Raw genomic sequence first — 57671 nt, forward strand, 5'->3', positions numbered from 1 at the left:
CCAGCGTGGGATGGCGCCAGCGCATCAGCGCCTCGGCCCCCACCACGCGGCCGTCGCGCAGGTCCACCTGCGGCTGGTACAGCAATTCAAACTGTCGTTGGGCGTAGGCTTCGCGCAACGCCTGGACGAGCGACAGGCGCGTCGTCACGTCGGTGCGCATCTGCGGCTTGAAGAACCGGATCGTGCGGCCGCCGTCGTGCTTGGCCCGGGCCAGCGCCAGGCTGGCCGCCGCCACCACGTCGGCCGTGGAATCGCCGCCGGCCGGCATCACGCAGGCGCCCAGGCTGGCCAGCACGTGGTGCCGGTTGCCATTGAGTTCGTAGGGAGCCGACAGCATCGACAGGATGGCTGCACTGACATGGCGCACCAGCGTCGGGTCGGAAATCGAGGTCAGCAGCACGCCGAATTCGTCGCCACCCACCCGGCCAACCACGGCATCGCGCGGCGAGGCGTCGCGCAGGCGGCGGGCCACGTGCTGGAGGATCGTGTCGCCTTCCAGATGGCCGTGCATGTCGTTGAACGCGCGAAAGTCGTCGATGCCCACCAGCAACAGGGCGAAACGGGGCGTCGCCTCGCCAAGAAGACGCGCCTCGACCCGCTTCAAGAATGCCTGGCGGACGACCACGCCGGTCAGCGGATCAAGATCCGCTGGCGGCAAGGCGCCAGTCGCCTGTGCCTCCGACTTGGCCACCATCCCTGCCCTATCAGTTGTGATGAACATGTTCCCCGCTCAAGCTATTTGGCAAGTGTGACGAAAACCTTGAAAAAAGCAAGCGCTTCAAATTGACGCCGCCAGCGCGCAACGGCGCCCGCTGGCGGGAAATCGTCCGCCGTTGAAATGGCCCGGACGTTACAGTACCCTACGCCGCAAACGCCCACCACCCAATCGAGGAATACCCCCCGGTCCGGTGGGCCCCTGGCCCGACGGCCAAGCCCAGTGCCGCCCGCATGGCCGTCCGCCCAACGAGAAACCGCACCGACCGTGACCCACTGGACCCTGCGCACGCGCATCCTGGCAAGCTTCACCTTCATCCTGCTGGTCATGGCGCTGATGGGCGTGGTGGCCTACAACCGCCTGTCCGCCATCGAGCACGAAGCCAACGTGATGCGCACCGACGCCCTGCCCGGCCTGCGCTACAGCGCCGGCATGCGCGGCATCTGGGGCGAGTTCTACGTGCTGGGATGGCAGACCGTGACCGATCCCGACAGCAGCCACCGCGCCCGGGTGCTGGCCCAGGTCCAGGATGCCACCCAGCGCTTCGACAAGCTCCAGAAAGGCTACGAGGACACGATTGCCCGCGAGGAAGATCGTGTGCGTTTCAACGCGTTCAAGGAACTTCGCGCCAAATACGATCAGGCTGCGCAGGTCTATACGGATCCAACCCGCTGGAAGGACGTGCCGACGGCCGAAGCCGCGCTGCGCGGCAATATCCACGACATCTGGATCGAGGGCCGCAAGGCGCTGCAGCACCTGGTGGACGACAACAACCTGGTCAACGAGCACGCGGCAGCCGGCATCGACCATGCGGTCAGCGCGGCCAAGGTCGGCATCGAGGTGGCGCTGGCTATCGCGCTGCTGGCGGCCTTGGTCTGCGGCTTCATGCTGCTGCGGGCCATCAACGTGCCGATGCGGTCGATCGTATCGCTGCTGACGACGATGCGCGGCGGCGACATGCGCCAGCGCATGAACCTGAACCGCCGCGACGAATTCCAGGCGGTGGAGGAAGGCTTCAACCAGATGGCGGGCGAGCTGACGTCGCTGGTGGGGCAGGCACAACGGTCGGCCATCCAGGTCACCACATCGGTCAACGAAATTGCCGCCACGGCGCGCCAGCAGCAGGCCACGGCCACCGAGACGGCCGCCACCACCACGCAGATCGGCGCCACGTCGCGCGAGATCGCGGCGACCTCGCGCGACCTCGTACGCACCATGAACGAGGTGTCGCACGCAGCCGACCAGACCGCCGGCCTGGCCGGCACGGGCCAGGTGGGGCTGTCGCGCATGGAAGCCACCATGCACCATGTGATGGACGCCGCCGGTTCGGTCAACGCCCGGCTGGCCACGCTCAACGAGAAGGCCGGCAATATCAACCAGGTGGTGACGACCATCGCCCGGGTGGCCGACCAGACCAACCTGCTGTCCCTGAATGCCGCGATCGAGGCCGAGAAGGCCGGCGAGTACGGCCGCGGGTTCTCCGTGGTGGCCACCGAGATCCGCCGCCTGGCAGACCAGACCGCCGTGGCCACCTACGACATCGAGCAGATTGTGCGCGAGATCCAGTCGGCGGTGTCCGCCGGCGTGATGGGCATGGACAAGTTCTCCGAGGAAGTGCGGCGCGGCATGTCGGAGGTCACCCAGGTGGGCGACCAGCTGTCGCAGATCATCGGCCAGGTGCAGTCGCTGGCGCCGCGCGTGCAGATGGTCAATGAAGGCATGCAGGCCCAGGCCGGCGGTGCCGAACAGATCAACCAGGCGCTGATGCAGTTGTCCGAGGCTGCCCAGCAAACCGTGGAATCGCTGCGCCAGTCGGGCCAGGCCATCGACGAACTGACGCTGGTAGCTAACGAACTGCGTAGCGGCGTGTCCCGCTTCAAGGTCTGAGCGGACCAAAAGCCGCTCCTCCGCCATGGCGCTCTTCCTGCTGTTCCGCATCGGCCCCGATTTCTACGCGCTGGACAGCGCGGAGATTGCCGAGGTGCTGCCGCTGACCGCCACCAAGCGGATTCCCGGTGCCCCGGCATGGGTCAGCGGCCTGATGGTGCGGCAAGGGCGGCCCGTGCCGGTGATCGATGTGACCGCGCTGGCCACGGGCGAGCCGGCCGCCGCGCGCACCAGCACCCGGACCGTGCTGGTGCACTACCGCCGCCCCGGCGCGGACCCGCGACTGCTGGCGCTGCGGCTCGAATACGCCACCGACACCCTGCGCTGCAGCCCCGATTCATTTGTCGATGGCGGGATCGATCCGGGCCAGGCGCGTTACCTGGGGCCGGTACGCCATGATCCGCGCGGCCTGGTGCAATGGGTGCGCGTGGCCGAACTGCTGCCCGACGCCGTACACACGCTGCTGTTTCCCGAGGCAAACCCCGCATGACGGACCTGCCCCATCCTCCCACCCAGATCGAGGCGCTGCTCAAGGAGCGCATCGGCCTGGACGCAGCCGCCATCGGGCCGGCGGTGATCGCGCGCGCGGTGGAAGAACGCCGGCTGGCCGTGGGCGCCCGCGATCCGTCCGCCTACTGGAACCTGCTGCACGCGGTACCCGACGAACTCCAGGCACTGATCGAAGCCGTGGTGGTGCCCGAGACCTGGTTCTTCCGGCACCGCGAGGCGCTGCTGGCGCTGGGGCGCTTTGCCGCGCAGCGCGTATTTGGCGACGGCGAACGCATGCTGCGCGTGCTCAGCGTGCCCTGCTCCACCGGCGAGGAACCCTATTCGATTGCCATGGCGCTGTTCGACGCTGGTTTGCATCCGGACCGCTTCCGTGTGGACGCCGTCGACGTCAGCGCCCGCGCGCTGGAGCGCGCCCGCCTGGGTATCTATGGCGGCAACGCGTTCCGTGGCGCACCGCTCGATTTCCGCGACCGCTATTTCAGCCCGGCGCCCACTGGCTACCAGTTGTCCGAGAAAGTGCGCGGCCAGGTGCGGCTGCTGCAAGGCAACCTGATGGCGTCCGACCTGCTGGCCAGCGAGGCGCCCTACCATTTCGTCTTCTGCCGCAACCTTTTGATCTACTTCGACCCGGTCACCCAGCAGCGCGCGGTGCAGACCCTGCGCCGGCTGACCGATCCGGACGGCCTGCTGTTCGTCGGCCCGGCCGAAGCCAGCCTGCTGACCCGCGAGGGGCTGGCCAGCGCCGGCGTGCCGCTGGCATTCGCGTTCCATCCGGCCCCGTCGCCGGGCAGGCCCACCGCGCCCGCGCCGTCCGCGTGGAAGCCCGCCGCACCTACTTCGCGCGCGATGCCCGCGCCGATGACACCGGCACCACGCCCCGCACGCGCCCCGCTGGCGCGCCCGATGCCGCCGGCAGCGCCGGCCAACCCGCTGGCGTCGATCTCGGCCATGGCTGACCGTGGCGAACTCGACGCCGCCACGGCCGCGTGCCGCCAATATCTGACCGAGCATCAATCGTCGGCCGACGGCTGGTGCCTGCTGGGCGTGCTGCACGACGCTGCCGGCCAGATTGCCGATGCCCACGCCGCCTATCGCAAGGCGGTCTATCTGAATCCGGGCCATGAAGAAGCGCTCTACCATCTGGCGGCATTGCTCGACAGCGAAGGCGATGCATCCGGCGCCCATCGCCTGCGCGAACGCGCCCAGCGTCATGCCCGACTGAGCCATGGCTGATTCCATCATCCACCACGCCCCTTCCACGCTGCCCGGCCTTGGCGCCGGCACCGTGTACGACTGCTGGCGCCGCATCGGCACCGGCGGCGACCGCTCCTGCCCCGAACTGGTCACGCATCTGCGCTGCCGCAACTGCCCGGTCTACGCGCAGGCCGCCGTGACCGTGCTCGATTCGCTTTCCGCCGGCAAGTTGTGGGACGGCACCGACCAGACCCAGCTCACACGCGTTGGCGCCACCGACACCGCCACCTGCGCGGTCGATCGCGCCGCCGGCCAGTCGCTGCTGATCTTCCGCGTGGCCGACGAATGGCTGGCGCTGCCCACTGCCGCGCTCGGTGAAGTCACGGCGCCAGCGCCCGTGCATTCGCTGCCGCACCGGCGCCATGCGGCATTGATCGGCGTGGCGCCGATACGCGGCACGCTGCTGACCTGCGTGTCGCTGGCCCTGCTGTTCGGCGCCGCCGCCGAGGGTGAGAGCGCACAGGCCACGCGCTTCCTGATCCTGGGACAAGGCCGCAATGCCATTGCGCTGCCGGTGGCCGAAGTCGCGGGCGTCGAACACGTGCCTAGCCGGGCGCTGCTGCCGCTACCGGCCACGCTCACGCGCGCGTCGGCCCGCTACACGCAAGCGTTGTTCGAACACGCCGGCCACAGCGTGGGCCTGCTCGATGCGGACCTGCTGCGCCAGGCCCTGTCGCGGAGCCTGGCATGAATCCCGAACAGTTGCGCGATGCCTCGATGCTGGATCTGTTCGCGCTCGAAGCCGACGCGCAGGCAGAGGTACTGAACGTCGGCCTGCTTGCGCTCGAACGCGACCCCACCGCCGCCACGCACCTGGAAGCGTGCATGCGCGCGGCCCACTCGCTCAAGGGCGCCGCGCGCATCGTCGGGCTCGACGGTGGCGTGCGCGTGGCGCACGTCATGGAAGATTGCCTGGTGGCCGCGCAGCGTGGCGGCATCGTGCTGGCACCGGCCCATATCGATACGCTGCTGCAGGGCACCGACCTGCTGCAGCGTATCGGCCATCCGCCCGACGGCAACCTGAACTGGCCCGAGCAGGACGGCCGCGCCGAGATCGACACGTGGATCGCGCGCATGGAGCGCCTGCTGGGCGGCGGCGACATCGAGCCGCCTGCGGCACCGATGCCCGCGCGCCTGGCCGTCCCCGATGCGGCGCCCGTAGCGCCATCCGATCCGGCGCCCGAACAGGCGCCCGAACTCACGCGCGAGCCCGCCGCCGAGACCCAGGAGCGGATGCTGCGCGTCAACGCCGACCGGCTCGACCGCCTGTTGGCCATGGCCGGCGAGGCGATGGTCGAATCGCATTGGCTGCGCCCGTTCGGCAGCGCCATGCAGCAGACGCGCCGCCAGCAGATGCGCGCGCTGCAGGCCCTCGATGGCGTGCAGACGCTGCTCGATTCGCCCGACGGCTCGGTGCCGCGCATGCGCGCCGCGCTGACCGAATTGCGCCAGTTGCTGGAAGATGGCCATGACCAGCTCAGCCAGCGCGTCGACGATTTCGACCAGTACGACCATCGCGCCAGCCGCCTGTCGCGGCGGCTCTACGACACCGCGCTGTCGTGCCGCATGCGTCCGCTGTCGGACGGCATGACCGGCTTCTCGCGCATGGTGCGCGACCTGGGACGCAGCCTGGGCAAGCACGTTCACCTGGTGATGTCGGGCGAGCAGACGCAAGTCGACCGCGACATCCTGGAGCAGCTCGATGCGCCGCTGGCGCACCTGCTGCGCAACGCGGTGGACCATGGCATCGAATCGCCCGAGGCGCGCCGCGCGGCGGGCAAGCCCGAGGAAGGCCGCATCACGCTACAGGCGCGGCACAACGCGGGCCGCCTGGTAGTCGAGATCTTCGACGACGGCGCGGGCGTGGACCTCGACGCGTTGCGTGCGGCCATCGTGCGCCGCGGGCTGGCACAGATCGATACCGCCGAGCGCCTGTCGCAGGCCGAACTGCTGGAATTCCTGCTGCTGCCCGGCTTCAGCCTGCGCGAGACGGTGTCCGAAGTCTCGGGCCGCGGCGTGGGGCTGGACGCCGTGCAGGACATGGTACGCGCCGTGCGGGGTAGCCTGAAGCTGTCACAGCAGCCCGGCAGCGGCCTGCACTTTCACCTGGAACTACCGCTGACGCTGTCCATCGTCCGTGCGCTACTGGTGGAAGTCTCTGGCGAAGCCTATGCGTTTCCGCTGGGCCTGGTGCTGCGCGCGGTGGCCGTGCCGGGCGATGCGATCGAACAGACCGAGCGGCTCCAGCATTTCCGGCACGAGGGCCGCCCCGTGGGGCTGGTCAGCGCCGCGCAGATCCTGCAGCGGCCCGAGCAGCCACGCGAAGGCGACAGCGTGCCCGTGGTCATCATCGGCGAGCAGGACCGCGTCTATGGCATTGCCGTCGACCGCCTGCTCGGCGAGCGCATCCTGGTAGTGCAGCCGCTGGCGCAGGCACTGGGCAAGATCAAGGATATCGCCGCCGGCAGCCTGACCGACGACGGCACGCCGGTGCTGATCTTCGATGTCGAGGACATGCTGCGCTCCGTGGAAAAGCTGGTCTCCGAAGGCCGCATCGAGCGTGTGCGCCAGGCCACCGGCGATACCGCCGCCGTGCGCCGCAAGCGCGTGCTGGTGGTGGACGACTCGCTGACGGTGCGCGAACTGGAACGCAAGCTGCTGGCCGGTCGCGGCTACGACGTGAGCGTGGCCGTCGACGGCATGGATGGCTGGAACGTACTGCGCGCCGAGGCGTTCGACCTGATCATTACCGACGTCGACATGCCGCGCATGGATGGCATCGAGCTGGTGACGCGCATCCGTGGCGACGCGCGGCTGGCCCAGTTGCCGGTGATGATCGTGTCGTACAAGGACCGCGAGCAGGATCGCGAGCGCGGCATGCAGGCCGGTGCCGACTACTATCTGGCAAAGGGCAGTTTTCATGACACCGCACTGCTCGATGCCGTGCGGGACCTGATCGGCGAGGCACGTACATGAGAATCGGCATCGTCAACGACTCGGCGCTGGCCGTGGCCGCACTGCGGCGCGCGCTGGCGCTCGATAACGCACTGGAAATCGTCTGGGTCGCCGGCAACGGGGAACAGGGCGTGCAGATGGCCGCGGCGCAGACGCCGGACCTGATCCTGATGGATCTGCTGATGCCCGAGATGGACGGCGTGGAAGCCACGCGCCGCATCATGGCCGCCACGCCGTGCGCGATCGTGGTGGTCACCATGGACCTGGGCCGCAACGCCAACCAGGTCTTCGACGCCATGGGCCACGGCGCGATCGATGCAGTCGACACGCCCACGCTGACCCAGTCCGACGCCACGTTGGAGGCCGGCCCGCTGCTGCGCAAGATCCGCAATATCGGGCGCCTGCTGGCGGGCCGTGCGCGGGTGCCGCACACGCTGGCGGCAGCATCGGCCGCACCGGCCGCACCAAGTCTGGTGGCCATCGGCGCATCGGCGGGCGGACCCGCCGCGCTGGCCGCTCTGTTGGGTGCGTTGCCCGCCGGATTCGAGGCGGCGGTGGTGGCCGTGCAGCACGTGGACGAAGCGTTTGCCCAGGGCATGGCCGAATGGCTCGACGCGCAAAGTCTGCTGCCAGTGCGTATTGCGCGCGCCGACGAAACGCCGAAGGCCGGCACCGTGCTGCTGGCGGGCACCAACGACCATCTGCGGCTGGTGGCCGGCGCACGCATGGCCTATACGCCCGAGCCCGGCGACTATCTGTACCGGCCGTCGATCGACGTGTTCTTCGAAAGCGTGGTGGAACACTGGCGCGGCGATGCCATTGGCGTGCTGCTGACCGGCATGGGACGCGACGGCGCCCAGGGCCTGAAGGCGATGCGCGAACGCGGCTTCCTGACCATCGCGCAGGACCAGGCCACAAGCGCGGTCTACGGCATGCCCAAGGCAGCCGCCGCGCTGGGCGCCGCGTGCGAGATCCTGCCGCTGCCACGCATCGCGCCGCGGCTCGTGCGGGCTTTCGCCGCGCCGCAGCCAACAAAAAGCAAGGGGTAAGAAAAACATGTCCAGAGCAGGCAATCCAGCCGATCCGTCGGCCGCCGGCAACGAATACCTGGCGATGGTGCTGCTGGTCGACGACCAGGCCATCATCGGCGAGGCCCTGCGCCGCGCCCTGGCGGGCGAAACCGATATCGACTTCCACTATTGCGCCAATCCCGAGGAAGCAGTGGCCGTAGCCGAACGCACGCAGCCCACCGTAATCCTGCAGGACCTGGTCATGCCAGGCACCGACGGGCTGACGCTGGTGCGCCGCTACCGCGAGAACCCCGGTACGCGCGACATTCCCATCATCGTGCTTTCCACCAAGGAAGAACCCACGATGAAGAGCGCCGCGTTTGCCGCCGGCGCCAACGACTACCTGGTCAAGCTGCCCGACACGATCGAACTGGTGGCGCGCATCCGCTACCACTCGCGCTCGTACCTGAACCTGCTGCAGCGCGACGAAGCCTACCGCGCGCTGCGCCAGAGCCAGCAGCAGCTGCTGGAAACGAACCTCGAACTGCAGCGGCTGACCAACTCCGACGGCCTGACCGGGTTGTCCAACCGGCGCTACTTCGACGAATACCTGGGCGCCGAATGGAAGCGCGCGCAGCGCGAGCAGACACAGCTTGCCTTGCTGATGATCGACGTGGATTCGTTCAAGGCCTACAACGACACTTACGGCCACGTGGCCGGCGACGAAGTGCTGCGTCGCGTGGCGCAGGTAATCCGCGAGAACTGCGCGCGCCCCGCCGATCTGCCCGCGCGCTTTGGCGGCGAGGAATTCTCGATGATCCTGCCGGCCACGTCGCCGGGCGGGGCGCGGCTGCTCGCTGAAAAAGTGCGCCGTTCGATCGAGACGCTGCGCATCGCGCACAGCGGGTCGCCCACCAGCGGCTTCGTCACGGTCAGTATCGGCGGCGCGGTGATCGTGCCCGACGCCGACACCGTCTTCAGCCGGCTCGTCGAAGCCGCCGACACCGGCCTGTACCAGGCCAAGCGCAACGGCCGCAACCAGGTGGTGATGGTGTAGTGACTGTGTAGTGGCTTCTGCCGGCGCCCGCTTGCTTGGGCGCCGCGCTTGGCACGCATTCTGCGGAATGGCCTTGTTTTCCTTTTTACCTGGAACACAAGAGGAGATATGGCCATGCCAAAGAAACCGCCACATCCGGCCCCCGCCGCCACAGCCATGGCCGGTGGCCAGGCCACCGTGCAGCACTCGGGCGACAACCCGAGCCAGCAACGGAAGTCGGGCAACAACCACGATGGCACCTATGAAAAGGCCGTCGCAGACCGATTGTCCGATGCGCCCGCGACGCTGGGCTCTCCCAGCGTCGGCAACATCGTGTCGAATGCCGGCAAGACGCTGACCACGAACGCCGGCCTGCAGATTCTCGAGGATGACGATTCGCTGAAGCTGGGCGTGCGCGGCCCCACCTTGCTGGAAGATTTCCACCTGCGTGAAAAGATTACGCACTTCGACCACGAGCGCATTCCCGAGCGCGTGGTGCATGCGCGTGGCGCCGCCGCACACGGCTACTTCGAGCTGACCGAGTCGATCGAGGAATTCACCACCGCCGGGTTATTCACCGAGGTCGGCGAGAAGACACCGGTCTTCGTGCGCTTCTCGACCGTGGCGGGCTCGCGCGGGTCCGCCGACCTGCCGCGCGACGTGCGCGGCTTTGCCACCAAGTTCTACACGCGGCAGGGTAACTTCGACCTGGTGGGCAACAACATGCCGGTGTTCTTCATCCAGGACGGCATCAAGTTTCCGGACTTCGTGCACTCGGTGAAGCCCGAGCCGCACAATGAAATCCCGCAGGCGGCATCGGCGCACGACACGTTCTGGGACTTTGTCTCGCTGCAGCCCGAATCGATGCACATGGTGCTGTGGACGATGTCAGGCCGCGCGCTGCCGCGCAGCCTCCGCACCATGGAAGGCTTTGGCGTGCATACGTTCCGCCTGATCAACGCCAAGGGCGAAGCCACGCTGGTCAAGTACCACTGGAAGCCCGTGGGCGGCGCGCATTCGCTGGTCTGGGACGAGGCGCTCAAGATCAACGGCAAGGACCCCGACTTCCACCGGCGCGACCTGTGGGATTCGATCGCGGCGGGCCAGTTTCCCGAGTACGAGTTCGGCGTGCAACTGGTGCCGGAAACCGACATGCTCAAGCTCGGTTTCGACCTGCAGGACCCGACCAAGCTCATCCCCGAGGAACTGGTGCCCGTGCGCCGCATCGGCCGGATGGTGCTGAACCGCAACCCCGACAATTTCTTTGCCGAGACCGAGCAGGTGGCGTTCCATCCGGGGCATATCCTGCCCGGCATGGACTTCACGAACGACCCGCTTTTGCACGCGCGCCTGTTCTCGTATATCGACACCCAGATCACGCGGCTAGGCGGCCCGAACTTCCACGAGTTGCCGATCAACCGGCCGCTCTGCCCCGTGCACAACAACCAGCGCGACGGCTTTATGCGCCAAACCGTGGTCAAGGGCCAGGAAAGCTACCAGCCCAATTCGGTCAGCGGTGGTTGTCCGTTCCTGGCGGGCGGCGCCGATGCGTACCGCCACTACCCCGCCCCCGCCGAAGACGGTGCCGTCAAGGCCCGTCTGCGCGCACAGACGTTCTCCGACCACTTCTCGCAGGCCAACCTGTTCTGGCGCAGCCAGTCCGATGTGGAGAAGAAGCAGATCATCGATGCCTATACGTTCGAGCTGTCCAAGGTCATCGACCCGTCCATCCGCACGCGCGTGGTCGGCCAGATCGTACATATCGCGCAGGCGCTGGCTGACGGCGTCGCGGAGCAACTGGGCATTCCGGTGGAGCCGGTGGGACCGGCCGTGCAGATCAACGACTACGGTATTGCCGCATCGCCGGCGCTGAGCCTCGACGCACAGCCCAAGGGCGACATCACGGGCCGCAAGATCGCGGTGCTGGTCAATGACGGCGTGGACGATGACGCGATCAAGTCGCTGCAGAAACTTGTCGACGGCATGGGTGCCAGCGCGAAGATCGTCGGCCCCCGCGCCAGCAGCGTGACCACGGCCGGCGGCTCCGCGCTGCCGGTGGACTTTGCGTTGTCGTCGGTCGGCTCGGTGCTGTTCGATGCGGTCTACGTGCCGGAGTGCAAGAACCCGCCCGCCGAGCCCGATCCACAGGCGCTGCTGTTTATCGCCGAGTCCTACAAGCACTACAAGGCGGTGGGCGCCGGCGGCAGCGGTGCCGTGCTGGTAGCCGAAGCCGCGCGCCGCACGGGCATTCAGGGCGGCTTTGCCGGGCCGGGCGTGGTGATCGGCAAATCCGACACTGCGAAGCATCACCAAGCGTTTCTGGATGCCGTGGGCCAGCATCGCTGGTGGGAACGGCCTGATGCGTTGAAGATTCCGGTTTAACTCTGCTTGTGCTGACCGGGCCGATGGCCCGGTCAGGTCCCGCTTCGAGCTGGCCCGTGCCTTATGTCTTATGCAGCCGAACCTGGGCCCGCGAGCGACAGGGCTGCAACGAACTCTCGCACGGCCGGACTCGCGTCGCCGGCTCGCGTGACGGCCACGAGGGTCGCCTGCGTTCGCAAACTCGAAATGCGAACGAAAGCCACGTCACGCCTGTTCACTGCGGCAACCGATGCGCCAACCACTGTGAAACCCAGTCCCGCCGCAACCAGACCGAGCGCCGTATGAATCTCGATGGCCTCATGTCCCGCGCGCGGATTGCCTCCGGCCTGGCGAAGTACGTCCACCATCTGGTTCGCGTACCGACTCTGCGGGTCTTTGGGATACTGGATAAGCGCCATCTCGTCCAGGTCAGCGGCTTTCACTGACTTGCGCTTCGCCACCGGCGACTGGATAGGCACCGCAGCGACGAATGGATCGTCAAACAGTTCGGCATAGGTCAAGTCGCCAGCCCTGTCGAAATCACCGATGTAACGCGAGACACCAACGTCAATTCGACCGCTGCGCAGCAACTCCGGCTGATGCTCGGACAACTGCTCGAGCAAGTCCAGCTGAATACCGGGGAGCTTCTCCCGAAAACGCCGTACAGCCTCGGGAAGCAGCGAAAAGATCGCGGACCGGGTAAATCCAATACCAAGCCAGCCCAGGTTACCGGCGGCAACTGCCCTCGCCTCCTCGTCGAGCTGCCGCATCTGCGAAAGCAGGTCCTTCGCCCTTGGATAAAGGAATTTGCCAGTGGGTGTCAGCGTCATCGGCCGGTTGGCCCGGTCGAACACGGGTGCACCAAGCAGCGACTCCAACTGCGAGATCTGCATGCTGATTGCCGTGGGCGCGACGAAAAGGCGACTGGCAGCCGCCACCGCGCTACCGGCATCCACCACTTCACAGAAATACCTCAACTGCCTTAAGTTCATTTTTTCTGAATGTAGAACCAATTTTCGTTGTTTGATTCAGCCAAGACTTTACTCGAAACTCCAGCCAACCCACATGGAGTTACGCGATGGACAGTTTCTCGCCCCCTGCGCAAAGTCTGCTGGAAGCAGCTTGCGGCCTGAGCACTGCTGAAATCTCGGACGCGCTCGACTACTTCAGACTGCCCGGCAGTGCACAAGGCATTGGCCTCCAGGCCGGTGAGCCCCGCATTTTCGGCCCGGCCTTTACGGTTGCCTTCGTACCCGTCGACACCGCGACGCCGGGGACCGTTGGCGACTACCTGGACGAGATACCTCGCGGTGCCGTCGCCGTTCTGGACAACGCCGGCCGTATCGACTGCACCGTATGGGGCGGCATCATGAGCAAGATTGCCGCGCATCGCGGTATTGCCGGCACCGTTATCAACGGCGTCTGTCGTGATACCGCAGAAGCCCAGGAGGCCAGCTATCCGCTCTATGCCCGAGGTCGCTTTATGCGGACCGGCAAGGACCGTGTTCAGGTCAGCACTGTGGGTGAGGTCGTCAGCCTTGGAGACGTGCGCGTAAAACCGGGGGATTACGTGGTTGCAGACGCCGACGGCGTAGTCGTCGTACCGCTGGCGCGTGCCGCTGAGGTGTTCGAGCGCGCGCTTCGCACCCGCGAGGTGGAGGGGAAGATTCTCGAAGCCGCTTTGGCCGGCACCTCGCTCGGAGACGCCCGCCGCCAATTCGGATACCACACGCTTCAGCGCACTGGCCACTGAGCCCAGGCCCACAAGAACATGACGGAGACAACATGAACTGCAAGATGTATCCCATGGCCGTGCTGGCGGCTGCAAGCCTGGTCTGCACACTCACTTCCGCCGACGCCGTGGCGGCTGAAGCCTATCCCTGCCCGACTCTGCGGCTCGTGTCTCCGTACCCGCCGGGCGGCACCACTGACATCCTCGCGCGCATTGTGTCTCCGGGCTTGTCCAAGCGGCTTGGCGTCACGGTTATCGTCGACAACAAAGGGGGCGCCAGCAGCAATATCGGCACCGACTTCGTCTCGCGCGCCAAGCCCGATGGCTGTACCGCATTGCTTGGGAACAACACCGGAATCGTCATCAACCGGAACCTCTACACACTGAAGCTTGACCCGACCCAGGCGCTGGCTCCAGTGGGCGAAGTGGCCTCGGTTCCGCTCGTTCTCTATGTCAATGCGTCGCTTCCCGTGAAAACGGTGGGTCAACTGGTCGACGTGGCCAAGGCCGCGCCCGGAAAGTACAGCTACGCCTCCGGCGGCAGCGGCAGTCCGCAACATCTCGCCGGAGAAATGCTGAAGCTCGAGCGTCAACTCGACATGGTGCATGTCCCCTATCGCGGCCAAGGCCCCGCACTGAGTGATGTCATCGCAGGCCAGGTGCCCATCGCATTCGAAACGACGACTGCCATCGCTCCTCACATCAAGTCCGGCAAGCTGCGTGTACTGGCCACAACCGGTGCAAAGCGTTCAAGGACGCTGCCGGATGTTCCAACGATGCAGGAATCGGGATTCCCCGGCTTCGTTATCGAGAACTGGTATGGCGTGTTCGTGCCCGCCGACACCCCTGCCCCGCTCATCCAGAGGCTGAACGCGGAACTCAATGCCGTCCTCACCGAATCCGACATCGCCTCGAAGTTGAGCGATCTGGGCTCTGGCGATGTTCACGGCACGCCAGCGCAATTCCGCACCTTCATCACGAAGGAAATGCCGTACTGGGAATCGCTGGTGAAGCGGTCTGGCGCGAAAGTCGACTGAACATCCATGAACTCGGAGCCCATTGACATGACTCATCCTGTTACCGCAGACAAGCTCACACGCCTCCTGCGCCTGGGCACCGCTACCATTCACGAAGCCCAGGGTCAACGCGGCGCCGTGGACGCGGCCATTGCCCCGCTGGATCCTTCCATGCGTGTCGCCGGCCCTGCACTGACCCTCGACATCCGCCCTGGCGACAACCTGATGATCCACTACGCGTTGACGAAAGCACGACCAGGCGATGTGCTCGTGGTCGACGCCAAGCAGTTCGTCAATGCCGGACCATGGGGTGACGTCCTGACTTTTGCCGCCCAGAAGATTGGCATAGCCGGCCTGGTCATCGACGGCGCCGTTCGCGATGCGACGAATATTGTCGAGATGGGCTTCCCGGTATTCTGCCGCGGCCTCAGCATCCGGGGGACCAACAAAGTCCAGCCCGGACGGCTGAACGTGCCGGTCGTGGTTGGCGGCGTTCCGATCAATCCGGGTGACATTGTCGTCGGCGACCGTGACGGGCTCGTCGTCGTGGCGGCGGACGAACTTCAGACGGTTATCGATGCCAGCGAAGCGCGCGAGGAGAAGGAAGCTGGCATGCGTGAGAAGCTGAAGCAAGGCGCCACGATGGTCGAGCTGCTTGGGCTGCAGTCGACCCTCGATGCGTACGGGCTACGCTGACTCCACGGCGATTCAGCAAATCAGCTCAGATTCAACGTGCGTTCCGGCGACACGCTACCGTCATCGCTGAACCCATCGCGCTGCTGCACGCAAACGCGATTGTCGACATCGACCACGCCGTAGACCGCTTCGGCTATGTCCTCGATCACGCGCTTCTCGTAGCGGTCTTCCACCGTGCCGGACAGGCATACCACGCCGTCGCTCACGTCGACCTCGACTTCAGAGACATCGACCGAACGTTGCATGGCCAACCGCTCGCACACATCGTCGCGGATGCGCGCGTCCGTGCGCAGGTAGTCTTTCGGGCCGTTGGCGTGGGCGGCACGCATATGCTTCGGTTCGACAGGTCGGGTCGGATGGGCGCGATAGCCCGGGTCGCCGGGATATAGGCGTTGCGCACTGTTGAACGACTGGCCGCCGCTATCGCTATTGCCGAAGTAACCAGCTCCGCCTGCACCGCCATATGCGGGTTCGTCCTCGCACTGGATCTGGTCGCGGCCTTCCTTTGCAGTCCAGCTCTCATCCGCGGCGGGGGAATCGGCCACACGTGGCGCCTTCGGGCTATCCAAAGTGGGCGGTTGCGCTGAGGTACTGCGAGTTTCGGCCGCTTGGCGACGACGGAAGAAATCGAACATGACTCACTCCTGAAGAACAGGGACAACAAATAACGAAGGCACAACAAGCGTGCCGCACCGGGTGGCTGCCATGTGCGCGCACCCGCTGCTAGCGCGCGCCGCCGCCTGTCCCTCCACCCGACGTGCCGCCGCTGGAGGATCCACTCCCCAATCCACTGCCGCTCGTCCCGAGTCCGCCCGGCGTTGTGGCAGGTGTCCCGTTCAAGCCTCCCGATGGTCCTCGACTACCCGGTGTCATGCCCGTACCCGGTGGCATGCCGGCTGGCGGGTTCATGCGCCCGTCGCCTCGCCGCGTCCCCGGTGTGCCGGGTGTGCCTGGCGCGTTCGGCATGCCCGGTGATGTGGTGGCACTGCCGTAGTTGCTGCCGTCGGTGGGGCCGGTGCCCGGACGCGTCGTCGGGATACTGGGTGCTGGATTGGACGGACTGGGCGTGCCGGGCGCCGTCATGCCGGTGCCCGCGCCCGTTTGTGCCGCCACGGCGCCCGCGCACAAGAGTGCGGCAGCGCTCAACACGAGTTTGAGGTGTCTCATGCCATTCTCCTTGCAATGAATTCACGCTTCTCCAATGAATCGCTCGCAACGGACGTGCCGGGGCGTGTCGGCGTCAGGCATTGGTGGCCAATCACGCTCCACTCGCGCGGACAGCGCCGGCAAGACACTTGCCGGCGCTGTCCAGTGGTAATTCGTGGGCAGTAAAAATCGCCGCTCACTTCCAGATGTACTCGCCACCGTTTCAGCGGCACGTATGTCTCGCTGCACCCGCAATTCGCTGCGCATTTCCGCGCAGTTATCGCAGCCGGACGGGCACGCTTGTTGCGCGGCTCTGACTTCCGATCGCACACCACAGGAGCGCTGCAATGGAACCTAACCCGAATCTTTCATCGACCCAGGGCGCGAGCATCGTTGGCTCCGGCGTGGGCGATGGCCCCGGCCCCGAAGTCATGGGCGCATCGAGCCTTGACGACACCAAGGTGTATGCATCCGACGGCGAACACGTCGGCGAAATCAAGGAGGTCATGATCGACATGCAGAGCGGACGCGTGGCCTATGCCGTGTTGACGACCGGCGGCTTCCTCGGCATTGGCGATACGCTGCACGCCATTCCGTGGAGCGCGCTGGTGATGGACACCGACGCCAAATGCTTCCGCCTGGGCCTGACCTCCGACCGCATCAAGGACGCCCCGGGCTTCAACAAGGATAGCTGGCCGCGCATGGCGGACCCGCAGTGGGCCACTACCGTGCATCAGTACTACGGCCGTGATCCGTATTGGACCAACGTGGGCGGCACCATTTGAGGCTGAAGCTAGTCCTCATGGCGTCATGATCGTGGGAAGCCGATCGCTTCCCGCGATTTTTTATGCTGACGACGCAGAGTGGACCGCTACCTTCGCGAAGTCGCAATCGCTCCGGCCGGTCACTTTTACAAGGCTCGCCGAGCGACAAAAATGGCGCCTTCCAACGAGACGACGCACACGCGATATCGGCCACATGTATGCGCGCCACGCGCATCGCGCCCATCATTGCGATGCAACCATTGCGCATCGTTTGCATGAAGTACATGCGTGAAGCGCGCGTACGTGTGTCAGGTTTGCAACCAAATTGTGGGATTCCTCCGACAGTGCTTTCGGCGTCCTGCGGCTGTATTGCCCCCTTGCGGATGCATATCTTTGCATCACGGCAAGCGCAATGACAAAAGGCTGCCAGCCTGCAACCCACATCAGCGATTGCAGCGCGCGGCTCGCATCGCGTGATCCACGACATGAGGCAACGTCGGGTCAAGCATGTCCCGCTCGCTCCCTGACTTCAACGGAAAAGAGGTGAACACATGACGCAATTCAGGAAAAGGATCATTCTGGGTCTGGCGCTGGCAAGCACTGCCGTGCTGGCTGCTTGTGGTGGCGGCGACGACGGAATCGATGACCGCATCGGCGTCAGCAAGCCGTCGGTGCGCGTGATCCATGCGGTCACCGCAGGCCCCAACGTCGACGTGCTGCAGAATGGCGCGCTGACTGCACTACAGAACGTCCCGTACAAGACGGTATCCGGCTACTTCGATGTTTCCACCGGTAACAACCTGTTTGCCTTCAATCTGGCTGGCACGTCCACCCAGATAGGGTCGACGACGGTGGATGCCCATACGGGCCACAAGTACACGGTGATCGCGCTGCCGGGCACCGCTGCCGCCGACGTCGCGCAGATCGACGACCCGTATGGCAAGGGCCTGATCGACACCCAGGCACGCGTACGTACGTTCAACGCATCGATCAACGCGCAGAACGTCGACGTCTACGTGACCACGCCGGCGGTGGACATCAATTCGGTGGCGCCGAACATGGGTGCCGTGAAGTACAAGAGCGCGGTACCTGCATCGGGTTCAGACTCGCAGTACATCGACGGCGGCACGTACCGCCTGCGCATCACCACGGCAGGCACGAAGACGGTGATCTTCGATTCGGGTGCGTTGACCATCGACAAGAACGCCGACTGGCTGATCACGACGATCCCGGCCGATGGCTTCGGCGCCGTGGTGCCGAACCGCATCAAGGTGCTGGTGGCCCAGAGCAACACCAGCAACACGACGGCCCAGGAACTGGTCACGCAGTAATACGCCTCGGCGTCTTGCAGCGGCAACGCCCCGTTACCCAGGAGGGTAACGGGGCGTTCTTCATTGTTGGCGGTTACTTCCCGTCGTCCTTGAGGACGTCGAGGTGCAACAGGTAGGCATCCAGCTCGGCGCGGCCCTCGGCCGTGATCGTGTAGACGCGGCCGTTGCCTTCCACCAGTTCGGCGGTGATGGCGCGGGCCATCATCAGGCTGCGCAGGATCGGCCGCAGCGCGCGGATGTTCTTGTCGATGCCACGTTCGCGCAGGCGCTCCATCAGGTTGAACACCGTGGATGGGCTCGACTGCACGAGCTTGAGAATGTAGAGACGGGATACGACCCGGTCGAGTGAAGGCGTTTTCATAGGCGCAGGTGACGCAGCCAGAGGTGCGGGTATTCTGATCATCATGCGCAGCCCTTGACTGCTCTCGCAGCCGGGCCTCTCTTCTTTCCTTGATTGCCAAAAAAACGGGGTGCACGCAGGGCACCCCGAAAGCTTGCTAGATACGCGCCGCTGTGACGGCGCGGTAGTTCAGGAACGCCACGGAGCGTTATTCTTCCTGGAACGCTTCTTCGCGCTTTGCCTTGATCGACGGCAGCGCCACCACAGCCACCAGCGCAGCGGCTGCAATCAGCAGGCCCAGCGACAGCGGACGGGTGAAGAACACCGTGAACTCGCCACGCGACAGCAGCAGCGTACGGCGGAAGTTTTCTTCCATCATCGGTCCCAGCACGAAGCCCAGCAGCAGCGGTGCGGGTTCGCACTTGAGCTTCAGGAACAGGTAGCCGATCACACCGAAGGCCGCGGCCATGAAGACGTCGAAGGTCTGGTTGTTGACCGAGTACACGCCGATGCAGCAGAACGTCAGAATGGCCGGGTACAGGAAGCGATACGGCACGGTCAGCAGCTTCACCCAGATACCGATCATCGGCAGGTTCAGGATGATCAGCATCAGGTTACCGATCCACATCGAGGCGATCAGGCCCCAGAACAGCGACGGGTTGCTGGTCATGACCTGCGGACCCGGCTGGATGTTGTGGATCGTCATCGCGCCCACCATCAGCGCCATCACGGCGTTCGGCGGAATGCCCAGCGTCAGCAGCGGGATGAACGAGGTCTGTGCCGCGGCATTGTTGGCCGATTCCGGACCTGCCACGCCTTCGATCGCGCCCTTGCCAAACTCATGGGCATACTTCGAAGTCTTCTTTTCCAGCGAGTACGCTGCGAACGAAGCCAGCGCCGCACCACCACCCGGCAGGATACCCAGTGCCGAACCCAGCACCGTGCCACGCAGCACGGCCGGGATCATGCGGCGGAAGTCTTCGCGCGTCGGGAACAGGTTGGTCACCTTGTTCGTGAACGTCTCGCGAGCTTCCTTCTGTTCCAGGTTCGCGATGATTTCCGCGAAACCGAACATACCCATGGCCAGTGCCACGAAGTCGATGCCGTCGGTCAGTTCAGGCACGTCGAACGAGAAGCGCGCGGCGCCCGAGTTCACGTCGGTACCGATCAGGCCCATCAGCAGGCCCAGCACGATCATCGACACGGCCTTCGGCAGCGAACCCGATGCCAGCACCACGGCACCGATCAGGCCCAGGATCATCAGCGAGAAGTATTCGGCGGGACCGAACTTGAACGCCAGTTCCGACAGCGGCGTTGCAAACGCGGCCAAGATCAGCGTGGCCACGCAGCCGGCGAAGAACGAGCCCAGGCCAGCCGTGGCCAGCGCCACACCGGCACGGCCGCGACGGGCCATCTGGTAGCCGTCGATGGTGGTCACCACCGACGACGATTCACCAGGCAGGTTCACCAGGATGGCGGTGGTGGAACCACCGTACTGCGCGCCGTAGTAGATACCGGCCAGCATGATCAGCGCAGCCACCGGCGGCAGCGAGTACGTCACCGGCAGCAGCATGGCGATGGTAGCCAGAGGCCCCAGGCCCGGCAGCACACCGATCAGCGTACCGAGCACGCAGCCCAGGAATGCGTACGCCAGGTTCTGCAGGGACAATGCCGTGGAGAAACCCAAGGCAAGGTGTTCGAACAATTCCATTTGGAGCGACTCCTTAGCCGGTGATGAAGGCAGGCCACACCGGCATCTGCAGGTTGATGCCGTACACGAACGCACCCATGCTGATCAGCACGAGCACGACGCCGTTGAGCAGTGCGCCCTTCCAGCTGAACTCATGGCTGGCCATCGACGACACCAGCACCAGCACGAACACCGACAGCACCATACCGAGCGGCTTGAGCAGCAGGCCGAACAGCACGACGGAGCCGAGAATCCACAGCAGGATCTTCAGGTCCCAGCGGGCCAGCTGATCTTTCTCACCATTGGACGACAGGGCACCGATGGTCACGATCGCGCCCAGCAGCGCGAGCACGAGCCCGAGCAGGAACGGAAAGTACCCAGGGCCCATCTTGGCGGCAGTTCCCATGGAATAGCCGCGTGCGACGAAGGAAAAGCCCAGACCGACCAGGATGAACATCAGGCCGGAGGCAAAGTCCTTTTGGCTGCGTATGCGCAAAACGATTCTCCTCAAAATGTAAAAGCGGTACGCGTGGACATCGGCTCTGACGCACCACGCTGCGAACGCGCGAATGCAGACACGTTCGACGCGATGGAGCGAACGATAAAAATGGGAACTTTCAGCCGCCTTTCATTTGTCTGGGGTTCAGGGTATTCACCGATCCCGCATACGTATGTGGCTTTTTTCAATACATCACAATATGATGTATTTAAGCGCGTGACGAGATCACGTCGCAAGGAAATTGAAAGGCGATGTCGAAAGCCGGATGAAAGGGAAGATCGAGGATTGGGGCCGCATGGCGTTTTTGCGGCATGCTGGAGCTTTCGAATGACTTACGGCCGGGACATCACGCGATGCGTGGTGGTCGTATGTCTTGTCATCTGAAAGGATTTGGTATGTTGCAGACGTGATGCGGCGTTCTTTTTGCTTCCCTCTTCCGCGTTGCGCTTTCTTTTTTGCTCCCCTCTCCCGCGTCGCGGGAGAGGGGTTGGGGGTGAGGGCAATGAGGCTCTGCTTGCCGATGACGTCGCAATTTGAACCGCTGGGCCTCTCCCCCGCCCCTCTCCCATTGCATGGGAGAGGGGAGCAAACCAACGGGGATTACATTCTCACCGCACCGGCTCCGCGTCCTCACAAGGCGTGCCCATGCTCGTATCGGGCGCCTGGCCCTGCGGCGTGGCGGGCAGGATGTGGCTGCCTTTCCAGTTGCCATACCGGTAGTACAGGAACGCCAGCACCACCGACACCACCGACCCCAGCGGAAAGCTCCACCAGATCGACTCCGCGCCGATGTGCTTGTCGAGCAGCCACGCAAACGGCAGCCGGATCACCCACATCGAGATGAACAGGATGACCAGCGGCGCCATCACCGCGCCCGTGGCACGAACGGTACCGAACACCACGATCGTGAAGCCGAACAGGATGAACGACCAGAGCACCACCCGGTTGATATGCTGGGCAATCTCGATGGCCACACCGTCGTCGCCCAGGAAGAGCCCCAGCGAGTGACGGTTGAACAGGTAGACCAGCGCCACCAGCGCGCCCGTCATCAGCACGTTGAACAGCAAACCCACCTGCGTTATGCGCGACACGCGCGCCCACAGCCCTGCGCCCACGTTCTGCGCCACCATCGACGACACGCTGGCGCCCACGGCCAGCGCCGGCATCTGCACGTAGGTCCAGAGCTGCGAGGCCACGCCATACGCCGCCGTGGTCTGCGATCCATACGCATTGACCAGCGACATCATCACGATGGCCGACGACGAGATCACCACCATCTGCAGTCCCATCGGCAGGCCCTTGGCAACAAGCGACCGCAGGATGGCCACGTCGGGCTTCAGCAAGGCGAGCTGGCTGCGATGCAGCAGCAGGAAGTGCCGGCGCCGGTAGAGCAGCCAGATCATTGCCGCCAGGCTGGTCAGTTGCGCGATCAGCGTGGCCAGCGCGGAGCCGGCAATGCCCAGCGCGGGCACCGGACCCACGCCGAAGATCAGCACCGGATTCAGTATTACGTCGAGCACGGCCGACAACAGCATGAAGTAGAACGGCGTACGCGAATCCCCTGCGCCGCGCAGCGTCATCATCACGAAGTTGTAGAAGTACATGAACGGCAGCGCCACGAAGATGATCCGCAGGTAGATCACGGCCAGCGGCGCAGCATCGTGCGGCGTCTGCATCGCCGCCAGGATCTGCGGCGTGAACACGAAGCCCAGTACCGACGCCAGCACGGAAAGTCCGACGAAGAACGTGGTGCTGGTGCCCACCACGCGGCGTGCCTCGTCGATGTCGCGCGCGCCGATGGCCTGGCCGATCATGATCGTGTTGGCCATGCTGATGCCGAAGACCACGCCCAGCAGGAAGAACAGGATGATGTTGGCGTTCGACGTGGCGGTCAGCGCGGCCTCGCCAAGATAGCGGCCGACCCAGACCGAGTTGATCGACGCGTTGAGCGACTGAAGAATGTTGCTGCCGAGCACCGGCAGCGAGAACAACAACAAGGTGCGGCCAATCGGGCCGGTGGTCAGTCTGGCGTCTGGCTTCATGTACTAGGCGGAATTTGCCGCACTGCAGCAAGACGGCAGGCGCGCGTGGATTCGGACGTGTCAGTCTAGTGCGTCCCCCGGCACCGTGCCACCGGCAAGGCACTGACACGTGCCGCAGGGCGATTATCGACCACCGATGATCTCTGTACGCATTCCCTTGTGAAGCGTTAAGCTTGCGGTTTTCCGACCGATCGTTCGCGGCTCGCCGGACTGGCGCGCCGCTCCACCCCCGCACAGGAGCCACGCATGGTGTACCAGGATCTCGCCCTCTACATCGATGGAGAATTCGTCAAGGGAGGCGACCGGCGCGAGCAGGACGTCATCAATCCCGCCACCCAGGAGCTGCTTGGCAAGCTGCCGCACGCCAGCAAGGCCGACCTGGACCGCGCACTGGCCGCCGCGCAGCGCGCTTTCGAAACGTGGAAGAAGACCTCGCCGCTGGAGCGCTCGGCCATCCTGCGCCGCGTGGCAGAACTGACCCGCACGCGCGCCAAGGAGATCGGCCGCGACATCACGCTGGACCAGGGCAAGCCGCTGGCCGAGGCCGTGGCCGAAGTCACGATCTGCGCCGAACACGCCGAATGGCACGCCGAGGAATGCCGCCGCATCTACGGCCGCGTGATTCCGCCGCGCAATCCCAACGTACGCCAGATCGTGGTGCGCGAGCCGATTGGCGTCTGCGCAGCCTTCACGCCGTGGAATTTCCCGTTCAACCAGGCGATCCGCAAGATCGTGGCCGCCATTGGCGCCGGTTGCACGCTGATCCTGAAGGGACCCGAGGATTCGCCCAGCGCCGTGGTGGCCCTGGCGCGTCTGTTCCACGATGCAGGCCTGCCCCCGGGCGTGCTGAACATCGTCTGGGGCGTGCCGAGCGAAGTCTCCACGTACCTGATCGAGTCGCCGATCGTGCGCAAGATCTCGTTCACGGGTTCGGTGCCGGTGGGCAAGCAGCTGGCTGCCATGGCCGGCGCGCACATGAAGCGCGTGACGATGGAACTGGGCGGCCATTCGCCGGTGCTGGTGTTCGACGACGCCGACATCGAGCCGGCCGCCGAAATGCTGGCGCGCTTCAAGCTGCGCAACGCCGGCCAGGTCTGCGTGTCGCCGACGCGCTTCTACGTCCAGGAAAAGGCGTACGACCGCTTTCTGGCACGCTTTACCGAAGTCATCGGCTCGATCAAGGTCGGCAACGGCCTGGAAGACGGCACGCAGATGGGTCCGCTGGCCCATGAGCGCCGCATTGCCTCGATGGAGCAGTTCCTCGACGACGCCAACCACCGTGGCGGCAAGATCGTGGCCGGCGGCTCGCGCATCGGCGACAAGGGCTTCTTCTTTGCCCCGACCGTCGTGACCGACCTGCCCGACGACGCCAAGCTGATGGTGGACGAGCCGTTCGGCCCGGTGGCACCGGTGACGCGCTTCAAGGACACCGAGGAAGTACTGCGCCGCGCCAACAGCCTGCCGTTCGGCCTGGCCTCGTACGTGTTCACGAACTCGCTGAAGACGGCGCACCAGGTGTCCAACGGCCTGGAAGCCGGCATGGTCAACATCAACCACTTCGGCATGGCGCTGTCGGAAACGCCGTTCGGCGGCATCAAGGATTCCGGCATCGGCAGCGAAGGCGGCCAGGAAACCTTCGATGGCTACCTGGTGACCAAGTTCATCACGCAGGTCTAAGCCGGCCGTTCGCGCCAGCTTGCGCCCTCTCCCTTTGTGCGACCCGCATGAAGGGAGAGGGTAGCTCCCCTCACCCGAATTACTTGATGCCCCGCGCGCGCCGATAGTCCTCGGCGTACGCCTTCCATTGCGCCAGCGACACGTCGCGCCCGTGCCGGGCCAGTCGCAGCGCCATCGATTGCCAGCGTCCGCCGGCGGCAAAGTCCTGCAGCTTCTCGATCCGGTCGGCCGCCTGGTGTCCGCAGCCGCGCAGATGCGCCCATGCCGCTGCGCGCGCCATGGTGACCAGTACATCCATCAGCGCGCGCTTGTCGCGGCAATGCGCCAGGTCCACGCGATCGGTGGTCGGCTGCAGGCTCTTGACCACGAACGAGTCGTGCCGGCCCAGCGACACGTAAGACAGCAGCGCCGGCGAGGCCGCCTGCATGATCTGCTGCGCCGTGGTCACCCGCTGCGCATCGCTGCCCCAGTGCGGCTGCTGGCGCCGCAAGCCGTCCCACGCGCTGGGCGCCGCGCGCTTGATGTCGATGAGCCGCCGGGACGTGGGTGCGTACGTGTCGTGCGCCAGCACGACATAGCGTTCCAGCCCCAGGCTACCCACGCCGGCCACGCGCCGCGCTGCGTCTTCCGCCTCGAAACGGTGTCCGTGATGATCCTGTTGTGAATAGACCGCCAGGATATGCGCGGCGTGGTCGCGTTGCGCGCGGTCCGCCTGCAGCGCGCGCCGGTCGAGCTTGAGTTGCCGGCGCCCGTCCTCCATCATCGTGCGCGCCGCCAGCAGCGCCCCGCGCTTGCGGCGCTTGACCTGCCTTAGCAGCGTGGCCACCAGGCCCGTCGCGGTGGCGCGCTCGATCCAGCGCGGCTTGCCGCCGCGCAGCACCTGTGTGTATTCGTCCAGCATGTGGGCGCACGCCACGCGGGCATCGGCCTCGGACAGGCGGTACTGATGCGCTGCCACCAGCACGCTCGACAGCATGCGCACGGCATCCACGGTGACCGGCGCCACCAGCGCGTCGTCGAAATCGTTGAGATCGAAGTAGACCAGGCCGTTGTCACCCTTGAACGACCCGAAATTCTCCACGTGCAGGTCGCCGCAGACATAGGTCAGCGGCGCGCCGAGCCCGATCTCGTTGCCGACCGAGGCCGCATAGAGATGGTTGGTGCCGCGAAAGAAAGCAAACGGTTCCGCCGCGATGGCGGCGAGCTTGAGCGTCAGCCGGTCCGGATCACGGCCATGGTTGTATTTCAGGATGCGTTCGGTGGCGGCGTGCATGGGCAGGTTCGATGATTGGACATCGCGGCACCCCCGCCGCCAGATGCAACGCTAGCGGAAGAACATGCCGCGGGTCAGGAAAGTGTAATCCGCTTCGGCCGCCATGAGCCACACCAGAACCAGCAGGCACAACGGCGGCAGCAGGATCGCGCAGATCAATGCCATGCGCTCCCATGCCATATGCATGAACACGGCAATGATCAGCCCGGCCTTGAGCGCCATGAACAGCAGGATCAGCGTCCAGCGCAGGTAGCCGGTCAGGTGATAGTAGTCCACCATGTACGACAGCGTGGACAGCACGAACAGCAGCAGCCAGACCTTCAGGTACAGCTTGATCGAGTGCGACTGGCCGCCATGTTCCTGGGCCGGTTCGTCTGGCGATGCCGCGTGGGTTGGAGTCGATGCCATATGCGCCTCACCACAGATAGAACAGCGCGAAGATGAAGACCCAGACCAGGTCCACGAAGTGCCAGTACAGGCCAGCGATCTCCACGGCCTGGTAGTTGCCGCTGATGTCGTAATGGCCGCGCAGCACCTTGCTGGCAATGACCAGCAGGTAGATCACGCCGCAGGTCACGTGAAAGCCGTGGAATCCGGTGATCATGAAAAACGTGGAGCCGAATTGCGCCGCACCCAACGGATTGCCCCATGGGCGGATGCCCTCGCTCACGATGAGCTTGGTCCATTCGTAGGCCTGCATGCAGACGAAGACCTCGCCCAGCCATGCGGTCACGAACATCAGCTTGGCGCAGTTCATGCGGTCGCGCCGATAGGCGCAGTTGACCGCCATGGCCATCGTGCCGCTGCTGGTGATCAGCGTGAACGTCATGATGGCGATCAGCAGAAGCGGCACGGGATGGCCGCCAATGTCGATGGCAAACACCTCGCTGGGATTTGGCCACGGCACGGTGTTGGCCATCCGCACCGTCATGTACCCGGTCAGGAAGCAGCTGAATACGAAGGTATCGGACAGCAGGAAGATCCACATCATCGCCTTGCCCCACGACACCTTGAAGGCGCGCTGGTCGGAAGACCAGTCCGCCAGCAGGCCACGCACGCCGCCCGGCAACGGATCGTGTGGCGATGTCCGCGGGGCGGGGACTTGCGCACTCATTGGCGATTCCATGGCGTACCCCCTTCAACTTCTGCCGCAGATGTAGTTGACGATCTCGGGCGTCAGCCAGCCCAGCGTCGCCAGCAGCACGAGCCATACCGCCAGCAGGAAATGCCAGTAACGCGCGCACAGGCCGATGCGCACCATCGTGCGCGTGCCGCTGCCGCGATCGAACGCAACGAAGGCAAAGCCGACCAACCCGCCGATCATGTGCAGGCCGTGCATGGCCGTCAGCAGGTAGAAGAAGCTACCCGCCGGATTGCCCGCCGGCACCACGTGCGCGGCATACAGCGCGGCCCATGCCCAGAGCTGCGACGCCACGAAGGCCACCGCGCCAAGCCCGCCCAGCCGCAATGCCCCACGTGCACGCGCCATTCGCCCTGCACGCGCCGCGCGGGCCGCCACGGCCATCGCCACGCTGGCCAGCGCCAGCAACACCGTCGACAACCAGACCTGCCACGGCAGCGCGATGCGGTGCCAGTCCGGGCTATCCATCCGCATGACGTACGCGGCCAGGAACAGCGTGAACAACGCGGTCACCACCCCCATGAACACCCACAGGCCGGTGCTGCCCGGTGCGCGCTGGCCATGGCCGTGCATGGCGTCGCCACCGGCGCCGCTGCCGGAGGATTCGGGGGACACGCGGAACACGCCCGCGCCAGCGTCGGCGGCAATCGGATCGGCGTTCATGCGACGGCCCCCCGGCTCGGATGCGGTTCGGGTTCGGCGCCACCGGCATCAGGCGGCGCGTTCTGGGCGATGTAGTCTTCCGCCGCACCCGGCACGCTGTACGCGTACGCCCAGCGGTAGACCACCGGCAGTTGCGGACCCCAGTTGCCATGCACCGGCGGCGTCTGCGGGGTGTGCCATTCCAGCGATGCGGCGCGCCACGGATTCGGCCCGGCCAGCATGCCGTGCCGCAGGCTCCAAAACAGGTTGAACACGAACAGCAGCTGGGCCGTGGCCACCACGAATGCCGCAATCGAGATATACATGTTCATCACATGCGCGGACTCTGGGATGAAGCTGTAGTTATCCCACGCGTAGTAGCGGCGGGGCATGCCGAGGATGCCCAGGTAGTGCATCGGGAAGAAGATCGCGTACGTGCCGACAAAGGTGACCCAGAAATGGATGCGGCCCATCGTGTCGTTCAACAGGCGGCCGGTCACCTTGGGATACCAGTGGTAGATGCCGCCGAACACCACCAGGATCGGCGACACGCCCATCACCATGTGGAAGTGCGCCACCACGAAATAGGTGTTCGACAGCGGGATGTCCACGCTGACGTTGCCCAGGAACAGTCCCGTCAGGCCACCGATCACGAATGTGCTGATGAACGCGATGGCGAACAGCATCGGCACCGTGAAATGAATGTCGCCGCGCCACAGCGTGATGACCCAGTTGTAAACCTTGATGGCCGTGGGCACCGCGATGATCAGCGTGGTGGTGGCAAAGAAGAACCCGAAGTAAGGATTCATGCCGCTCACGAACATGTGATGTGCCCACACCACCACGGACAGCAGGCCGATCGCCAGGATGGCCCAGACCATCGTGCGGTAGCCAAAGATGCTCTTGCGCGAATGCACGCTGACCAGATCGGACACGATGCCGAAAGCCGGCAGTGCCACGATGTACACCTCCGGATGCCCGAAGAACCAGAACAGGTGCTGGAACAGCAGCGGGCTGCCGCCCTTGTAGTTGAGCTGCTGGCCCATCGACACCATGGCGGGCATGAAGAAGCTGGTGCCCAGCGTCTTGTCCAGCAGCATCATCACGCCCGACACGAACAACGCCGGGAATGCCAACAGTGCAAGGATGGTGGCCATGAAGATGCCCCACACGGCCAGCGGCATGCGCAGCATCGTCATGCCCTGGGTGCGCGCCTGCAGCACCGTGGTCACGTAGTTGAGCCCGCCCATGGTGGCCGCCACGATGAAGATCAGCAGCGAAACCAGCATCAGGATGATGCCCCAGTCATGCCCCGGTGTTCCGGGCAGGATCGCCTGTGGCGGGTAGAGCGTCCAGCCAGCGCCGGTTGGCCCGCCCGGCACGAAGAAGCTCGCCAGCAGCACGATCACCGACAGGAAGTACACCCAGAAGCTGAGCATGTTCAGGAACGGGAACACCATGTCGCGCGCGCCCACCATCAGCGGGATCAGGTAGTTGCCGAAGCCGCCCAGGAACAATGCGGTCAGCAGGTAGATCACCATGATCATGCCGTGCATCGTGACGAACTGGTAATAGCGGTTAGCGTCGATGAACTCGAACTTGCCCGGGAAGCCGAGCTGCATGCGCATCAGGTTGGACAACGCCACACCCACCAGCCCCACTACGATGGCGACCAGCGTGTACTGCACGGCAATCACCTTGTGGTCCTGGCTCCAGATATAGCGGGTCCAGAATCCCTGCGGGCCGTGATGGGCGGCATCGTCGGCATAAGCCATCGTTTCCTCCTCGCCTATTTCCCGGCCTGCGGCGCCGCTCCGGCACCCTGACCCAGCGAATGGATGTAGGCGGACAGGGCCGCCACTTCCTCATCGGTCACCGGCACCTTGGGCATCACCGGCCCAAAGCCCTTCACCACCCGCGCTTGTGGATCCTGGATTTCCTTCTTCAGGAACGCATCGTCCACGGCGGCGCTGCTGCCATCGACAAACGTCTGCGTGCTGCCGAACAGCCCCTTCCACGAGGGGCCCACACCCTGCGTGCCGTCCACGCTGTGGCACGCCACGCAGCCCTTGCTCTGCGCCAGCGAGCGGCCCTGCTCGACCGAGCCGCCAGCACCCGCACCGGCCGTGGAGCCCGCGCCCGGCGCTGCGGCCGGCTGGGCCGCCTTGGCCTGCATCATCGCGAAGGTCTGCTGCCTGGCCAGCCACGCGTCGAAGGCGGCCGGCTCTTCCACCACCACGTGGCCGCGCATGTTGTAGTGGCCCACGCCGCAGAGTTGCGCGCACAGGATGTCGAAGCGGCCGACCTGCGTGGGCGTGAACCAGAACGACGTCACCATGCCCGGCACCATGTTCATGCGCGCACGGATCGGCGGCACGTAGAAGTCGTGCAGCACGTCTTTCGACCGCAGCAGCACCTTGACCGGACGATTCAGCGGCAGGTGGACTTCGGGCCCCACCACGATCACATCGTCCTGGCCGTTGGCGTCATCGGGATTCAGGCCCAACGGGTTGGTGCCGCTGACGAAGCGTGCATCGGATGTACCGAGTTCGCCGCCCTGGCCCGGAAAGCGGAACGCCCATTGCCACTGCTGGCCCACGACCTCCAGCACCATGGCCTCGCGCGGCGGCCGCACGTAGTCGGCATACACGATCAGCCCCGGCGCCAGCAGCGCCATGATGCCGATGGCGCTAAGGCCGATCAGCCAGTGTTCCAGACGTTTGTTTTCGGGCTCGTAGTCGGCGCGGTGGCCCTCGCGATGCCGGAAGCGCCAGACGATGTAGCCCAGCAGCAGGTTGATGACGATGAAGAACACGCCGGTGATGGCGAGGGTAATGAGGAGCGTGTCGTCCATCTGCTTCCAGTTGGACGCCAGCGGTGTCAGCCACCACGGGCTCAGAAAATGAAAGAGCACCGAAGCAACGACCATGATGACGAGCACGACCGCGATCGCCATGTCCCCCTCCTCTCTTACGCACGCCAAGGGAACGGGCATGAAAGGCGGGACGGGTGCGCCCGTTCACGCACGTGGAATAAGACTAGTGCATCGGTTCAGGCCACTGCAAGGCGACATGCGTGCCATCGCGCACGGCCGCACGATTGTCATGTCTCGCGTGCGGCGCAACAAAAAAGGCAGTGGAGAAGCGCGCTTCCCGACTGCCATTTCCGGCGCATGCGGGCCGCCCCTAGGCCGGCCAGGCGATGCGCGCGACTTGCCTGCTACCTTGCTCAGGCAGCGATGTCCCTAGTGCACGACATCGCGCGATTCCAGCTTCCAGTAACACAGCGCAATGCACATGCCGAAGATCAGATGGCCGACCAGCGTATGCCAGCCGCGCGCATCGACGAACCACGGAAAGGCCGCCGTCATCACGAAGAAGTTGAACAGGTAGACCACCAGCCCGAACCCGGCGCCCACCAGCATCGACATGCCAATGCTCGAATCGAGCTGGAACGGCGCGATGATGGCACAGAGCACGCAGCCCAGCACGATGCCGATCACGAAGTGGATGACCAGTGCCACGGCGACGGTGCCGACGCTGAACGTCGACGTCTGCAGGACCTCGCGCCCCATGACGATCGCCGCGATCATGCGCGTGGTGCCCCACGGATGCACGCCGGCCACCATGCTCGACCAGAACATCTCCACGACAATCAGCAACGCTCCGGCGGCCAGGCCCGATACCGCCGCGGCAGACCAGTCGGGCAAGCGGCGCACGTATTGGTGCGAATGCATGTGAAGTTCCATAGCTTCCTCCTTTCGTGACCGATGACGGCCGTCATGCGTCCAGCATAGGACACCCGAAGGGGGCAAGCCGGCCCCGTGCGTACGCGCGCGCGTTGTGCAGTGCGGCGTCCGCTTTCCTTGTGGCGCGCAAAAGAATCGCTTGAGAGACATGCGTGAAGACATGCACGACGCGCGGCTCCAGCACGCGTTTCAAACACCACGGGACAACCCCGACGCTTCCCGCCTTGTATTCGCCACCCACGGCCTATACTGGAATCACAAAGAAGCAAGACAGGAGACCGCCATGATTCACCTACAGGCGCACGATCTTGTGTTTTTGATCCCCATGGCCCTTGTCGGCCTGCTGGCAATGGGCGCGATTCCGGTGGCCGCCAAGGCACTGCGTATCAGTTGCCGTTGCGCAGGCGCGATCATCGGAGTGCTGCTTGGGGTGCTGGTGCTGGAAGCGTTGCCGCTACTGATATAGCGGTGCATTGCCCGGGCGGTGGCCCGGAAAAGCGCCTTGAGAGAGAAGGAGGCGCGATGTGATGACGTTGCTTGCAGCCTTCATGGCGGCGCTTCTGCTATTTACCGTGGCGTCCGCGCTATGGCGCTGCTGCCATCCTTGCCGCATGCGCTACACGCGCTGCGGGCGCCGGCGCATGCGCGCCGGGCTGGGCGGGGAGTTGCGGCAACGGCACTCCCATGCGCCCTGATTCTGGCGTGAAGCTCAGATCTCGATCATCGAGAAGTCGCCCTTGCTGACGTCGCACTCGGGGCAGCGCCAGTCCTCGGGAATATCTTCCCAGCGGGTTCCCGCCGCAATGCCGTCCTCGGGCCAGCCCTGTTCCTCGTCGTACACCCAGCCGCAAATCAGGCAAACCCACGTCTTGTAGGCAATCGCTTCCTGCTCCAACACTCGCTCCCGTGAAATTCAAAATGCAGTCCGGGGCGAATGATACGCGGTTTCGGCGAGGCTTCCGGCCGCGACGCTTGAGGCTTTCGTTCAAACGTCGCGGCATGGCGTTGCCGGCGGGCAACGGTTACTGGCGGATCGAGAAGTCGACGCGGTTCGGCGCGCCCTTGTCCTTGATGCCTTCGGCGGTCAGCTTGGGGGCCGTCAGGAACAGCTTTGCGTCGGGCACCTTGCCGTCACGCTCCATCGACTGCTTGACCGCCAGCGCGCGCTGGTCTGCCAGGGCACGCAGTTCGGTATCGGTCACGGGGGCGTTCTGCAGCAGCAGCTTTTCCATCTCGGCCGGCGGCAGCGACTTGTTCAGGCCGATGAAATTCGTCGGCTTCTTGAACGACTCGCGCTTGTACACCGCTTCCAGGTACTTCGGATACTCCTGCTTCGACACCGTTATCCGGGCGCCCTGCTCGCCGCCCTCGCCTTCCTCCGCCTGGTCGCCCGCCTGCGCCGAGCGGCGCAGTTCGCGGCGCTTGGCGTCGGCCACGCGCTGGTCCAGCCACACGCGGCGTGCGCCGTCGGCATCGGTGGCGGGGTCGATACGCCCGCTGATTTCCAGCCGCAGCGACGGGCGATCGTTGAGCGCCTTGCCCACGGTCTCGATCTTCTTGCGCGCCTCGTCGGTCAGCGTCGACGAACCGGGCGCGAATTCGATGTAGCCCAGTTCCTCGCCGCTGCCGCCAAACGCCGAAGCGATCAGCGAGAACGGTGACGTGATGGCCTTGGTCAGCAGGTTCACGATCACGCGCAGGATCACTCCACCGATACTGAACTCGGGGTCCGACAACGATCCCGATACCGGCAGGTTGATGTCGATCACGCCATTGCGGTCCTTGAGCAGCGACACCGCCAGCAGCACCGGCAGCTTGACGGCGTCGGGGCTGTCCACCTTGTCGCCAAACGTCAGTTGGTCCAGGTACAGGTGGTTCTTCGCGTCCAGCTTGCCGTTCTCGATCTTGTAGGCCACATCCACCGTGAGCTTGCCCTTGGTGATCGGATAGCCGGCGTACTTGGCCGCATACGGCGTCAGGCGGGTCAGTTCCACGCCAGCCGCCTTGGCCGCGATATCGAGATAGAGCTGCTCGCCCAGCGGATTGAGCTTGCCGCTGATGCTGACCGGCGCATCGTCGTCGAGCCGGCCGTCGAGCACCAGGTCTGCGGGCGTGGGGTCGGACGACGACACCTTCGACACCGAGCCCTTCATGTCGGTCAGGTTGGCCGAATAGTTCGGCTTGACGAAGAAGTCCGAGAAGTTGATGTTGCCCTTGTTGATCGTCACGCCGCCCAGCCGGATCTGCGGCTTCGGACCGCTCGACGGTGCCGCCGCCGCTGCCGGTGGCTGCGCCGGGCGTGCCTCGGGCGCGGAGGCGGGGCTGGCCTGCGTCAGGCTCGTCGATGGCGCGGCCTGGCCTTGGGCGGCGCCGCCGGCCATCACGTCCTGCAGGTTCAGCCGGCCGTTGGCATTCAGGATCACGCGCGCATAGAAGTCGTTCAGCGCCACGTTGTTGATGCCCACCTGCATCGGCCCCTTGGCATCGTTCATGTTGAAATCGATGCCACCCACCGACAGCGCACGCCAGCGCAGGAAGTCGTCGCCGGTAATGCGGTCCACGGTGCGCACATTGCCGGCAGACGCATTGCCGTTGAAGCGCACCGCCATGGGCTTGCCGGGCGGCGCGTCATAGGCGAGCTTGCCCTTGAGCGTCATGGTGCCGCTACGCAGCGCGGCATTGAAGCGGTCTGCCAGGTACGGCTGGAACGGCGCGATGTCCAGGTCGCGCAGGTCGAGCTGCAGTTGCGCGGCAGGCCCGGTCGGCACCACCTGGCCGTCGACGTTCATCACGCCCTTTCGGCCGCTTTCCGCGTGCAGCTTCATCGGCAGCGCGCCGGGCGACAGCGGCCACGTGACGGTGCCCATGGTCAGGCCGATATTGCGGAACTGATGCACCACCGGCCGGCCACGATTGGCATCGGCGGGTTCGTAGTCGGCCAGGCGCGCCTCGCCGCCATCCACCGCGATCTTGCCGACGCGCACCTTCCACCCCGGAGTGGCGGCACCGTTGGGCTGCGCGGCAGGCTTGGCCACCGCCTTCTGCTCGGCCGCCTTCTGTTCCGCGGACTCGGTGGCCCACAGCTGCGCCGATTCGAGCAACTGGCCCCGGTGGTCGCGCGTGGCGGAGATGCGCGGCTTGACCAGCGCCACCTGCCCCGCCTCGAAGGTCTGCTTGGCCAGGTCGAGCTGGATGTCTTCCAGCACGAGCTTGTCGGCATTGAGCAGCGGCAGGTTGGCGCCTTCGGTGTCCGCCACGCGGGCGGTGCGCGCCGGACGTGTGCCGCGCGTGCCTCGCCGGGTCGGCGCAGCCTTTGCGCTGTCGTCCCGCTCGCTGGCCGTGCTGGCCGCGGGTGTGGACGGCGTAGCGGGCAGCTTGACCGGGTCGCGCGTGGCCACATAGACCGGCGACAGCTCGATGCGCGACTTCTGCAACGTGAACTGGAACACCGGCTGCGACCACGCCATCGTGTAATGGAGTTCGGCATTGACGCCGGTCTCGCCAAACTGGCTACGCAGTTCGCGCGGCCACCATGCCGAGAACCCTTGCGGGCGCAGCCCTGCCGTTTCCAGCGTGCCGGTCAGCGTGCCCTGCTTCAGGCCCAGTTCGCCGGTGTGCCGGATGGTCTGGCCGTTGGCTATGGTGATATTGGCATCGAGCTTGGCCGGCTTGTCGCCGGTGCTGGCCAGGTTGGCCACATCGATATTGATAGGCCCGATGTCGAGCTTGCCGGGGCCGGACGGCGCCAGTTCATCGGCAAACCCGATCTTGGCTTCCTTGACCGTGACCCGGTCCACCGCATAGGACCACGGCACCTCCTCGGCCTTGGGCGGCGCCTGCACGCCGGCGGCCGCCGGAGCCGATGCCGATGCGGCCGGGGCGGAAGCGGCTGGAGCGGAAGCGGGTGCCGCCGGCGCGGCGGCCTTCGGCGCGGGGGAGGTTTCCGGCAGGAACGCGGTAGCCAGGTTCAGCGTACCGTCCTTGCGGCGCTGCGCCTGCAGGTCGAAACCCTCCAGTTCGATACTCTTTACGTGCGCCTTGTGCGCCAGCGGCTCCACACGGTCCAGGTCGATGGTCAGACGCCCGGCCTTGACGATCGGTGCGCCCGCGTGGCTCTGCACGTCGGCCTCGCGCAGCGTGATGGTGCCCGACACGAACAGGTCCTGCGAGTCCTTGGCCTGCCGGAAGCCGACGTTCAGCCGCGTATCGACCAGTCCGCCCTTGACCTCGGCGTCCTTGAGCTTTGGCGCGAACGCCATGTACTGGGCAATCTGCAGACCATCCAGGTTGACGTTTAGGCTGGTTTCACGCGTATCGGAGAACGGTTGCGACGTGCCCTCCAGCGCCAGCGGGGTGCCGTTGATCTTGGCAAACAGCGTGGGCCGCGTGTTGATCGTGACGTCATGCGGCAGGTTCGACAGGAACGGCAGCGTCAGCGTGAAGTTCTCCACGCGCTGCACGGTATCGCGCGGCTTGTCCTCGTAGACGAAGCCGCTGTTGGTCACCGCGATATTGCTGACCGAGAACCGGGCCGGCTTGCTGTCGGCCGGCTTGGGCGGTTGCGCGGCAAACCGGTCCTGGATATCGGCAAAGTTCATGCGGCCGTCGGCATTGCGCACCACGTGCACATTGAGCCGGTCCACATGCAGGAAGTCGACCACCGGTGCCAGGTGCCAGATCGACGCGGCCGACGTATTGGCCTCGAGCTGCCCCAGCGTCACCATCGGCGTCTTGCCGTCGGCCTCGAAAATGGTCAGGTCGTTGACCGTCGCGGCCAGTTCGAAGGGCCGGACATGCGCGCCGCCCAGCGTCACCTTGCGACCCAGCGCCTCGGTGGCGTTCTTTTCGACCAGGTATTTGATCAGCGGCGGTCCGCCAAAATAGCCGGCCAGGCCAAATACCGCCAGCGCGGCCACCACGCCGCCGGCCACGCGCAACGCCAGGCGCCGGCGCGGCGTTGCGACGGCAGCCCCTCTTGCAGCCTGGATGGAATCCTTGAAAGCCATGTCACCCCAGTAAATATGACCCCGCGCATTTCGCGCTTTGTGCCCCGGATTTCACTTGTAGTTGGATTATGGAAACGGATTATGGCAGCGCGCCGTGTGAATTAGAAATCAATCTGATCGAAAACACAGTTGAAGATCGTCGATCTGGTATCTTTACGCCTTTGCGAAGCGTCCCGTCGTGCCCGCCTGCTTACCCGCCGGCCCCGGTTCGCCAAGTTCGTGTCGTCATCCCTTCGGCCGTCTCCCTCCACGTCATCCGTGTTGCGCGCTTCGCATGTGAATGTATCCATGCGAGTCTTTTCATGTCCACCTCCAGCAGTACTGCCGGGGCCATGGGCGCGCAAGGCGGCCAAGCCGCCCGCCCACTGACCGGTCAGGATTACAAGACGCTCGCCCTAGCAGCATTGGGCGGAGCGCTCGAATTCTACGACTTCATCATTTTTGTATTCTTCGCCAAGGTAATTGGCCAGCTATTTTTCCCAGCTTCGGTGCCGGACTGGCTGCGCCTGCTGCAAACCTTCGGCATTTTCGCGGCCGGATATCTGGCGCGCCCGCTCGGCGGCATCATCATGGCCCACTTCGGCGATTTGCTGGGGCGCAAGAAGATGTTCACGCTGTCCATCCTGCTGATGTCGGTACCGACTCTGCTGATGGGCCTGCTGCCCACGTACGCGTCGATCGGCCTGCTGGCCCCGATGCTGCTGCTGGTGCTGCGCATCCTGCAAGGCGCCGCCGTGGGTGGTGAAGTGCCGGGCGCGTGGGTCTTCGTGTCCGAACACGTGCCCAAGCGCCATATCGGCTATGCCTGCGGCACGCTGACGGCCGGTCTCACGGCCGGCATCCTGCTGGGTTCGCTGGTGGCCACCGGCATGAACTCGATCTTCAATCCCCAGGAACTGCTGGACCACGGCTGGCGCGTGCCGTTCGTGCTGGGCGGCATCTTTGGCGTGGGTTCGATGTACCTGCGCCGCTGGCTGCACGAAACCCCGGTGTTCGCCGAACTCAAGCAACGCAAGGCCCTGGCCGCTGAAATGCCGCTCAAGGCCGTGGTGCGCGACCACCGTGGCGCCGTGCTGGTGTCCGTGCTGCTGACGTGGATGCTGTCGGCCGGCATCGTGGTCGTGATCCTGCTGACGCCGACGTACCTGCAAACCCAGTTCGGCTTTAACGCGCGCACGGCCCTGGTGGCCAACAGCGCGGCTACGCTCTGCCTGTCGATCGGCTGCGTGGTGGCCGGCGTGCTGGCCGACCGCATCGGTGCCCGCCTGACGCTGGGCGTTGGCGGCGTACTGCTGGCTGGCACGGCCTACCTGCTGTACACGACGATTGGCGCGCGGCCGGACCTGCTGCTGCCGCTGTACGCGCTGGCGGGCTTCTTCGTCGGCACGATCGGCGCGGTGCCCTACGTGCTGGTGCATGCGTTCCCGGCACAGGTGCGCTTCTCGGGCCTGTCCTTCTCGTACAACGTTTCGTACGCGATTTTCGGCGGGCTGACGCCAGTCATCGTCTCGCTGATGCTGAAGAGCGACAAGCTGGCGCCCGCGCACTACGTGGTGGGCGTGTGCGTGATCGGCGTGATCACCGCACTGTTCGTGCGCAAGCGCGAAGCCTGATGCGCGGGTAACGCCGTAAAGAAAACGGCAAAAAAAAAGGGGGAAGGCCAGAAGCCTTCCCCCTTTTTTATTGCGGAACCGCGCGCCGCGTCATGCCGCCCGGCGATGTTGCCGGAAGAACTGCCACATCATCCAGCTCGCGTCGGGCCCGATGTCGCTGTGATATTGCACGCTGGCGTCGCCGCCGCTCCAGGCGTGGTCGAGACCGGCCACTTCCACCAGCCGCACGACGTCGCGGTTCCAGCGCCCGAAGCGCGCTTCCCGGTAATCGCCCACGGCCAGCGGCGGCGCGTCATTGGCGCAGTCCAGCCGTTCGTCGAGCCGGTCATGGATCCCGTTGTAGGTCAGGAACTGGCGCGCCAGCAGGCGGCCATTGACCGGATTCACCGCACCGTCGGTCATGCCATGGACCACGATGGCCGGCATTTCGGGTCCCCGCGGCGCAACGCCTGCCGCATCGAGCAGCAGCGCGGGCTCGGCCTCGGCGCCGTGCTGCATGGCTCTGAGACCGGCGCCTGGATTACTGGCAGCGCCAATCACGACGCCGGAGTGCAATCCCACTGCCGCCACCTTTTCCGGATAACGCAGCGCCACCACGGCCGCCATGGCGGCGCCCGCCGACAAACCCGCCAGATAGATCTCGCCGGTACGTACGTCGGGGCGGCTGGACAGTTCGTCGATCAGCATGGCCACCGCTTGCGCTTCGCGCCCCCCCACGCCGTCGCCCAGGTCGAACCACTGCCAGCAGCGGTGCACCGAGCGGCGCAGCGGCTGCTGCGGATAGGCAACCATGAACCCTTCACGCTCGGCCAGCGCGTTCATGCGCGTACCGGCGGCCAGGTCTTCGGGGGTCTGCTGGCAGCCATGCAGCATCACCACCAGGGGCAACGCACCCTTGGCGCCAGACGGAATATAGAGACGATAGGAAAGCTGAGGCACCAGCTCACCAGGCAACGGCGCGAGACCCAGCGTATGCGACTGCCAGGCACCGGGCAGGCCGTCCGGCGCGGACTCGCCCGGGGCGGGGTAACGCTGCCGGCGTGCCGTGGGCGCCGTCGGATCGAAGCGCCCCAGCCAGGAACGGATTTGTTTCGCGGCCCGGTATTGCGAGCGGCCGATATGTCGCCACTGCGCATCCCAGGCTGGAGACAGGCTTTTGGCCATATGAGAACTCCTGCTCATCTAGGAACGGGTCCCCTCCTTGGTATTGTGCGACGCAGCATAACACAGCCCAGATGACCGATTGCCGTCAATGTCTGCAAGATGCAACATGAATTTTCGAAACAAAGTTTGGCTTGGATGCGGCCTCACCCGAATGCGGGATGGAATCCGCAAAAAACTTACGACATCTCACCGAAAGAATGCAGAACGGCGATAGGTCAGCGATGTTGGCGCACATTTATACTGCCCGAAGAAATGTCCACCGGATCGATCCGCCCCGTCGATGCCCCTTCTCCCGGCCAGTGGCAGCGCCTCCTTCTGCACGCTTTGCCCGTTTCGCACCGCATGCGCCCATGCGTGCGGCGATGCGGCATCGCGCGGTGCATTGGTACCCGGGCGGGTGAGATTGCGGGCAGGTGATGCGCTATATACACAAGGACGGCCGGTGCTGTCCGTGTTTCCGGTGCGCGCAGGTGGGCTCAAGCAGATTTATGAAACGCAGCTCGGATGGCGTCAGGTCAGCGGGTTCTTCCACCCTGGCGACGTATGCGGGCTGGAGCCCCATGAGGCCACGGTCCACGGCAGCAGCGCCATAGCGCTGCAAGACACCGAATGCTGTGCGATTCCCATCGAAGCCGTACGCCGCATCACCAACGAGCCAGGATTGCGTGCCGCCACGCTGGCGATCCTGCGCCGGCGGGCGGAGCGGCAGGCCGATCTCCTGGTCGCCATCGGATCGATGCAGGCCGCGCAGCGGCTGGCCATGCTATTGCTGGACCTGACGGCCGAACAGGCGCGCCGAGGCATCACTAACGGCGCGTTGACACTGGCAATGACGCGCAACGACATCGCCAGCTATCTGGGCTTGACGCTGGAAACGGTTTCCCGGCTGCTGTCACGCTTCCGGGCAGTCGGCCTGATCACAGTGCGCCATCGCGTGCTGCGCGTCATCGATGCCGGTGGGCTGGCCGCCGTGCACGCCGATCCGAAGCAGCTTGTGCCGCGCGATCCGGACGCGGGCTAGGCCGCGCGTCCGGCGACACCTACTCCTTGGCCACCTGCTCCCAGCCACCCGGCGCAAAGGTGCGAATGGCACCGGCGCGCGACGCCGTGCCCTTGCCCAGGTCGCGCTCGTAGAACCGGCGCTCGCTGTCGATCATGAACGAATGCACGCCCGAGTCGCCATACCGCGCCGGCCAGGCGATCAACGCGAACTTCGCGTCGCTGCCCTTGGGCGGTGCAATCACGCGGTAGCGATAGCCGTAGTACGCCTCGTCAGGCGGCACCCCGGGCCCCATCGCCAGCGCATCCGGCCCGAGCGGACTGTCATTGTCGGCTGACGCCGACGGCCAGTACAAACCGTTGGTCTTGCCAGGCGCGCTGACCAGCTGGCCTGCGTAGGCGCCCTTGCCCACCTGTTCCGCATACCGCTGCTGGGCATCAGCCAGTTGCAGCAGCGTATCCATGGCCACGATCTCGTTCCGACCGATCCGCCGCGTCTTGACTTCACGCTCGCCGGCCGCGAGGTCGAACTGCCAACCGGCCTTGCGCTTCACGATTGGCACCGGGAACGTCCAGCCACTACTGCCCACTTCCACATCCGCGACGTTGTCACCGTCCTTGCGGATCGCATGGTGATCGGCCCAGGCGCCGAGGAAATCGTAGATGTCCTGCTGGTCCAGTTGCGGCGGCACGATCTTTTGGAACTGTGCGCCCAGCACATGCTTGAGTGCATCGGTATCGCTACGTGCCACGCCATCGCCCAGTGCATCCATGGCGGCTTCAGGCGAAGCAAATACCTGTTGGGCCATTGACGCGGCCGGTACGGCCAGCAGCATCCCACCCAGCAGTGTGGCCGAGGTCAGCGCACGCAACGCCTGGCGCACCGCGCTCATTCCGCGAAATCTCTGGTTGCGCTTCATCGTTACCTCCGCCCGTGACCACCGAAATGACCGCCGCCACCACCGCCGCCACCGCCGAAATGGCCGCCTCCGCCGGCGTGCCCGCCTCCACCTCCACCTCCCTGAAAGCCACCGCCGCTCGAGCGCTGGGGCATCGACCTCTGCTGTGATGCGCCTGCCGTGTGCTGCCCGCCGCCGCTGCGCGCAGTCTGCTGGCGCATGCGATCGCCATTGCCGGCATCGCTGAAGGCGTTGTTGCGGTTGCTGTCGCGCGCACGATTACGCGCTTGCGTCTGGTCGGCATGCTGACGCTGAGTGCCTGCCGAACGCGGGTTTTGTCCCGCCTGACGATTGACGCCCGGCGACCCATGCCCGGCAATCGACTGACCAGTCCGGCCTTCGAACGATTGCGCGGCACGATCACGCGCGGCGTCACGCTGGCTTGGCTGGCGTTGCACGCCCCCGCCACCCTGGCCCGGGCGCTGCTGGTTCTGCACGCCCCCGCCACCCTGCCCCAGGCGCTGGCCACCGGCCTGCGACCGATTGGCCAGGCCCTGCTGGCGTTGCGCATCGAACCGGTTGGCGACGTTGGCATTGTTGTACGGTACGTTGCCGCGATTGGCCGGGTTGTGCTGCCAGTTCACGTTGGACCGGTTCACGTCCAGCCGCTGGTTCACGTTGATGTTGTTGTAGCGGTTGACGTTGATGTTCACGTCATGCGAGCCCCAGTTGAATCCGCCCCACATCGAATTCACCGCAGCCACGCCAAGCCCGAAGCCAATGCCGGCAATCAGCGACGTCGCGAACACCGATCCCGGCGGCGGCGGATAGTAGTAGGGCGGATACGCGGGATACGGCCAGGTGCCATAGACCACCGTCGGGTTGTACGACGGCACGTACACGACCTGCGGATTGGCGGGTTCGATCTGGACAACCGTCGTGCCGCCGCTCTGCTGCGTCACGACTTTCTGCTGCTCGGTGGTCTTCAGCGTGCCCGCTTTCTGCGCCTCCACGCGCAGGCGCTGCACCGAATCCATGACGTCGTCGGGCTGCGCCAGGAAGGCATCGCCAACGGACTGCACCCACTGCGGCTGACGCCCCATCAGGTCCATCACCGATGGAAACGCCACGAGCGACTGCACGCTGGGGTCCCACGATTCACTGGCCACCGCCTTGGTGGCAGCGTCCCCCGACAAGCTTGGATTCGATTTCGACCACTGGGCGGCCGCAGCCACGTCGGACGGATACGTCGACGCCATCAGCACCTGCGACAGCAACGCATCGGGATACAGCGCGACCGGGGCCATCAACTGGTCCAGGTGCGCGCGGTCCAGCTTCTCCTGGGCCAGCGCGCCGCCGGCGGCGGCCAGCAGCGTCAGCCCGAGCATCCAGGCCAGGAATCGTCGCATGCGCAACATGATCGCTCCATCAAAGACGAAAAGGGACCACCACACCTGCTTTCCAACGCGAGCTCGCGCGCTGCCCGGCCCGGAAGACTTACTTGCGTGCCTGGGCGCACTCCTGCCGGTAGGCTTCCTGCAAGCGCTTGCGCTCCGGCTCGCGCTCGAGCGTGGAGTACTTGCGTCCATCGGCCGTGGTGACGCTCGACTGGCCCTGCGACCACTGCGGCCCGCTGGGCAATGCATTGATCTTGTCGAGCAGTTGGCGGCAGTAGTCGCGCTGCGAGGTGGCGGCCGTGCCGCCCGGGTCGTCCACCGTTGACGTGGCGGGATCGAGCATGCGGGGAGGTGGCGGCGCAATCATCGGCGTGGACGGATTGATAGACGGATTCGTCGATGACGTGCCCTGGCCGTGGGCGGCGAACGCGACGATGCATGCAGCTGCAGCGATAGCTGCGAAAACCTTTCTCACCAGGAAAACTCCAGAATTCGTCGGCAACGCCAGCGGTTGCCGCGAGATGGTTTCCGGCTCGCGCCCGGCCCGCATGGCGTCATGAATCCGCCTTGCCATTGCCGCGCCTGCCGGTACGGTTGCGCAGCAGCTCAAGTTGCAGCAGCGCATCCGCAAGCATACTCTTCAGACGCACATTTTCTTCCTCAAGCTGCCGCAGGCGGCGCGAATCGGCGACGTCGCCATGGCGCGTCTGCCCGTACCGCGCGCGCCAGCCGTAGAACGACGCATCGCTGAAGCCATAGCGCGCGCAGAGTTCCCGCACGGGCACGCCATTCGCGGCCTCGGCCAGGTACATGCGGATCTGCTCCTCCGAATAGCGTCTGTTCACCGATGCCTCCGCTCGCGGGCCTCACCCATGCGGCCGGCGCAACGCCTCGCCGGTTCATGCCGGTAAGGTAGCCCAGCGCCTGCACAAAAGGAATTCAGTGTCTTCGCGGTACGAGTTAAGCAAATTGAATGAAAGCATCGGCATGGTCAGCCAGGCTGCAAACCGCGCCCACGCAAGGCGCGTCCCCCGTACGGGTCAACCGCAACCGCCTTCGTCAAATTTCGTTTTTCCAACTTGGAATTTTCTGATTTCCAAGCATTCGCGAATCGCTCGATTCAAACAGTTTCAACGCCGCCATGGCCTGCGCGCGTGGCATCGGGCTTGCAAGGCGCATTGCCCGATCAGGGCCATTTCATGCGGGTTTCCGCCTTGTATTGATGTACAAACAAGGCGCCTTGACGACGGACGTGACAAACACGTGAATGCACGCCGTTCTAGTACTTTCCAAAATGTTGTATTAAGATTTCTTCGCATCAACTAAATTTCAAACGCCTGCACGACGCCCCTCACTGGGGACACGCTGACAGGCGTCCGGCAGTTCCTCACCAGCAACGGTGATGACCGCGACTGCCGGGCCCGGGCCTGAGGAAGAGGAGCCACTGCCGTACCGCGCATGCCTTCGATGCACCGTCGAAGAAGCGCGGCGATTGTCGATGTATTCACGTGCATGGACATAAGGTGGCATTGCCCGGGCGTACAAAATTCTGGTCCCGCCCGTTGTCGTTTCAAGCTGTATGGATCCAAGGCGCTGCCTGGCCATGTTCATCGCCGGCACCGCCGCAGTCTCACAGTCGCGGAGTTACAGAGCTTCATCACAACAAAAATCAGAAGTCTCGGATCGGGAGAAGTCAGTATGCGGCACGTCAGTACCAAGCTATTGCATGTGTTCGTCCTGCTTATGGAGTACCGCGATCTCAGCGCGGTGGCGGCCTGCACCCAGGGACGCATTCCAACGGTGGCCTACAGTCTGGCCCGCTTGCGCGAGATCACCGGCGACGCGCTCTTCGTCAAACGCAACGGCGCGCTGGAGCCGACGCCGCATGCACTGCGGCTCGAGCAGACCGCCCGGCAAATCCTGGCGCGCTGGAACCAGTTGGTGCAACCGCAGGATCACAATGCACCGGCCGCCGGCAACGGCAGGCGCATTTCGATAGGCTTTTCATCGTCGATCGGTGATCCCGTCATCACAGAAATCCTCACCGCGCTTTGCGAGCGCTTTCCGCACGACAGCTTCATCACGCGCCCGGTGATCGCCGATGCCTCGCTGGGCGACAGCCTCGATGCGGGCGACCTCGACTGCGCATTCGTGGTCGACGGCGCCAACGTGCCGGACAGCGTCGTCCCACACAGCATCCTTGCCACGCCGCGACGTCTGGTAAGCGCCACGCGCGGCGGCACCAACGACGAGGCCGAGACCGACTGGATCCTGCTCCAGGAGGATTGCGAGGCCAGCAGTCCGCTGCACGCCTTCCTGGCGCGGCGGGCCACCACCCCGGGCCATCGGGAAACCGTGGTGCCGTCGTGGCATACGCAGGTCACGCTGCTGCATTCGGCGGGCGGCATCTGCCCGGTCCTCGATTTCAACGTGCCGCTGGTCACGCGCGACCGCAAGACGCGGCTGCTGGCCCCGCCGGCCACCTTCCCCGCCTGGGCGGCGCTGCACTTCTGGATGCCGCAGCGCGCGGCGGATCGAACCGCGCTGCGAGAAATCATGGACGTGGGCACCTCGGTACTGCGCGATCCCCTGAAGGCCATCGACAGCCGCCGCCACGCACAGCAGCACGCCCGCCCCCTGGCCGTGGCCTGAGCCCGCGCCGGCACGCACTTCATACCCGCATGGCCCCGCGATGACCTCATCGCGGGGCCATGTGCATTTTTGCTGCGCAAACTCACGACTCTGTCGTGCATTTTGCGAATCCTCTCACTCCCATCCTCGACCGCCCGGATTACCCTCGCGATGCATTGCGGTGATGCGGATCGTTGCCCGTTAGATCCACGTCGTCGCATGCGCGCAGTTGCTGCGTGATTGCGCCGCACGCCCTCCCGCGTGCGGCGCCTTTTTCAGGCCAACGGGAAGCCGAACGCTAAAGAGACACGTTTACAGGACAGGAGTCGATGGATGACGTTGAGGATCTTGCTGGCCGACGACCGCCCCGTCAAAACGGCGGCGATACAGGCCAGGGTGCAGTCTCAGACTGGCTGGGAAGTCTGCGGGGAAGTGGGGAGCGCCACCGAGCTGATGCTGCAGGCCGACGTGCTGCGGCCAGATGTGGTGGTCACCGACTTTCACATGCCAGGCCCGGCCGAACTCGATGGCGTGCGGCTGATCACGGCGCTGCGCCGCAGGTATCCGACCATGGCCATCGTGGTGCTGACGATGATCACCAACCCGCTGGTGTTGCGCACCATTTTGGACGTTCGCGTTCAGGGATTGCTGCTCAAGGACAGCCAGCTTGCCGAGTTCGTCTCGGCCATTGCACGGGCGCAGCGTGGCTACACCTATATTAGCAAGTCCGCCTTGCGCGCCCTGGCACCGACCGAACTGCGCACGACCATGCCCATCGGCCGCGACGGCGCGCAGCGGCTGTCGGCGCGCGAGATGGAAGTGCTGCGGCTGTACCTGACCGGGCGCACGGTGACCGAGATTGCCGCGACGCTTTGCCGCAGCGTCAAGACCATCAGCAGGCAGAAGAACTGCGCCATGCACAAGCTGGGCGTGAGCAACGACCGCGAACTTTACGAATGCGCCGCGCTGCAGGGCATGGTGCTGCCACAGGCTGCTGACGATCGATACCGCTCGCTATAATCGGCCACGCCGCCTGGACCTGCTGTATCCGTCGCCGCTTGCCGGCCTGCCCAACGCCTTGCCTAAGCTCATGTCGCCATCGTCTTCTTCCGTTGTTTCCCAGGCGCGCGCCGTACCCGCGTTGATGATCGCCGCCCCGGCCTCGGGCCAGGGCAAGACCACGGTGACCGCCGCGCTGGCGCGGTTGCATGCGCGGCAGGGGCGCCGCGTGCGTGTGTTCAAGACCGGGCCGGATTTCCTGGATCCGACGCTGCTGGCGGCGGCCAGCGGCGCGCCGGTTCAGTCGATCGATCTATGGATGACCGGCGAAGCAGACGCCAGGGCGCGCCTGGCCGAAGCGGCGATCGACGCGGACCTGATCCTGGTGGAAGGCGTGATGGGCCTGCACGATGGCACGCCGAGCAGCGCCGATGTGGCACGCCTGTTCGGATTGCCTGTGCTGGCCGTGGTAAAGGCCGGTGCCATGGCGCAGACCTTTGGCGCCATCGCCTATGGGTTGGCGCACTACGGCGAGCCCTTCCGCAAGATGCACGTGCTGGCCAACGGCGTTGGCAGCGAGCGGCACGCGGGCATGCTGCGCGACAGCCTGCCGCCCGGCATCGCGTGGGCTGGCGCGCTGGCGCACGATGCCACGGCCAGCCTTCCGGAGCGGCACCTGGGGCTGTTCAGCGCCGACGAACTGCCCGATCTCATGACCCGCCTCGACAGCCTTGCCGATGCGCTGGCCGCCCTGCCGCTTTCGCATCTGCCTGAACCGATGGCGTTTCCGTCCGCCTGCATTCCCGCGCCGCCCAGGTTGCTGGACGGCAAGCGCATCGCCATTGCACGCGACGACGCGTTCCGCTTCATCTATCCGGCCAATATCGAAACGCTGACGGCGCTCGGGGCGCATGTGGCGTGGTTTTCGCCGCTGCGGGATCAGGCCCTGCCGGCCTGCGATGCGGTATGGCTGCCCGGTGGATATCCCGAGCTGCATGCCGGCGCGCTGGCGGCCAACACGGCAATGCGCGACGCGCTACGCGATGCGCATGCACGGGGCGTGCCGATGCTGGCGGAGTGCGGCGGCATGATGGCGTTGTTCGAAAGCCTGGTCGACAGGGAGGGCGTGCGCCACGCGATGGCTGGATTGCTGCCGGGTACGGTGACCATGCAGCGGCGGCTCGCCGCGATTGGCCATCAGGCCGTTGCACTGCCGCCTACCGGCGCGGTGCTGCGCGGCCACACGTTCCACTATTCGAGTGCGGCGTCGACGATGGCGCCGGCAGTGCGGGCGATGTCACCGCGCGAAGGCGGTCCGACGGAAGCGGTGTACCAAGTGGGTAGTCTCACCGCGTCGTACGTGCACTTCTACTTTCCGTCGAATCCCGCCGCCATTGCGGCGGTGCTGGGCGCGCCGGCCTAGCGGGCGGCGCCCAGGAGACTCAGGCCGCGTCGCGCTCGGTGCGCGCCACGGCTTCGGCGATGCCGGCCTCAAGTTGGACCAGGCCCTTCGACAGGTTGTGCATCGTGGTTTCCGACACGCCCGCGAGCACGTCCTGCAGGAACTCGGCGCGGCGCGGCAGCGCCTGGTCGACGATGCCGCGTCCGGCTTCGGTCAGCGTGACGTTGGTCATGCGGTTGTCGCGCTCGCTGGTTGAACGTTCTATCCAGCCCAGCTCCTGCAGCGTCTTGAGCTGGCGTGTCAGTGCGCCAGGGTCCATGCCCACGCGGTCGGCCAGCGGCTTCTGCGCGATCGGGCCTTCATGCCCGTGGAGGGCAAACAGAATGCGCCAGCGCGGCAAGGGATGCCCGATACGCTGTTCGAACGCCGCCGCATATGCGCGGTAGGTACGTCCGAACTGTTGCAGCACGGCCAGGCTTTGTCGCTCCAGTTCCAAATCGAGTCTCCAGTTTGCAGTATCAGTCCGCGGCCATCGCAGGCTCATGCACCCGCGTCAGCTTGATGGGCGGCACGCGTCGTACACGCCATATGCCAATCAGGGCCGCGACGGCTGCCAGTAACAGTCCGAGGTGGATGGCACCTACCAGCGACACTCGGGCTTGCTCCAGCAGCAGGGCTCCATTGTGCCCTGCATTGTGCAGATGGGTCAGTAATTCCGCCTGTGCCGCCTTGTCGATCAGGATTTGCGGGTCGGTCATCCGGGATGCCCAGTCCGACGCGTTGGCCGATGTCAGCGCCGTCGTCACGCCAGCCGTGTAGCTGCGCGTCACCAGGGTACCCACCAGCGCCGTGCCGACCATGCCACCCACCATGCGCAGTGACTGCAACATGGCTGTGGCAATGCCGAGGTGCGCACGCCCTGCCGTCTGTTGCGCGAACACCGTCAGGTTGGGCAGGACAAACCCCAGACCCAGGCCAGCGCACAGCATGATGGCCAGCAGCACATTGTGATGCGTTCCACGCGTCACTTGCGACAGCGCAAGCAGCGCGATCGCCAGCAACGTGAAACCTGCGTAAAGCATGCCGTTCGGTTGGGGAATGCGCGTGATGATCCGGCCGTTGACGATGCTGCCGATGGTGATGCACACCACCAGAGGCGTTACCAGCAGGCCCGCTTCCTTCGGCGAATAGCCAAATCCGCCCTGGAACAGCAACGGCGCATAGAGCAGCAGCGCGAACATCGTGAAGCCGCCCAGCACGCCCAGCACGAACAGCGGGGCCAGGGCCGGGTTGCGGAACATGTCGAGCGGCAGGATCGGGTTTTCACAGCGGTGCGACCACTGCCACAGTGCGACGAAGGATGCACATGACAGCACCATCAGGCCGATGATGACCAGGTCCAGGCCACGCTCGGGCAACCATTCGACCGAAAGCTGCAGCGTTCCGAGCCCTGCCGCGATCAGCAGTGCGCCAAGCCAGTCAATGCGGACCGGGCCCGTGTGCTGCTGCGGACGCAGGTGCGGCAGGTAGCGCCAGGCGAAGACCAGGCCCAGCAAGCCCACGGGCACATTGATATAGAAGACGGCACGCCAGCCAAACCATTCGGTCAGTACGCCGCCCAGCGACGGCCCAACCGCGTTGGCCAGCCCGAAGGCCGTGCTCATCATGACCTGCCAGCGCAGTCGCACATGGGGATCGGGGAACAGATCGGGAATGCAGGCAAAGGCCGTGCCCACCAGCATGCCGCCGCCAATGCCCTGCAGTGCGCGCGCCGCCACCAGGAACGGCATGTTCGTGGCCATGCCGCACAGCACCGATGCCGCCAGGAAGACGACGATCGAGGCCAGCACGAATGGCTTGCGGCCGTAGTGGTCACCAAGGCGCCCGAAGATCGGCACCGTCACCACCGAGGTCAGCAGATAGGCCGTGGCCACCCACGCGTAGAACTCGAAGCCTTGCAACTCGGCCACGACGGTTGGCAGCGCCGTGGCCACCACGGTCTGGTCCAGCGCCACGAGCATCACCACAAACGCGATGCCGAACATTGCCAGCAGGGACTCACGAAAAGGGAGAACCTGCCCCGACTGTGCCCGATCCTGCATCCGTCCTGAATCCGCCGCCATTTCTATTGCCCAATCAATAATTGCGTAATCAATGAATTAGGAATTATAGGCTCACGAATCCGGTCCTGCTGGGAATTTTGATTCTTCACCATGCCGCACTGGTATCGGTGCGATCATTGCTTGCAGCATGCAGCACCGCTCCCCCAGCCAACAGGAGACAGCATGAAGCCAGTGACTTTGATCGGCGCCCCCACCGACGTTGGCGCCAGCATTCGCGGGGCATCGATGGGCCCGGACGCGCTGCGCGTGGCCGACATCGTCAGTGCGTTGGGGCGCAACGGGCTGGAGGTCAGGGACCTTGGCAACCTGAGCGGCCCCGGCAATCCGTGGCAAGCGCCGGTCGACGGCATGCGGCATTTGCGAGAGGTGCTGGCATGGAACGAACAGATCTTCGAAACCGCCTACGCAACCTTGTCCGCCGGCCACCTGCCGTTGCTGATGGGCGGAGACCACTGCCTGGCCATCGGATCGGTCAGCGCGGCCGCGCGCCATTGCCGCGAAACGGGCAAGCGCCTGATGGTGCTGTGGCTCGATGCGCATGCCGACGCCAACACTGGCAGCACCAGTCCCACCGGCAACATCCACGGCATGCCCGTGGCGTGCCTGTGCGGCGATGGCCCGGCACCGCTCACGGCGCTAAGCGGCGTCACGCCAGCCGTGTCGGCGCGGCAGATCCGCCAGGTGGGCATCCGCAGCGTCGATGCCGAGGAAAAGCTGCGCCTGCGCGAACTGGGGCTGACGGTCTACGACATGCGCTATATCGACGAAAACGGCATGCGCCAGACCATGGAGCAGGCGCTGTCCGGCATCGATGCCAACACGCACCTGCACGTCAGCTTCGACGTGGACTTCCTCGACAGCCAGATCGCCCCCGGCGTGGGCACGCCCGTGCGCGGCGGCCCAACGTATCGCGAGGCCCATCTGGCCCTTGAGATGATCGAGGACACCGGTGCGCTGGGCTCGCTCGACGTGCTCGAACTGAACCCCGCCCGCGACGTGCACAACCAGACGGCAGAACTGGTGGTGGAGCTTCTGGAAAGCCTGTTTGGCAAGTCGACCCTGTAGTCACGATGCCGCCGTGGCCGGATACCGGAACGGCTCGCACCCCGTATCGCGGTAGTACACGCGCTCGCCAGCCACGTAGGTCGCGCGCACGGCGCGGTCGTCGCCCAGCGTCATCAGCACGAAGAGCTGCTCGACGATGTCGTTGCAGAACCCGCTACGGAATTCCAGCAATGGCGTGGCCTTGCGGTCCAGCACCACAAGGTCGGCATCGAACCCCGGCGCGATCGTGCCGATCGTGTCCTGCAGGCACAGCGCCTCGGCGCTGCCACGCGTTGCAAGATAGTAGGCCTGGATTGCATTGAGCCGGGTGCCGTTCATGGCCGCCACCTTGTACGCCTCGTTGAGCGTCTGCAACTGACAGAAGCTGGTGCCGGCGCCAATATCGGTGCCCAGCCCCACACGCACGGGCCGCGCGGACTGCTTGGCATCGAACAGCCGGAACAGCCCGCTACCCAAAAACAGGTTCGACGTGGGACAGTGCGCCAATGCGGCGCCGGTCTGGTGGCATAGTGCTAGGTCCTGCTCGGTCAGGTGGATGCCGTGGCCATAGACCGAGCGGTCGCCAACGATCCCGGCATGCGCATAGACGTCGAGATAGCTTTTGCGATCGGGGAACAGCGACATCACCCAATCGATCTCGTCGAGGTTCTCGCAGAGGTGGGTCTGCACGTAGGCGTCGGGGTGCTCCTTGCGCAGGATGCCGCAGACTTCGAGCTGGGCCTCGGTGCTGGTGGGCGCAAAACGCGGCGTGATGCAGTAATGCTGGCGCCCCCGCCCGTGCCATCGGCCGATCAGCGCGGCACTGTCGCGATAGCCCGACTCGGCCGTGTCCAGCAGCGCGGGCGGCGCGTTGCGGTCCATCAGCACCTTGCCGGCAATCATGCGCGTGTTGAAGCGGTTCGATTCCTCGAAGAAGGCGTCCACCGATTGCAGATGTACCGTGCAATAGACCACCGCCGTGGTGGTCCCGCCGCGCAGCAACTCACGCAGGAACACCCCCGCCACCCGCCTTGCATGCTCGATTTCCGCGAACTGCTGCTCGGCAATGAAGGTGTACTTGTTGAGCCATTCCAGCAACTGCTCGCCGAACGCCGCCACCATCTGGGTCTGTGGATAGTGGATATGGGTGTCGATGAAGCCCGCGCTGACGATCGAATCGGGATAGTGCACCACCTCGGTCCCGGCGGGCAGCCGCTTGCCCACCACGCCGGCCGGCCCGAAATCGATGATGCGGCCACCGTCGATCACGATCATCGCGTCGGGCTCGTACACCAGGCAAGTGGCGGGGTCCTGCAGGAACGGGTCGCCGCGAAACGTGACAGCGGCGGCATGGATGGCGGAAGTGGCCATGTCTAGCTCCTCAATGCTCGTCGTCCGAATCCGCCGCCGGCGCGGGATAGGATTCGCGCATGAACAATGCCAGCAGCAGCGCGATCACCAGGGCCGCGATGATCGGCAGCGCCGCGTACTGGGCCAGCGCCAGCGTGTGGGCCTGCAGCCCTTCGGCCTCGCCCATCGCCACACGCGCTCCGGGCCGCGCAATCATGATGCCGCCGGCGATGAACGCGAGCCCGTTGACGAAGGCGGCGGACGTGCCGATCAGCTGGGGCGAAACGACATCGGCGGCGCTGCTGAATGTCAGCATATGCGCGGCGTTGGCAAAGCCAAAACAGAAACTGAGCACCATCAGCAGCCAGACCGGCACGCCGGGCACATAGAGCGTCACCGCCGCGCAGATCAACTGGATTACGCAGCCGACGATGATGGGCAGCTTGCGGCGATGCAACCGGTCAGACCAGGCCGGCTCGATCAGGCAGCCCGCCGCCAGCCCCAGCCACAGCCACAGCAACGACGCACTGAAGGCCGCCGCCTCTGTCGACGCGCCACGCACCAGCATCAGCTTGGGCATCCACACCACGCCAGCCGCCAGCAGGCTACCGAACAGCGCGGCGCAGATCAGCGCCAACACCCACACGTGGCCGTTGCGCGCGACATCGAACAACGCGGCGATCACCGATTTGATGAACGCGACGGCCCCCTGGTTCGATGCCGGCACCGGCACCGGGTTGCGCAGGTAGATGAAGGCCAGCACTGCCAGCACGATGCCGGCCGCGCCCACGTAGTTGAACAGCGTCCGCCATTCCACGTGTTCCAGCGCAAACTGCAGCGCGTTGACCGAGAACGCCGATGACAGCGACGCGCAGAATTGCACCAGCCCGAACATGAGGTTGAACTTCGCCATGCCGAACCACTGCCCGCCGATATAGCCGCCTCCCACGAATCCCGTGCACGCTCCCACGGCCATGACAAACTGCGACAGCACCAGCATGCCGAAGCTGCCGGCATTGGCGAACAGGAACACGCCCGCCATCACCAGCACGACCGATATGGGCAGTACGCGATGGGCGCCCAGGCGGTCGAGCAGCGCACCACCAAAGAACTGGCAAATCGCAAAGACCCAGGTGTAGACCGCGGCTATGGTGCTGATCTGCGTTACGCTCAGCGACACATCGCGCGCAATGTCCGGATTCACGATCGAATAGCCGGTCTGCACGCTGAACAGGTAGATCACGAACAGGACGGAAAGCGCCCACACCCACCAGGCTTGGGCACCCCCCGTTTGGGTCGGCCGCACTGCTGAAATCGATGCGGATTGCGTCTGTGCCATCGTTCGCCTCCTCGATGCGTTGAGCATGGATGCGTTGACTATCGTGCACAGCCGGCGGCCGTCGAAGTGAATTCTTTTGGAAAAGAAATGGCGTAACTTCCACGCCGTTTATGTCGATACGGCTTTGATCGCGCAGACTGGCCACACACAGTCAATGCATCGCGCGAAGTCGCGAAATAAAAAACGGAGGCAGCCAGAAGCTGCCTCCGTCGTATCCGCCGGGAAAGCGCGGTAGGCTTAAGACGCCGACTTGTTGCCCGTCGACGCGCTGCCCGTGGTGGTGCCTGCATCGGGCGCCGCTGGGCCGGTGACTTCGTTCAGCCCGCCACCGAGTGCCTTGTACAGGTTGACCTCGCTGGTCAGCTGATTCAGGCGGGCCTCGATCAACGCCTGCCGTGCCGTGAACAGCTGGCGCTGTGCGTCGAGCAAGGTCAGGTAGCTGTCAACACCAGTGCGATAACGCCCTTCCGCCAGTCGGTAGTAATCCGAACTGGCTTCGACGAGCCGCATCTGCGCCTCGACCTGGTCGGTGAACGTGCCACGTGCGGCCAGACCATCGGACACCTCGCGGAACGCGGACTGCACGGTGCGCTCGTACGTGGCGACGTTGATGTCCTTCTGGATCTTGGCGTAGTCCAGGCTCGCGCGCAGGCTGCCGGCCGTGAAGATCGGCAGCGTGATCTGCGGCGAGAACAGCCACGTCCCCGAACCGGCATCGAACAGGCCCGACAACTGCCGGCTGGCCGTACCACCCGACGCGGTCAGCGTGATGCGCGGGAAGAACGCCGCACGCGCCGCGCCGATATCCGCGTTGGCGGACTTCAGCCGATGTTCCGCCGAGAGGATGTCGGGGCGGTTCTGCAGCAGGTCGGACGGCATGCCGGCCGGCACCGACGCCAACAGCTTCTGGTCGATCGGCAACCCCTCGGGCAGGTCGGCAGGCAGGCCGGCACCCAGCAGCAGCGTCAGTGCGTTGACGTCCTGCGCCACCAGGCGCGTATAACGGGACAGTTGCGCGCGGGCGTTCTCGACCTGGGTCTGCGACTGGCGCAGGTCCAGCCGGGACGCGATGCCTTCCTCGAAACTGCGTCGGGTCAGGTTGTACGTGCGCTCGTACGCGCCCAGCGTGTCGCGCGTGACCTGCAGGTTGGCTTCGTCGGCCAGTTGCGTCAGGTACGCGTTGGCCACGCTGGCCACCAGCGCGATCTGCGTGCTGCGGCGGGCTTCCTCGCTGGCGAAGTACTGTTCGAGCGCGGCCTCGCTGAGGCTGCGCAAACGGCCGAACAGGTCCAGCTCCCACGCAGTGGTACCCAGCGACACGCCGTACTGGCTGCTGATCACACGCTGCCCGGTCGACGACAGATCGGCCGGCACGCGTTGCCGCGTGCCCTGGCCGGTGGCACCGACTTCGGGAAACAGGTCCGCGCGCTGGATGCGGTACTGCGCGCGATACGCATCGACATTGAGCGCAGCCACACGCAGGTCGCGGTTGTTTTCCAGCGCAACGGCAATCAGCCGGTGCAGGCGCGGATCGGCAAAGTACTCGCGCCAGCCCAGCTCCACGGCGGCGGGTACCTGCGCGTCGCCGCCGGCCGTCCGGTAGGCATCGCCCTGCGGATAGGCCGCATCGACCGGCGCGGTCGGCCGGTCATACGACGGGATCAGGCTGCAGCCGGAGAGGGCCGCCACGGCGGACAGGCAAAGTAGCGTCTTTCTCATGCTTGGGCTCCCTTTTCCAGGGAAGGCGATCCTGGCTTGCGGCGCCGCTCCTTGATCGACGTGACGACGACGAAGAACAGCGGCACCCAGAAAATGGCCAATACCGTCGCGGTGATCATGCCGCCGATCACGCCGGTACCGATGGCGTGCTGGCTGCCCGAACCCGCGCCTTGCGAGATCGCCAGCGGGAACACGCCGAGCACGAACGCCAGCGACGTCATGATGATCGGACGCAACCGCATGCGGCACGCCTCGACCGCCGCCTCGACCACACCCTTGCCGTGGTCATGCAGGTCCTTGGCGAATTCCACGATCAGGATCGCGTTCTTGGCGGACAAGCCGACCGTGGTCAGCAAGCCCACCTGGAAGAACACGTCGTTCGACAGGCCGCGTGCCAGCGTTGCCATCAGCGCGCCAACCACGCCCAGCGGCACCACCAGCATCACCGAGAACGGAATCGCCCAGCTTTCATACAGCGCGGCCAGACACAGGAACACCACCAGCAGCGACAGCGCGTAGAGCGCCGGGGCTTGCGCGCCGGACAACCGCTCTTCGTACGACAGACCAGTCCACGAGTACGCAATGCCCGGGGGCATCTGCTTCATGATCTCCTCGACCGCCGCCATGGCTTCGCCCGAGCTCTTGCCGGCAGCCGGCTCGCCCAGGATTTCCACCGCAGGCACGCCGTTGTAGCGCTGGAGCTTCGGCGAACCGTAGCCCCAGTTGCCGCTGGCGAACGCCGAGAACGGCACCATGTCGCCCTTGTCGTTGCGCACGAACCACTTGGTCAGGTCGTCGGGGTTCATCCGCGCATTCGGACGGCCCTGCAGGTACACACGCTTGACGCGGCCCCGGTCGATGAAGTCGTTCACGTAGCTGGAGCCCCACGCAATCGACACCGTGCTGTTGATGTCGGACAGCGAGATGCCCAGCGCGCGTGCACGCTCGTCATCGATATCGAGCACGTACTGCGGCTCGTCGTTCAGGCCGTTCGGACGCACGCGCTGCAGCGCCGGGTTCTTGGCAGCCAGCCCGAGGAACTTGTTGCGCGCATCCATCAGCGCCTCATGACCCAGGCCGGCCTGGTCCTGCATGTAGAAGTCGAAGCCGGTGGCGTTACCGAGTTCCTGCACCGCGGGCGGCGCAAAGGCGAAGGCCAGCGAATCGCGGAACGTGCTGAACTTGGCCTGAGCGCGCTTGGTCAGGTCGAACACGCTCGTGGCATCGCCCTCGCGGTCCTTGAACGGCTTGAGCAGGATGAAGGCAAGACCCGAGCTCTGGCCACGGCCTGCAAAGTTGAAGCCATTGACCGTGAACAGCGATTCCACGATCTTGCCTTCGTCGTTGAGCAGGTAGTTGCGCATCTGGTCCAGCACGGTCTGCGTACGCTCGGCCGACGAACCCGGCGGCGTCTGCACCTGGGCATACAGCACGCCCTGGTCTTCTTCCGGCAGGAACGATGTCGGGATCCGCGTGAACAGGAAGCCCATACCCAGCACGATCACCACATAGATGATCAGGAACGGCGCACGCCGCTTCAGGATGCTGACCACGCCACCTTCATACCGCTGCGTGGTGCGAATGAAGCTGCGGTTGAACCAGCCGAAGAAGCCGGCCTTGTGTTCGCCGTGGTCGCCCTTCTCGATCGGCTTGAGCATCGTGGCGCACAGGGCCGGCGTGAGGACAAGCGCTACCAACACCGATAGCACCATCGCCGAGACGATCGTGATCGAGAACTGGCGGTAGATCACGCCCGTCGACCCGCCGAAGAAAGCCATCGGCAGGAACACGGCGGACAGCACCAGCGCGATACCAACCAGTGCGCCCTGGATCTGGCCCATCGATTTACGCGCCGCTTCCTTCGGTCCAAGCCCTTCCTCGGACATCACCCGCTCGACGTTTTCCACCACCACGATGGCATCGTCCACCAGCAGGCCGATGGCCAGCACCATCCCGAACATCGTCAGCGTGTTGATCGTGTAGCCGAACGCCGCCAGCACGCCAAACGTGCCCAGCAACACCACCGGCACGGCGATCGTTGGGATCAGCGTGGCGCGGAAGTTCTGCAGGAACAGATACATCACCAGGAACACCAGCACGATGGCTTCGAGCAGCGTCTTGACCACTTCGTGGATGGAGTCGGCGATCACCGGCGTGGTGTCGTACGGGAACACCACCTTGATGCCCGGCGGGAACGACGGTTCCAGCTGGTTCAGCGTGTTATGGATGTTCTTGACCGTTTCCAGCGCGTTGGCGCCCGATGCCAGACGAATGGCGATACCGGAAGCCGGTCGGCCGTTGTACTGGGCATTGATGGAATAGTCCTGGCCACCCAGGCCCACTTCGGCCACATCGCGCAGGCGAACCTGCGAGCCGTCGGCGTTCACCTTCAGCAGGATATTGCCGAACTGCTCGGCGGTCTGCAGACGCGTCTTGCCAATCACCGTGGCATTCAGCTGCTGGCCGCGCACGGCCGGCAGACCGCCAAGCTGGCCGGAAGCCACCTGGACGTTCTGCGCCT

Annotated in this window: 48 protein-coding genes (2 of these 48 only partly in view); 21 read left to right on the top strand and 27 right to left on the bottom strand. The window is 65.2% G+C overall.

The window, feature by feature from the left end:
* Positions 1-694, bottom strand: the 5' portion of a protein-coding gene (locus MFF62_RS22905; protein ID WP_238265453.1) for a putative bifunctional diguanylate cyclase/phosphodiesterase. The gene continues 632 nt to the left of window position 1, outside the view; the window shows 694 of its 1326 coding nt (coding positions 1-694); it begins with the start codon at positions 692-694; its stop codon lies off the left edge, out of view.
* Positions 695-982: 288 nt separating this feature from the next.
* On the opposite strand from MFF62_RS22905, the gene MFF62_RS22910 reads away from it, so the two are divergent.
* The 8 genes from MFF62_RS22910 to MFF62_RS22945 all read left to right on the top strand — a co-directional run bounded on the left by MFF62_RS22910 (position 983) and on the right by MFF62_RS22945 (position 11749).
* Positions 983-2602, top strand: coding sequence for a methyl-accepting chemotaxis protein (locus MFF62_RS22910; protein WP_238265400.1), 1620 nt, complete (start codon positions 983-985; stop codon positions 2600-2602).
* A gap of 25 nt (positions 2603-2627) precedes the next feature.
* Positions 2628-3092 carry a chemotaxis protein CheW gene (locus MFF62_RS22915; protein ID WP_238265401.1) on the top strand — a complete coding sequence of 155 codons (465 nt, stop codon included), beginning with the start codon at positions 2628-2630 and terminating at the stop codon, positions 3090-3092.
* A complete protein-coding gene (locus MFF62_RS22920) occupies positions 3089-4345 on the top strand; it encodes a CheR family methyltransferase (protein ID WP_238265402.1) in 1257 nt (418 codons plus the stop codon). Before MFF62_RS22915 ends, MFF62_RS22920 begins: the two co-directional genes overlap by 4 nt.
* The gene (locus tag MFF62_RS22925; protein WP_238265403.1) at positions 4338-5057 is read left to right on the top strand and encodes a chemotaxis protein CheW; all 720 of its coding nucleotides are present in this window, start codon (positions 4338-4340) and stop codon (positions 5055-5057) included. Before MFF62_RS22920 ends, MFF62_RS22925 begins: the two co-directional genes overlap by 8 nt.
* Complete coding sequence (locus MFF62_RS22930; protein ID WP_238265404.1) at positions 5054-7342, top strand: hybrid sensor histidine kinase/response regulator; 2289 nt, start codon at positions 5054-5056, stop codon at positions 7340-7342. Before MFF62_RS22925 ends, MFF62_RS22930 begins: the two co-directional genes overlap by 4 nt.
* Entirely contained in the window at positions 7339-8370 is a 1032-nt protein-coding gene (cheB, locus tag MFF62_RS22935; protein WP_238265405.1) for a chemotaxis-specific protein-glutamate methyltransferase CheB, read from the top strand. The genes MFF62_RS22930 and cheB overlap by 4 nt, the downstream gene beginning before the upstream one ends.
* Positions 8371-8377: 7 nt before the next feature.
* On the top strand, positions 8378-9388 hold the full coding sequence (locus MFF62_RS22940) for a response regulator (protein ID WP_238265406.1): 1011 nt from the start codon (positions 8378-8380) through the stop codon (positions 9386-9388).
* A gap of 114 nt (positions 9389-9502) precedes the next feature.
* On the top strand, positions 9503-11749 hold the full coding sequence (locus tag MFF62_RS22945) for a catalase (RefSeq protein WP_238265407.1): 2247 nt from the start codon (positions 9503-9505) through the stop codon (positions 11747-11749).
* 68 nt (positions 11750-11817) lie between these two features.
* On the opposite strand, the gene MFF62_RS22950 is transcribed toward MFF62_RS22945, so the two are convergent.
* Positions 11818-12720 carry a LysR family transcriptional regulator gene (locus MFF62_RS22950; RefSeq protein ID WP_238265408.1) on the bottom strand — a complete coding sequence of 301 codons (903 nt, stop codon included), beginning with the start codon at positions 12718-12720 and terminating at the stop codon, positions 11818-11820.
* 86 nt (positions 12721-12806) lie between these two features.
* Here MFF62_RS22950 and MFF62_RS22955 point away from each other — a divergent pair, with 86 nt between their 5' ends.
* The 3 genes from MFF62_RS22955 to MFF62_RS22965 are packed head-to-tail and all read left to right on the top strand — an operon-like array spanning position 12807 to position 15172.
* Positions 12807-13481: an RraA family protein gene (locus tag MFF62_RS22955; protein WP_238265409.1), complete on the top strand. Its 675-nt coding sequence runs from the start codon at positions 12807-12809 to the stop codon at positions 13479-13481.
* A 32-nt stretch (positions 13482-13513) separates the two neighbouring features.
* Positions 13514-14497 carry a Bug family tripartite tricarboxylate transporter substrate binding protein gene (locus MFF62_RS22960; protein ID WP_238265410.1) on the top strand — a complete coding sequence of 328 codons (984 nt, stop codon included), beginning with the start codon at positions 13514-13516 and terminating at the stop codon, positions 14495-14497.
* A gap of 27 nt (positions 14498-14524) precedes the next feature.
* Positions 14525-15172: a 4-carboxy-4-hydroxy-2-oxoadipate aldolase/oxaloacetate decarboxylase gene (locus MFF62_RS22965; protein ID WP_238265411.1), complete on the top strand. Its 648-nt coding sequence runs from the start codon at positions 14525-14527 to the stop codon at positions 15170-15172.
* 20 nt (positions 15173-15192) lie between these two features.
* On the opposite strand, the gene MFF62_RS22970 is transcribed toward MFF62_RS22965, so the two are convergent.
* The gene (locus MFF62_RS22970) at positions 15193-15807 is read right to left on the bottom strand and encodes a BON domain-containing protein (RefSeq protein WP_238265412.1); all 615 of its coding nucleotides are present in this window, start codon (positions 15805-15807) and stop codon (positions 15193-15195) included.
* 858 nt (positions 15808-16665) lie between these two features.
* On the opposite strand from MFF62_RS22970, the gene MFF62_RS22975 reads away from it, so the two are divergent.
* Complete coding sequence (locus MFF62_RS22975) at positions 16666-17103, top strand: PRC-barrel domain-containing protein (protein WP_238265413.1); 438 nt, start codon at positions 16666-16668, stop codon at positions 17101-17103.
* 530 nt (positions 17104-17633) lie between these two features.
* Entirely contained in the window at positions 17634-18413 is a 780-nt protein-coding gene (locus MFF62_RS22980; protein ID WP_238265414.1) for a DUF4397 domain-containing protein, read from the top strand.
* 73 nt (positions 18414-18486) lie between these two features.
* On the opposite strand, the gene MFF62_RS22985 is transcribed toward MFF62_RS22980, so the two are convergent.
* From MFF62_RS22985 to MFF62_RS23000, 4 genes are all read right to left on the bottom strand, one after another.
* Positions 18487-18774 carry a helix-turn-helix transcriptional regulator gene (locus tag MFF62_RS22985; RefSeq protein WP_238265415.1) on the bottom strand — a complete coding sequence of 96 codons (288 nt, stop codon included), beginning with the start codon at positions 18772-18774 and terminating at the stop codon, positions 18487-18489.
* A gap of 187 nt (positions 18775-18961) precedes the next feature.
* Positions 18962-20464: a tripartite tricarboxylate transporter permease gene (locus MFF62_RS22990; RefSeq protein ID WP_238265416.1), complete on the bottom strand. Its 1503-nt coding sequence runs from the start codon at positions 20462-20464 to the stop codon at positions 18962-18964.
* Positions 20465-20477: 13 nt separating this feature from the next.
* The gene (locus tag MFF62_RS22995) at positions 20478-20939 is read right to left on the bottom strand and encodes a tripartite tricarboxylate transporter TctB family protein (protein ID WP_238265417.1); all 462 of its coding nucleotides are present in this window, start codon (positions 20937-20939) and stop codon (positions 20478-20480) included.
* Positions 20940-21550: 611 nt separating this feature from the next.
* The gene (locus tag MFF62_RS23000) at positions 21551-22984 is read right to left on the bottom strand and encodes an MATE family efflux transporter (RefSeq protein ID WP_238265418.1); all 1434 of its coding nucleotides are present in this window, start codon (positions 22982-22984) and stop codon (positions 21551-21553) included.
* 249 nt (positions 22985-23233) lie between these two features.
* On the opposite strand from MFF62_RS23000, the gene MFF62_RS23005 reads away from it, so the two are divergent.
* Entirely contained in the window at positions 23234-24661 is a 1428-nt protein-coding gene (locus tag MFF62_RS23005) for an NAD-dependent succinate-semialdehyde dehydrogenase (protein ID WP_238265454.1), read from the top strand.
* 79 nt (positions 24662-24740) lie between these two features.
* Here MFF62_RS23005 and MFF62_RS23010 read toward each other — a convergent pair whose 3' ends face one another.
* The 7 genes from MFF62_RS23010 to MFF62_RS23040 all read right to left on the bottom strand — a co-directional run bounded on the left by MFF62_RS23010 (position 24741) and on the right by MFF62_RS23040 (position 31465).
* On the bottom strand, positions 24741-25934 hold the full coding sequence (locus MFF62_RS23010; RefSeq protein WP_238265419.1) for a DUF2252 family protein: 1194 nt from the start codon (positions 25932-25934) through the stop codon (positions 24741-24743).
* 51 nt (positions 25935-25985) lie between these two features.
* Positions 25986-26342 (bottom strand): cytochrome C oxidase subunit IV family protein, encoded by a 357-nt coding sequence (locus MFF62_RS23015; RefSeq protein WP_238265420.1) that lies wholly within the window; start codon positions 26340-26342, stop codon positions 25986-25988.
* A 7-nt stretch (positions 26343-26349) separates the two neighbouring features.
* Entirely contained in the window at positions 26350-27048 is a 699-nt protein-coding gene (locus MFF62_RS23020; RefSeq protein WP_238265421.1) for a heme-copper oxidase subunit III family protein, read from the bottom strand.
* Positions 27049-27072: 24 nt separating this feature from the next.
* A complete protein-coding gene (locus MFF62_RS23025; RefSeq protein ID WP_404990823.1) occupies positions 27073-27738 on the bottom strand; it encodes a cytochrome c oxidase subunit 3 in 666 nt (221 codons plus the stop codon).
* Complete coding sequence (locus MFF62_RS23030) at positions 27735-29492, bottom strand: cytochrome c oxidase subunit I (protein WP_238265422.1); 1758 nt, start codon at positions 29490-29492, stop codon at positions 27735-27737. The genes MFF62_RS23025 and MFF62_RS23030 overlap by 4 nt, the downstream gene beginning before the upstream one ends.
* 14 nt (positions 29493-29506) lie before the next feature.
* Complete coding sequence (locus tag MFF62_RS23035; RefSeq protein ID WP_238265423.1) at positions 29507-30673, bottom strand: cytochrome c oxidase subunit II; 1167 nt, start codon at positions 30671-30673, stop codon at positions 29507-29509.
* A 288-nt stretch (positions 30674-30961) separates the two neighbouring features.
* Positions 30962-31465 (bottom strand): hypothetical protein, encoded by a 504-nt coding sequence (locus MFF62_RS23040; protein WP_238265424.1) that lies wholly within the window; start codon positions 31463-31465, stop codon positions 30962-30964.
* 283 nt (positions 31466-31748) lie between these two features.
* Between MFF62_RS23040 and MFF62_RS23045 the strand changes: the two genes are divergently transcribed.
* Positions 31749-31931 carry a hypothetical protein gene (locus tag MFF62_RS23045; RefSeq protein WP_066736414.1) on the top strand — a complete coding sequence of 61 codons (183 nt, stop codon included), beginning with the start codon at positions 31749-31751 and terminating at the stop codon, positions 31929-31931.
* A gap of 243 nt (positions 31932-32174) precedes the next feature.
* Here the strand turns inward: MFF62_RS23045 and MFF62_RS23050 are convergent, their stop codons facing one another.
* Positions 32175-32360 carry a rubredoxin gene (locus tag MFF62_RS23050; protein WP_238265425.1) on the bottom strand — a complete coding sequence of 62 codons (186 nt, stop codon included), beginning with the start codon at positions 32358-32360 and terminating at the stop codon, positions 32175-32177.
* Between the two features lie 127 nt (positions 32361-32487).
* A complete protein-coding gene (locus tag MFF62_RS23055) occupies positions 32488-36471 on the bottom strand; it encodes a DUF748 domain-containing protein (protein ID WP_238265426.1) in 3984 nt (1327 codons plus the stop codon).
* A 302-nt stretch (positions 36472-36773) separates the two neighbouring features.
* Here MFF62_RS23055 and MFF62_RS23060 point away from each other — a divergent pair, with 302 nt between their 5' ends.
* Positions 36774-38084, top strand: coding sequence for an MFS transporter (locus MFF62_RS23060; RefSeq protein WP_238265427.1), 1311 nt, complete (start codon positions 36774-36776; stop codon positions 38082-38084).
* A gap of 90 nt (positions 38085-38174) precedes the next feature.
* On the opposite strand, the gene MFF62_RS23065 is transcribed toward MFF62_RS23060, so the two are convergent.
* Complete coding sequence (locus tag MFF62_RS23065; RefSeq protein ID WP_238265428.1) at positions 38175-39248, bottom strand: extracellular catalytic domain type 1 short-chain-length polyhydroxyalkanoate depolymerase; 1074 nt, start codon at positions 39246-39248, stop codon at positions 38175-38177.
* A gap of 397 nt (positions 39249-39645) precedes the next feature.
* Here MFF62_RS23065 and MFF62_RS23070 point away from each other — a divergent pair, with 397 nt between their 5' ends.
* Positions 39646-40269, top strand: coding sequence for a Crp/Fnr family transcriptional regulator (locus MFF62_RS23070; protein ID WP_283205369.1), 624 nt, complete (start codon positions 39646-39648; stop codon positions 40267-40269).
* 19 nt (positions 40270-40288) lie between these two features.
* On the opposite strand, the gene MFF62_RS23075 is transcribed toward MFF62_RS23070, so the two are convergent.
* The 4 genes from MFF62_RS23075 to MFF62_RS23090 all read right to left on the bottom strand — a co-directional run bounded on the left by MFF62_RS23075 (position 40289) and on the right by MFF62_RS23090 (position 43388).
* On the bottom strand, positions 40289-41167 hold the full coding sequence (locus MFF62_RS23075; protein WP_404990824.1) for a DUF2950 family protein: 879 nt from the start codon (positions 41165-41167) through the stop codon (positions 40289-40291).
* A 2-nt stretch (positions 41168-41169) separates the two neighbouring features.
* Positions 41170-42564: a DUF3300 domain-containing protein gene (locus MFF62_RS23080; RefSeq protein ID WP_238265430.1), complete on the bottom strand. Its 1395-nt coding sequence runs from the start codon at positions 42562-42564 to the stop codon at positions 41170-41172.
* Positions 42565-42643: 79 nt separating this feature from the next.
* Entirely contained in the window at positions 42644-43018 is a 375-nt protein-coding gene (locus tag MFF62_RS23085; RefSeq protein ID WP_238265431.1) for a hypothetical protein, read from the bottom strand.
* A 79-nt stretch (positions 43019-43097) separates the two neighbouring features.
* A complete protein-coding gene (locus MFF62_RS23090) occupies positions 43098-43388 on the bottom strand; it encodes a transposase (protein WP_283205370.1) in 291 nt (96 codons plus the stop codon).
* 853 nt (positions 43389-44241) lie between these two features.
* On the opposite strand from MFF62_RS23090, the gene MFF62_RS23095 reads away from it, so the two are divergent.
* From MFF62_RS23095 to MFF62_RS23105, 3 genes are all read left to right on the top strand, one after another.
* Entirely contained in the window at positions 44242-45195 is a 954-nt protein-coding gene (locus MFF62_RS23095; protein ID WP_238265457.1) for a LysR family transcriptional regulator, read from the top strand.
* A 312-nt stretch (positions 45196-45507) separates the two neighbouring features.
* Positions 45508-46194, top strand: a complete 687-nt coding sequence (locus tag MFF62_RS23100; RefSeq protein WP_238265433.1) for a response regulator — start codon at positions 45508-45510, stop codon at positions 46192-46194.
* A 70-nt stretch (positions 46195-46264) separates the two neighbouring features.
* Positions 46265-47596, top strand: a complete 1332-nt coding sequence (locus tag MFF62_RS23105; RefSeq protein ID WP_238265434.1) for a cobyrinic acid a,c-diamide synthase CobB — start codon at positions 46265-46267, stop codon at positions 47594-47596.
* A gap of 19 nt (positions 47597-47615) precedes the next feature.
* Here MFF62_RS23105 and MFF62_RS23110 read toward each other — a convergent pair whose 3' ends face one another.
* Together MFF62_RS23110 and MFF62_RS23115 are read right to left on the bottom strand one after the other, a co-directional pair.
* On the bottom strand, positions 47616-48071 hold the full coding sequence (locus MFF62_RS23110) for a MarR family winged helix-turn-helix transcriptional regulator (RefSeq protein WP_238265435.1): 456 nt from the start codon (positions 48069-48071) through the stop codon (positions 47616-47618).
* A 22-nt stretch (positions 48072-48093) separates the two neighbouring features.
* Complete coding sequence (locus tag MFF62_RS23115; RefSeq protein WP_238265436.1) at positions 48094-49677, bottom strand: MFS transporter; 1584 nt, start codon at positions 49675-49677, stop codon at positions 48094-48096.
* Positions 49678-49860: 183 nt separating this feature from the next.
* On the opposite strand from MFF62_RS23115, the gene rocF reads away from it, so the two are divergent.
* Complete coding sequence (rocF, locus tag MFF62_RS23120; RefSeq protein WP_238265437.1) at positions 49861-50763, top strand: arginase; 903 nt, start codon at positions 49861-49863, stop codon at positions 50761-50763.
* Here rocF and guaD read toward each other — a convergent pair whose 3' ends face one another.
* The 4 genes from guaD to MFF62_RS23140 form a co-directional block, all read right to left on the bottom strand.
* Positions 50764-52113 carry a guanine deaminase gene (guaD, locus tag MFF62_RS23125; RefSeq protein ID WP_238265438.1) on the bottom strand — a complete coding sequence of 450 codons (1350 nt, stop codon included), beginning with the start codon at positions 52111-52113 and terminating at the stop codon, positions 50764-50766. It abuts the gene before it with no gap.
* A 10-nt stretch (positions 52114-52123) separates the two neighbouring features.
* The gene (locus tag MFF62_RS23130) at positions 52124-53431 is read right to left on the bottom strand and encodes an MFS transporter (protein WP_238265439.1); all 1308 of its coding nucleotides are present in this window, start codon (positions 53429-53431) and stop codon (positions 52124-52126) included.
* A gap of 237 nt (positions 53432-53668) precedes the next feature.
* Complete coding sequence (gene adeC / locus MFF62_RS23135) at positions 53669-55150, bottom strand: AdeC/AdeK/OprM family multidrug efflux complex outer membrane factor (RefSeq protein ID WP_238265440.1); 1482 nt, start codon at positions 55148-55150, stop codon at positions 53669-53671.
* On the bottom strand, positions 55147-57671 hold the 3' portion of the coding sequence (locus tag MFF62_RS23140; RefSeq protein WP_238265441.1) for an efflux RND transporter permease subunit. Its footprint extends 622 nt past the window's final position; only the last 2525 of its 3147 coding nucleotides appear in the window; its start codon lies off the right edge, out of view — the gene reads right to left on this strand; its stop codon occupies positions 55147-55149. The genes adeC and MFF62_RS23140 overlap by 4 nt, the downstream gene beginning before the upstream one ends.

This window comes from Cupriavidus pauculus (assembly GCF_022179805.1).
Lineage (GTDB): Bacteria > Pseudomonadota > Gammaproteobacteria > Burkholderiales > Burkholderiaceae > Cupriavidus > Cupriavidus pauculus_E.

Coding starts and splice junctions, on each gene's coding strand:
- MFF62_RS22985 (WP_238265415.1), bottom strand. CDS start 18,774: ATGAAAACGCCTTCACTCGACCGGGTCGTATCCCGTCTCTACATTCTC.
- rocF (WP_238265437.1), top strand. CDS start 49,861: ATGAAGCCAGTGACTTTGATCGGCGCCCCCACCGACGTTGGCGCCAGC.
- MFF62_RS23010 (WP_238265419.1), bottom strand. CDS start 25,934: ATGCACGCCGCCACCGAACGCATCCTGAAATACAACCATGGCCGTGAT.
- MFF62_RS22945 (WP_238265407.1), top strand. CDS start 9,503: ATGCCAAAGAAACCGCCACATCCGGCCCCCGCCGCCACAGCCATGGCC.
- MFF62_RS22940 (WP_238265406.1), top strand. CDS start 8,378: ATGTCCAGAGCAGGCAATCCAGCCGATCCGTCGGCCGCCGGCAACGAA.
- MFF62_RS23105 (WP_238265434.1), top strand. CDS start 46,265: ATGTCGCCATCGTCTTCTTCCGTTGTTTCCCAGGCGCGCGCCGTACCC.
- MFF62_RS22960 (WP_238265410.1), top strand. CDS start 13,514: ATGAACTGCAAGATGTATCCCATGGCCGTGCTGGCGGCTGCAAGCCTG.
- MFF62_RS22965 (WP_238265411.1), top strand. CDS start 14,525: ATGACTCATCCTGTTACCGCAGACAAGCTCACACGCCTCCTGCGCCTG.
- MFF62_RS23055 (WP_238265426.1), bottom strand. CDS start 36,471: ATGGCTTTCAAGGATTCCATCCAGGCTGCAAGAGGGGCTGCCGTCGCA.
- MFF62_RS23060 (WP_238265427.1), top strand. CDS start 36,774: ATGTCCACCTCCAGCAGTACTGCCGGGGCCATGGGCGCGCAAGGCGGC.
- MFF62_RS23080 (WP_238265430.1), bottom strand. CDS start 42,564: ATGTTGCGCATGCGACGATTCCTGGCCTGGATGCTCGGGCTGACGCTG.
- MFF62_RS23095 (WP_238265457.1), top strand. CDS start 44,242: ATGCGGCACGTCAGTACCAAGCTATTGCATGTGTTCGTCCTGCTTATG.
- MFF62_RS23035 (WP_238265423.1), bottom strand. CDS start 30,673: ATGGCGATCGCGGTCGTGCTCGTCATCATGGTCGTTGCTTCGGTGCTC.
- adeC (WP_238265440.1), bottom strand. CDS start 55,150: ATGAGAAAGACGCTACTTTGCCTGTCCGCCGTGGCGGCCCTCTCCGGC.
- MFF62_RS22930 (WP_238265404.1), top strand. CDS start 5,054: ATGAATCCCGAACAGTTGCGCGATGCCTCGATGCTGGATCTGTTCGCG.
- MFF62_RS22990 (WP_238265416.1), bottom strand. CDS start 20,464: ATGGAATTGTTCGAACACCTTGCCTTGGGTTTCTCCACGGCATTGTCC.
- guaD (WP_238265438.1), bottom strand. CDS start 52,113: ATGGCCACTTCCGCCATCCATGCCGCCGCTGTCACGTTTCGCGGCGAC.
- MFF62_RS23075 (WP_404990824.1), bottom strand. CDS start 41,167: ATGAAGCGCAACCAGAGATTTCGCGGAATGAGCGCGGTGCGCCAGGCG.
- MFF62_RS23040 (WP_238265424.1), bottom strand. CDS start 31,465: ATGGAACTTCACATGCATTCGCACCAATACGTGCGCCGCTTGCCCGAC.
- MFF62_RS23045 (WP_066736414.1), top strand. CDS start 31,749: ATGATTCACCTACAGGCGCACGATCTTGTGTTTTTGATCCCCATGGCC.
- MFF62_RS23015 (WP_238265420.1), bottom strand. CDS start 26,342: ATGGCATCGACTCCAACCCACGCGGCATCGCCAGACGAACCGGCCCAG.
- MFF62_RS23100 (WP_238265433.1), top strand. CDS start 45,508: ATGACGTTGAGGATCTTGCTGGCCGACGACCGCCCCGTCAAAACGGCG.
- MFF62_RS22975 (WP_238265413.1), top strand. CDS start 16,666: ATGGAACCTAACCCGAATCTTTCATCGACCCAGGGCGCGAGCATCGTT.
- MFF62_RS23000 (WP_238265418.1), bottom strand. CDS start 22,984: ATGAAGCCAGACGCCAGACTGACCACCGGCCCGATTGGCCGCACCTTG.
- cheB (WP_238265405.1), top strand. CDS start 7,339: ATGAGAATCGGCATCGTCAACGACTCGGCGCTGGCCGTGGCCGCACTG.
- MFF62_RS23130 (WP_238265439.1), bottom strand. CDS start 53,431: ATGGCACAGACGCAATCCGCATCGATTTCAGCAGTGCGGCCGACCCAA.
- MFF62_RS22980 (WP_238265414.1), top strand. CDS start 17,634: ATGACGCAATTCAGGAAAAGGATCATTCTGGGTCTGGCGCTGGCAAGC.
- MFF62_RS23030 (WP_238265422.1), bottom strand. CDS start 29,492: ATGGCTTATGCCGACGATGCCGCCCATCACGGCCCGCAGGGATTCTGG.
- MFF62_RS22955 (WP_238265409.1), top strand. CDS start 12,807: ATGGACAGTTTCTCGCCCCCTGCGCAAAGTCTGCTGGAAGCAGCTTGC.
- MFF62_RS23025 (WP_404990823.1), bottom strand. CDS start 27,738: ATGAACGCCGATCCGATTGCCGCCGACGCTGGCGCGGGCGTGTTCCGC.
- MFF62_RS22915 (WP_238265401.1), top strand. CDS start 2,628: ATGGCGCTCTTCCTGCTGTTCCGCATCGGCCCCGATTTCTACGCGCTG.
- MFF62_RS23115 (WP_238265436.1), bottom strand. CDS start 49,677: ATGCAGGATCGGGCACAGTCGGGGCAGGTTCTCCCTTTTCGTGAGTCC.
- MFF62_RS23065 (WP_238265428.1), bottom strand. CDS start 39,248: ATGGCCAAAAGCCTGTCTCCAGCCTGGGATGCGCAGTGGCGACATATC.
- MFF62_RS22950 (WP_238265408.1), bottom strand. CDS start 12,720: ATGAACTTAAGGCAGTTGAGGTATTTCTGTGAAGTGGTGGATGCCGGT.
- MFF62_RS22925 (WP_238265403.1), top strand. CDS start 4,338: ATGGCTGATTCCATCATCCACCACGCCCCTTCCACGCTGCCCGGCCTT.
- MFF62_RS23020 (WP_238265421.1), bottom strand. CDS start 27,048: ATGAGTGCGCAAGTCCCCGCCCCGCGGACATCGCCACACGATCCGTTG.
- MFF62_RS22920 (WP_238265402.1), top strand. CDS start 3,089: ATGACGGACCTGCCCCATCCTCCCACCCAGATCGAGGCGCTGCTCAAG.
- MFF62_RS22970 (WP_238265412.1), bottom strand. CDS start 15,807: ATGTTCGATTTCTTCCGTCGTCGCCAAGCGGCCGAAACTCGCAGTACC.